This window comes from Pseudomonas sp. IPO3774 (assembly GCF_013386835.1).
Lineage (GTDB): Bacteria > Pseudomonadota > Gammaproteobacteria > Pseudomonadales > Pseudomonadaceae > Aquipseudomonas.
Genome location: NZ_JACAQY010000016.1, coordinates 17,735 through 74,134, shown reverse-complemented (window position 1 = coordinate 74,134; position 56,400 = coordinate 17,735). Strand labels below are relative to the sequence as shown.

Annotated in this window: 53 protein-coding genes, 1 tRNA gene and 1 pseudogene (1 of these 55 running past the window's edge); 26 read left to right on the top strand and 29 right to left on the bottom strand. The window is 61.4% G+C overall.

Translation table 11 applies throughout. From position 1 onward, the window contains the following. From HYE77_RS10250 to HYE77_RS10230, 5 genes are all read right to left on the bottom strand, one after another. A protein-coding gene (locus HYE77_RS10250; RefSeq protein WP_177068752.1) for a GNAT family N-acetyltransferase crosses the window boundary here: on the bottom strand, positions 1-167 show its start. 847 nt of this gene lie to the left of the window's left edge; 167 of the gene's 1,014 nt are visible here — the first part of the coding sequence; its start codon is at positions 165-167; the stop codon falls past the left edge of the window. A 14-nt stretch (positions 168-181) separates the two neighbouring features. Further along, complete coding sequence (gene tauD, locus HYE77_RS10245) at positions 182-1,015, bottom strand: taurine dioxygenase (RefSeq protein ID WP_177020198.1); 834 nt, start codon at positions 1,013-1,015, stop codon at positions 182-184. Between the two features lie 2 nt (positions 1,016-1,017). Then, a complete protein-coding gene (gene tauA, locus HYE77_RS10240; protein WP_087694293.1) occupies positions 1,018-2,004 on the bottom strand; it encodes a taurine ABC transporter substrate-binding protein in 987 nt (328 codons plus the stop codon). A 165-nt stretch (positions 2,005-2,169) separates the two neighbouring features. After that, positions 2,170-3,039, bottom strand: a complete 870-nt coding sequence (locus tag HYE77_RS10235; protein ID WP_003208921.1) for an oxaloacetate decarboxylase — start codon at positions 3,037-3,039, stop codon at positions 2,170-2,172. Positions 3,040-3,181: 142 nt separating this feature from the next. Next, complete coding sequence (locus HYE77_RS10230; protein WP_177068751.1) at positions 3,182-4,309, bottom strand: alpha/beta hydrolase; 1,128 nt, start codon at positions 4,307-4,309, stop codon at positions 3,182-3,184. Between the two features lie 163 nt (positions 4,310-4,472). Here HYE77_RS10230 and HYE77_RS10225 point away from each other — a divergent pair, with 163 nt between their 5' ends. Both HYE77_RS10225 and HYE77_RS10220 read left to right on the top strand, forming a co-directional pair. Continuing rightward, positions 4,473-5,312 (top strand): EcsC family protein, encoded by an 840-nt coding sequence (locus tag HYE77_RS10225; protein WP_177068750.1) that lies wholly within the window; start codon positions 4,473-4,475, stop codon positions 5,310-5,312. Between the two features lie 216 nt (positions 5,313-5,528). Then, a complete protein-coding gene (locus HYE77_RS10220) occupies positions 5,529-7,289 on the top strand; it encodes an EAL domain-containing protein (RefSeq protein WP_177068749.1) in 1,761 nt (586 codons plus the stop codon). 44 nt (positions 7,290-7,333) lie between these two features. Here the strand turns inward: HYE77_RS10220 and katG are convergent, their stop codons facing one another. Continuing rightward, positions 7,334-9,604 (bottom strand): catalase/peroxidase HPI, encoded by a 2,271-nt coding sequence (katG, locus tag HYE77_RS10215; RefSeq protein WP_177068748.1) that lies wholly within the window; start codon positions 9,602-9,604, stop codon positions 7,334-7,336. A 278-nt stretch (positions 9,605-9,882) separates the two neighbouring features. Between katG and HYE77_RS10210 the strand changes: the two genes are divergently transcribed. Genes HYE77_RS10210 through HYE77_RS10180 form a run of 7 tightly spaced genes read left to right on the top strand, consistent with a single transcriptional unit; the run spans position 9,883 to position 15,068 of the window. Beyond that, positions 9,883-10,473, top strand: coding sequence for an amino acid synthesis family protein (locus tag HYE77_RS10210; protein WP_087694298.1), 591 nt, complete (start codon positions 9,883-9,885; stop codon positions 10,471-10,473). Positions 10,474-10,515: 42 nt separating this feature from the next. After that, a complete protein-coding gene (locus HYE77_RS10205; RefSeq protein ID WP_102368700.1) occupies positions 10,516-11,349 on the top strand; it encodes an alpha/beta fold hydrolase in 834 nt (277 codons plus the stop codon). Next, positions 11,346-12,827 carry an aldehyde dehydrogenase gene (locus HYE77_RS10200; RefSeq protein WP_087694300.1) on the top strand — a complete coding sequence of 494 codons (1,482 nt, stop codon included), beginning with the start codon at positions 11,346-11,348 and terminating at the stop codon, positions 12,825-12,827. The genes HYE77_RS10205 and HYE77_RS10200 overlap by 4 nt, the downstream gene beginning before the upstream one ends. A gap of 12 nt (positions 12,828-12,839) precedes the next feature. Next, positions 12,840-13,325 (top strand): flavin reductase family protein, encoded by a 486-nt coding sequence (locus HYE77_RS10195; RefSeq protein ID WP_010567340.1) that lies wholly within the window; start codon positions 12,840-12,842, stop codon positions 13,323-13,325. Between the two features lie 11 nt (positions 13,326-13,336). Continuing rightward, positions 13,337-13,726 (top strand): carboxymuconolactone decarboxylase family protein, encoded by a 390-nt coding sequence (locus HYE77_RS10190; RefSeq protein WP_087694301.1) that lies wholly within the window; start codon positions 13,337-13,339, stop codon positions 13,724-13,726. A gap of 23 nt (positions 13,727-13,749) precedes the next feature. Continuing rightward, positions 13,750-14,502 (top strand): GntR family transcriptional regulator, encoded by a 753-nt coding sequence (locus HYE77_RS10185; protein WP_177068747.1) that lies wholly within the window; start codon positions 13,750-13,752, stop codon positions 14,500-14,502. 2 nt (positions 14,503-14,504) lie between these two features. Next, on the top strand, positions 14,505-15,068 hold the full coding sequence (locus tag HYE77_RS10180; protein WP_087694303.1) for an NUDIX hydrolase: 564 nt from the start codon (positions 14,505-14,507) through the stop codon (positions 15,066-15,068). Between the two features lie 47 nt (positions 15,069-15,115). Here the strand turns inward: HYE77_RS10180 and HYE77_RS10175 are convergent, their stop codons facing one another. Beyond that, complete coding sequence (locus tag HYE77_RS10175) at positions 15,116-15,409, bottom strand: DUF1330 domain-containing protein (protein WP_087694313.1); 294 nt, start codon at positions 15,407-15,409, stop codon at positions 15,116-15,118. 68 nt (positions 15,410-15,477) lie between these two features. Here HYE77_RS10175 and ribBA point away from each other — a divergent pair, with 68 nt between their 5' ends. The 5 genes from ribBA to HYE77_RS10150 all read left to right on the top strand — a co-directional run bounded on the left by ribBA (position 15,478) and on the right by HYE77_RS10150 (position 20,743). Then, positions 15,478-16,587, top strand: coding sequence for a bifunctional 3,4-dihydroxy-2-butanone-4-phosphate synthase/GTP cyclohydrolase II (gene ribBA / locus HYE77_RS10170; protein WP_087694304.1), 1,110 nt, complete (start codon positions 15,478-15,480; stop codon positions 16,585-16,587). Positions 16,588-16,815: 228 nt separating this feature from the next. Further along, positions 16,816-17,841 carry an ABC transporter substrate-binding protein gene (locus HYE77_RS10165; protein WP_087694314.1) on the top strand — a complete coding sequence of 342 codons (1,026 nt, stop codon included), beginning with the start codon at positions 16,816-16,818 and terminating at the stop codon, positions 17,839-17,841. Then, complete coding sequence (locus tag HYE77_RS10160) at positions 17,838-18,755, top strand: ABC transporter permease (protein ID WP_168197505.1); 918 nt, start codon at positions 17,838-17,840, stop codon at positions 18,753-18,755. The genes HYE77_RS10165 and HYE77_RS10160 overlap by 4 nt, the downstream gene beginning before the upstream one ends. Positions 18,756-18,761: 6 nt before the next feature. After that, a complete protein-coding gene (locus tag HYE77_RS10155) occupies positions 18,762-19,571 on the top strand; it encodes an ABC transporter permease (protein ID WP_177068746.1) in 810 nt (269 codons plus the stop codon). Between the two features lie 17 nt (positions 19,572-19,588). Continuing rightward, on the top strand, positions 19,589-20,743 hold the full coding sequence (locus HYE77_RS10150; protein ID WP_087694307.1) for an ABC transporter ATP-binding protein: 1,155 nt from the start codon (positions 19,589-19,591) through the stop codon (positions 20,741-20,743). Positions 20,744-20,926: 183 nt separating this feature from the next. Here HYE77_RS10150 and HYE77_RS10145 read toward each other — a convergent pair whose 3' ends face one another. After that, positions 20,927-22,333, bottom strand: a complete 1,407-nt coding sequence (locus HYE77_RS10145; RefSeq protein WP_177068745.1) for a cytosine permease — start codon at positions 22,331-22,333, stop codon at positions 20,927-20,929. Between the two features lie 321 nt (positions 22,334-22,654). On the opposite strand from HYE77_RS10145, the gene HYE77_RS10140 reads away from it, so the two are divergent. Next, on the top strand, positions 22,655-23,140 hold the full coding sequence (locus tag HYE77_RS10140) for a flavin reductase family protein (RefSeq protein WP_087694309.1): 486 nt from the start codon (positions 22,655-22,657) through the stop codon (positions 23,138-23,140). Positions 23,141-23,182: 42 nt separating this feature from the next. Here HYE77_RS10140 and HYE77_RS32935 read toward each other — a convergent pair whose 3' ends face one another. Both HYE77_RS32935 and HYE77_RS32930 read right to left on the bottom strand, forming a co-directional pair. Then, complete coding sequence (locus HYE77_RS32935) at positions 23,183-23,911, bottom strand: methyl-accepting chemotaxis protein (protein WP_371132431.1); 729 nt, start codon at positions 23,909-23,911, stop codon at positions 23,183-23,185. A gap of 129 nt (positions 23,912-24,040) precedes the next feature. Continuing rightward, positions 24,041-24,973 (bottom strand): annotated as a pseudogene (locus HYE77_RS32930) (cache domain-containing protein); the annotation flags it as partial. Positions 24,974-25,317: 344 nt separating this feature from the next. Between HYE77_RS32930 and HYE77_RS10130 the strand changes: the two are divergent. Further along, entirely contained in the window at positions 25,318-26,361 is a 1,044-nt protein-coding gene (locus HYE77_RS10130) for an LLM class flavin-dependent oxidoreductase (RefSeq protein ID WP_177068744.1), read from the top strand. A 297-nt stretch (positions 26,362-26,658) separates the two neighbouring features. On the opposite strand, the gene HYE77_RS10125 is transcribed toward HYE77_RS10130, so the two are convergent. The 5 genes from HYE77_RS10125 to HYE77_RS10105 all read right to left on the bottom strand — a co-directional run bounded on the left by HYE77_RS10125 (position 26,659) and on the right by HYE77_RS10105 (position 30,389). Beyond that, positions 26,659-26,734, bottom strand: a tRNA-Gly gene (locus tag HYE77_RS10125). A gap of 63 nt (positions 26,735-26,797) precedes the next feature. Continuing rightward, positions 26,798-27,358, bottom strand: a complete 561-nt coding sequence (gene pgsA / locus HYE77_RS10120; protein ID WP_003208929.1) for a CDP-diacylglycerol--glycerol-3-phosphate 3-phosphatidyltransferase — start codon at positions 27,356-27,358, stop codon at positions 26,798-26,800. 32 nt (positions 27,359-27,390) lie between these two features. Beyond that, positions 27,391-29,229: an excinuclease ABC subunit UvrC gene (gene uvrC, locus HYE77_RS10115; RefSeq protein WP_023658726.1), complete on the bottom strand. Its 1,839-nt coding sequence runs from the start codon at positions 29,227-29,229 to the stop codon at positions 27,391-27,393. Position 29,230: 1 nt separating this feature from the next. Beyond that, entirely contained in the window at positions 29,231-29,872 is a 642-nt protein-coding gene (gene uvrY, locus HYE77_RS10110) for a UvrY/SirA/GacA family response regulator transcription factor (RefSeq protein ID WP_008436066.1), read from the bottom strand. 151 nt (positions 29,873-30,023) lie between these two features. Next, entirely contained in the window at positions 30,024-30,389 is a 366-nt protein-coding gene (locus HYE77_RS10105; protein ID WP_023658724.1) for a helix-turn-helix domain-containing protein, read from the bottom strand. 81 nt (positions 30,390-30,470) lie between these two features. On the opposite strand from HYE77_RS10105, the gene HYE77_RS10100 reads away from it, so the two are divergent. Next, complete coding sequence (locus HYE77_RS10100; RefSeq protein WP_003208935.1) at positions 30,471-30,710, top strand: DNA-binding protein; 240 nt, start codon at positions 30,471-30,473, stop codon at positions 30,708-30,710. Positions 30,711-30,774: 64 nt separating this feature from the next. On the opposite strand, the gene HYE77_RS10095 is transcribed toward HYE77_RS10100, so the two are convergent. Together HYE77_RS10095 and HYE77_RS10090 are read right to left on the bottom strand one after the other, a co-directional pair. Continuing rightward, complete coding sequence (locus HYE77_RS10095) at positions 30,775-31,209, bottom strand: GNAT family N-acetyltransferase (RefSeq protein WP_087694876.1); 435 nt, start codon at positions 31,207-31,209, stop codon at positions 30,775-30,777. 13 nt (positions 31,210-31,222) lie between these two features. Continuing rightward, a complete protein-coding gene (locus HYE77_RS10090; protein ID WP_177067957.1) occupies positions 31,223-31,975 on the bottom strand; it encodes a carbon-nitrogen hydrolase family protein in 753 nt (250 codons plus the stop codon). 146 nt (positions 31,976-32,121) lie between these two features. Here HYE77_RS10090 and HYE77_RS32575 point away from each other — a divergent pair, with 146 nt between their 5' ends. After that, a complete protein-coding gene (locus HYE77_RS32575) occupies positions 32,122-32,256 on the top strand; it encodes a hypothetical protein (RefSeq protein WP_256344006.1) in 135 nt (44 codons plus the stop codon). A 338-nt stretch (positions 32,257-32,594) separates the two neighbouring features. After that, positions 32,595-33,671 (top strand): 3-deoxy-7-phosphoheptulonate synthase, encoded by a 1,077-nt coding sequence (locus HYE77_RS10085; RefSeq protein WP_177054171.1) that lies wholly within the window; start codon positions 32,595-32,597, stop codon positions 33,669-33,671. A 125-nt stretch (positions 33,672-33,796) separates the two neighbouring features. Here HYE77_RS10085 and HYE77_RS10080 read toward each other — a convergent pair whose 3' ends face one another. From HYE77_RS10080 to HYE77_RS10030, 11 genes are all read right to left on the bottom strand, one after another. Then, entirely contained in the window at positions 33,797-34,495 is a 699-nt protein-coding gene (locus HYE77_RS10080; protein WP_003208945.1) for an NAD(P)H-dependent oxidoreductase, read from the bottom strand. 9 nt (positions 34,496-34,504) lie between these two features. Next, entirely contained in the window at positions 34,505-36,124 is a 1,620-nt protein-coding gene (locus HYE77_RS10075; RefSeq protein ID WP_177068743.1) for an ABC transporter ATP-binding protein, read from the bottom strand. 2 nt (positions 36,125-36,126) lie between these two features. After that, the gene (locus tag HYE77_RS10070; RefSeq protein ID WP_177022041.1) at positions 36,127-36,954 is read right to left on the bottom strand and encodes an ABC transporter permease; all 828 of its coding nucleotides are present in this window, start codon (positions 36,952-36,954) and stop codon (positions 36,127-36,129) included. Positions 36,955-36,957: 3 nt separating this feature from the next. Then, complete coding sequence (locus HYE77_RS10065; RefSeq protein ID WP_008436056.1) at positions 36,958-37,917, bottom strand: ABC transporter permease; 960 nt, start codon at positions 37,915-37,917, stop codon at positions 36,958-36,960. A 165-nt stretch (positions 37,918-38,082) separates the two neighbouring features. Continuing rightward, the gene (locus HYE77_RS10060; RefSeq protein ID WP_177068742.1) at positions 38,083-39,669 is read right to left on the bottom strand and encodes an ABC transporter substrate-binding protein; all 1,587 of its coding nucleotides are present in this window, start codon (positions 39,667-39,669) and stop codon (positions 38,083-38,085) included. Positions 39,670-39,681: 12 nt separating this feature from the next. Beyond that, a complete protein-coding gene (locus HYE77_RS10055; RefSeq protein WP_008436054.1) occupies positions 39,682-41,292 on the bottom strand; it encodes a 5-guanidino-2-oxopentanoate decarboxylase in 1,611 nt (536 codons plus the stop codon). A gap of 11 nt (positions 41,293-41,303) precedes the next feature. Continuing rightward, the gene (locus HYE77_RS10050) at positions 41,304-43,403 is read right to left on the bottom strand and encodes an acetate--CoA ligase family protein (protein ID WP_177068741.1); all 2,100 of its coding nucleotides are present in this window, start codon (positions 43,401-43,403) and stop codon (positions 41,304-41,306) included. 18 nt (positions 43,404-43,421) lie between these two features. Beyond that, positions 43,422-44,582 carry an acyl-CoA dehydrogenase family protein gene (locus HYE77_RS10045; RefSeq protein WP_008436052.1) on the bottom strand — a complete coding sequence of 387 codons (1,161 nt, stop codon included), beginning with the start codon at positions 44,580-44,582 and terminating at the stop codon, positions 43,422-43,424. Between the two features lie 41 nt (positions 44,583-44,623). Beyond that, positions 44,624-45,415 (bottom strand): enoyl-CoA hydratase/isomerase family protein, encoded by a 792-nt coding sequence (locus tag HYE77_RS10040; RefSeq protein ID WP_177068740.1) that lies wholly within the window; start codon positions 45,413-45,415, stop codon positions 44,624-44,626. A 154-nt stretch (positions 45,416-45,569) separates the two neighbouring features. After that, on the bottom strand, positions 45,570-46,208 hold the full coding sequence (locus tag HYE77_RS10035; protein ID WP_003208961.1) for a TetR family transcriptional regulator C-terminal domain-containing protein: 639 nt from the start codon (positions 46,206-46,208) through the stop codon (positions 45,570-45,572). Between the two features lie 41 nt (positions 46,209-46,249). Then, positions 46,250-47,008 (bottom strand): class II aldolase/adducin family protein, encoded by a 759-nt coding sequence (locus HYE77_RS10030; RefSeq protein WP_177068739.1) that lies wholly within the window; start codon positions 47,006-47,008, stop codon positions 46,250-46,252. Between the two features lie 131 nt (positions 47,009-47,139). Here HYE77_RS10030 and HYE77_RS10025 point away from each other — a divergent pair, with 131 nt between their 5' ends. The 7 genes from HYE77_RS10025 to HYE77_RS09995 all read left to right on the top strand — a co-directional run bounded on the left by HYE77_RS10025 (position 47,140) and on the right by HYE77_RS09995 (position 55,229). Further along, positions 47,140-49,095, top strand: coding sequence for an FAD-dependent oxidoreductase (locus tag HYE77_RS10025; protein ID WP_177068738.1), 1,956 nt, complete (start codon positions 47,140-47,142; stop codon positions 49,093-49,095). Continuing rightward, on the top strand, positions 49,083-49,661 hold the full coding sequence (locus HYE77_RS10020) for a helix-turn-helix domain-containing protein (protein WP_023658720.1): 579 nt from the start codon (positions 49,083-49,085) through the stop codon (positions 49,659-49,661). The genes HYE77_RS10025 and HYE77_RS10020 overlap by 13 nt, the downstream gene beginning before the upstream one ends. A gap of 121 nt (positions 49,662-49,782) precedes the next feature. After that, positions 49,783-49,989, top strand: a complete 207-nt coding sequence (locus HYE77_RS10015; protein WP_063028939.1) for a hypothetical protein — start codon at positions 49,783-49,785, stop codon at positions 49,987-49,989. Continuing rightward, positions 49,977-50,783 carry a hypothetical protein gene (locus HYE77_RS10010; RefSeq protein WP_177068737.1) on the top strand — a complete coding sequence of 269 codons (807 nt, stop codon included), beginning with the start codon at positions 49,977-49,979 and terminating at the stop codon, positions 50,781-50,783. Before HYE77_RS10015 ends, HYE77_RS10010 begins: the two co-directional genes overlap by 13 nt. Positions 50,784-50,944: 161 nt before the next feature. Further along, positions 50,945-52,333 carry an amidase gene (locus HYE77_RS10005; RefSeq protein ID WP_087694889.1) on the top strand — a complete coding sequence of 463 codons (1,389 nt, stop codon included), beginning with the start codon at positions 50,945-50,947 and terminating at the stop codon, positions 52,331-52,333. A gap of 95 nt (positions 52,334-52,428) precedes the next feature. Continuing rightward, a complete protein-coding gene (locus HYE77_RS10000) occupies positions 52,429-53,781 on the top strand; it encodes a citrate-proton symporter (protein ID WP_256347167.1) in 1,353 nt (450 codons plus the stop codon). 101 nt (positions 53,782-53,882) lie between these two features. Further along, positions 53,883-55,229, top strand: a complete 1,347-nt coding sequence (locus HYE77_RS09995) for an OprD family outer membrane porin (RefSeq protein ID WP_177068736.1) — start codon at positions 53,883-53,885, stop codon at positions 55,227-55,229. Between the two features lie 9 nt (positions 55,230-55,238). On the opposite strand, the gene HYE77_RS09990 is transcribed toward HYE77_RS09995, so the two are convergent. Beyond that, positions 55,239-56,141, bottom strand: a complete 903-nt coding sequence (locus tag HYE77_RS09990) for a LysR family transcriptional regulator (protein ID WP_003208975.1) — start codon at positions 56,139-56,141, stop codon at positions 55,239-55,241. Positions 56,142-56,400: the final 259 nt, after the last annotated feature.

The window sequence follows — 56,400 nt, the reverse complement described above, 5'->3', positions numbered from 1 at the left end:
ACGCCCATGACCACGTACACATGAGTGCCCTTTGCCGCCTGTGACAGCTCGTGCCTCAACCGCGCATACGCGAGCTGCCATGCCTGTCGATTTCGTTCAGGCGTGAATTCCCTGCCGAACTCGGTTTCCAGATAGTCGTCAGGGTTGATCACCAAGGGCAAGTCCATCGACCGATCCTCCATCAAAAAGGCACGTCACCCAACATCGTCGCGCGGTGCATCACCCGCCTTTGCGGTCGGTAATCATCAATCGCGTAATGCTGGGTAATGCGGTTATCCCAGAACGCTACATCATTCGCCTTCCATCGCCAACGCACGGTGAATTCCGGACGGCTCACGTGGCTGAACAATAACCGCAGCAACGCATCACTTTCCGCCACCTCAAGCTCATTGATCCGCGTAGTAAAGCCTTCATTCACAAACAACGCCTTGCGCCCGGTGGCAGGATGCGTCCTGACCACCGGGTGTGACAGCGGCGGGTGATCCTTCCGGGCTTTTTCGTAGCGCGCCAATGCTTCGGGCGTGCTGCCGAAGCGCTCGGTGGGAAATGATTTGGTCAATTCGTGGGTGGCGGTCAGGCCGTCGAGCAGTTGCCTGACGGGGGCCGATAACCCTTCAAACGCAGCCACGCCATTGGCCCACAACGTATCCCCGCCGAACGCAGGCACTTGCCTGGCCGCCAACACGGAGCCCATCGCCGGTGCGGCGAGGAAGGTCACATCGGTGTGCCAGATGGCGTTGTCGCGGACATCGGTCACGGCGGTGTCGATCAGCAGCAATTCCGGGTGCCGGTCAACGTGCGGGTAAATCGGATGCCGGTGCAAATCACCAAACCGCGCGGCAAATGCCACGTGCTGCCCGGGGGTAATGGCCTGGTTACGGAAGAACAACACCTGGTGCTGCAGCAGTGCTTGCTCCACCCAGTCGTGTTGTTGATCCGTCAGAGGCAGGGCCATATCCAGCCCCTCAACCTCGGCGCCGATGGTAGGGCCAAGGGGATGAAGCGTCAGGCCCATGATTATTCTCCGATGAACTTGTCGCTGACGAAGGCGGAATAGTCAGGCAGGACCTTTTCGATTTTTCCCTGCTCTTTCAGAAATTCGGCGGTCTTGCCGATTTCCCTGGCGGTGCCACCGGCGAGGTATTGCGCGCTTTTTTGTTCGGCGGCCGTCGGGAACGACGAGCCTTCGAGCAGCTCGGGAATGTCCGCAGCGTTGGCGCCTGTGAGTCGGGCGATGCTCTTCACGGGGGCAGAATCAGCGGTCCAGTCTTTTTTATGCGCGGCGTAATCGGCAATCGCCGCCAGGCTGACCCTGGCAAAATCGGCAACGACCTTCGGATTCTTTTCAGCGAAATCCTTGCGCGCTACCCACACCTCAAAGGTCGGGGCGCCCCAGTTGGAAACTTCGGCAGCATCCGTGAGGATCTTGCCGGTCTTACGGATTTCACCCAGGGCAGGCGACCAGGTAAACGCCCCGTCGATATCGCCGCGGGCCCAGGCGGCGGTGATTTGTGCCGGTGTCAGGTTGACGATGTTGACTTTGCGCGGGTCCAGGTTCCAGTGCTTCAGCGCGCCCAGCAGGCTGTAATGGGAGGTCGACACAAAGGGCACGGCGATGGTTTTGCCGATCAGGTCATCAGGGGTCTTGATCCCGCTGCCGTCGCGAACCACCAGGGCCTCGGAACTGCGAATCTGCGCGCTGACAATGAACGCCACCAGCGGCATGTTTCGCGAAGCCGCCGCGGCCAACGGGCTGGAACCCAGGTTGCCGATCTGCACATCACCGGAAGCCATGGCGGCCAGGACGGCCGGGCCCGCGTCGAATCTGCGCCAATCGATCTTCTGGCCGATACCTTTTTCATATTCGCCATCGGCGATGGCGCGTTTGATCGGGTCGATGCCGTTGATGTAGCCGATGGTGAGGTCAGCGGATTGAGCGCTTAGGGAGAGGACAGCGAGGCCCACGGCCGAGAGGAGGTTGCGGGCCAGTTTCAGCGTGTTCATTTTTATAGATTCCTGAGCGGATAAGACTTGAACAGCGCGGACTCCGGCTCTCCAAGGGTCAACTCAGTTAGATGATATTGATCTATAAAAAATAAAATAAATAATTTTATGGAATTAGCTTAGAGCTTCTGCAGGAGCGATCAAGCTCGCTCCTGCAGGGTCATGTCACTCTTGAACATCCATGAACTCTTTGGCCCAGCTCACGTAGGTGTCGGGGAACGTGTAGGTGTGGGTCAGTTCGCTGGCGGTCAGGTTTGACGTGCTGCGCGTCAGGTTGCGCTGTTCGCGAAGGCTGTCGTAGGTGGCCTTGATCGAGGCGAAGTACGCGCCGTGCCCGGCAACCACAATCCGCACACCCAGTTTGGCCAGGCGTTCGTTGTCATTGAGATGCGGGTTGGCGTAGGTCACCAGCATCAACGGCACCGTCAGGCCTTCGGCGATCTGTTCAAGGTGGTCGAAGTCACGGACACCCACCATGCAGATGCCGTCTGCGCCAGCCTCTTGATACGCCTTGGTGCGATGGATAACGTCCTCCACCGGCAGCACGGCGGCGTTGGTCCGCGCGATGATCGAAAGCTGCGGATCGACCCGGGCCTCCAGGGCCGCCTTGACCTTGCCCACGCCCTCTTCCGTGCTGATGAGGTCGGTGGATTTGCGCCCGAACTGCGCGGGCAGCAGGGTATCTTCAATGGTCAGCGCCGAGACGCCAGCACGCTCCAGTTCCTGGACGGTGCGCATCACGTTCAGTGCATTTCCGTAGCCGTGGTCGGCGTCGGCGATCACCGGAAGCTGCGCCACCCGGCCGATGCGGGTGGCCTGCTCGACGAACTCACTCAGGGTAATCAGCGCGAAGTCCGGTGCAGCCAGGACCTGTAATGACGCCACCGAGCCTCCCAGGATGCCGACTTCGAAGCCCAGGTCTGCAGCGATCCTGGCGGACATCGGGTCGAACACCGAGGCGGTGTGAAAGCAGTGTTGGGAGGCCAGCAGCTCGCGAAACGAGCGCCGTAGATCCTGGTGGGAAATTTTCGACATGTTCACTCCTCACTGTCGCCGTATACGCGGGAACGACCAGTGCCAATTCAAAAGTAAGGCTAGCGTATCACGCCGGAAAAAGATGGTTGATGACGTTTGAGAAACTTATACATCACGCTTGGCGGGGGGAAGCCCGCCGCCATTATTTCAACCGTCCCGCCTCACCCAGCCAGGTTGACGCGCCCTGTTGCAACCATTCGGTGGCGGCGGGATTGTGTTTGACCCGGCTATCCAGGAACGCCACACCCATGGCCTGAATCGCGGCCACCTGCTTGGGGTCCGGCGCCGGTTCGCCCGCCATCGGGCCGCCGCCGCCAGGTTTGGCGCCGTGCTTGTGCCCCCGCCCCTTGGGCGCGTCGCCAGACGAAGCACTGCCCTTGTCGGCCCTTTTCGCCGGCCGGCTGAACAGCTCGCTCCCGGACAAGGTCTTGTGCGTCGCACTGTTCAACTCCAGCTGAACACTGCCCGCCGCTGTCACCGACTCGCCCAACACCTCTCGCTGACGGTAAGAGCTGACCCAGTTGAACGGGTCTTCATCCTGCTGGCCGGTCATCGACAGCACGGGCGCCGTTATCCGGGCGAACACGTCCGGCCGGGCATCGGCGTCCACATAAGGGCTGAGCAGCAACACCGCCTTGGGTTGAAGCCCGACACCCGGGGTGGCCCCGGGCTCCAGCGCCCCGGCGAGTGCCTCAGCGGTCTGCGCGCCAAAATCAAAGCCGGCCACCACCACCTGGTTCCAGTCGATGGCCGCCAGTTGCGCGTCGCCTTTGGCGGCCCGTGCCCGAACTTCGCTCAGGACTTTCTGCAAGGTCGACAGCCTGTCACGCAGGGCGGCGGCGGAGTAATGACTGCTCGCCATCCCGCGAAAGTCGCCATATACCGCCTGCTGCGAGGCAAAGATCGACTGATCATGGGCGGGCTCCTGAACCGACAGCACCGCATAACCGGCCTGCGCCCAAGCCTTGCGCCACGCCACCCCGCCCGAGGCCGGCTCACCCAAACCCGGCAAGTAGATAATCAGCGGCAGGCGCTCATGGGTCACCGGTGCCAGCCACGCAACGTTCACCGATTGCTTGTCGAGCTGCCAGGTCGCGCCCCAGCCGGACGTTTCATAATGGGACGGTTGATACGCGGTGCTCAGTTCCTTGTTGACCCGCTCGCTGAATTCGGCCCGCGGGTTTGGCGGATCGCCCGCACACCCCGCAATCAATCCCAGGCCGCCCACCAGGGCGCTCACCGCCAGCCAGTACCGAGGTTGAAGGTTCATTCGATTCACACCGCCGTTCAGTTCAAGGTAACTGGCAGCCTAACCGACCCGCCGGCGAACGCAGCACCCGCGCAGGTAAAGAATGGGTAAAGCGTGACGGCACGATGGCCCTCTTCGCGGGTCTTTGTTTTATCAAAGCCGGAAAAATTTCAAGGAGACGCCTGTGAGCATCAGCGACAATCCCGAGGACTATCAGGATCTCAAGCGGGCCGTCGGTTTGCTGGAGTCACCCTCCCTGACGGCCAGGCTGTCCGGCATGATCGGCTCCCCGATTGAAAGCGCGGTAAAGGCATTGCCGGGGGTGGTTTCCAAACGGATCAATGGCGCGGTGGCGGCAGCGCTGCATTCATCCGCCGGCGCGGCGCTGAAAAGCCTGGACAACAGTCCGAAAAAACCGGCCTCGACCCGGCTGCACAAGGCTTTTGCGGCCACCTCGGGCGCCATCGGCGGGGCCTTCGGTTTCGCGGCGCTGTTTATCGAGCTGCCGATCTCCACCACCATCATGATGCGCGCGGTCGCCGACGTGGCGCGCAGCGAGGGTTTCGACCTGGGCGACTTTTCGACCAAACAAGCCTGCATCGAGGTGTTTGCCATGGGTGGCACCAGCCAGGCCGACGATGCAACGGAGACCGGTTACTACATGACCCGCAGCTTCACCACCCAGGCCATGCAACAACTGTCCAAGGAACTGGCGGGGATCGCCGCCAAGCAGGGCTCCAAGGCCATCAGCAGCTTGTCCCCGGGCCAAGCCGGGAAATGGCTGGCGATCCTCATCGATAAAGTCGCGACACGTTTTGGCTTTACCATTTCCAGCAAGTTCGCAGCCCAGGCCGTTCCGGTGATGGGCGCCTTTACCGGGGCGACGATCAATACGCTGTTCACCCACTTCTACCAGGACATGGCGCGGGGGCACTTCATCGTGAAACGGCTGGAAGAGAAATATGGTTTTGAGCCCATCAAGGATGCGTACATGGCCATCAAGGCGGCGCCCCGGGTGAACTAGAAGTGCGGAAATGCGGGAAAAATTTTTAATGCCGTGCATCCACTTCGCTGCCCCGCGCGTACATTCATCCGCAGGGCGCAAGAATTAGGGAGATACGCAGGAAGAGATCACCCGGACGCCATACCCTTGAGCTATCTGATGAATAGAAAAACAACATCATAATGATGGCACTGTCTGATACCTTGTTGTACGAACATAACCACTTTGAGGATTGTCATGGGCGAAGGCGCTCCTATTCCGCCGAATGAAATTGAACGGCTAAAAGAGGTCGCGAAATTTTGTCCAACCGACAGCGATAGTGATGATGTATTTGAAAAGATCGTCGAGATGGCGTCTGCCTATTACAACGCCCCCATCGCACTGATTTCAATTGTCGATAAACACCGGCAATGGTTCAGGGCACGGGTGGGAATTACAGAAACGCAGACACCGCGAGAAGTGTCTTTTTGCGCCTACTCTACCCTGGACAACGCCCTGCTGGAGGTGTCGGACGCAACGCTGGATGCCCGCTTCAAAGACAATCCCCTGGTCACGGGGCCGCCGCATATTCGTTATTACGCGGGCGCGCCATTGATCACGGAGGATGGCTTTACCCTGGGAAGTCTCTGCATCATTGATACTGTCCCCCGCCCTCCCATGAGCGAGCGTGACAGTGCAATGCTCAACGACTTTGCCGAGCTGGTCATGATGCGCATACAGGGCATGCGGTCCCGCAACTTCGTAGACCAACCGACGGGGCTATTCAATCGACTCAGGCTTGAGGAAGATATACGTCAAGCGCTTAAGCTTGAAAACGCGTGCCATGTGTACGCAGTTGACATTATCTCGCCAAAGTTTCTCAACGATATTGTAAAGGCCCTGGGCTACAGCTTTGCCGGAGACCTGGTTCTGGCGATCAAATCTCGCCTGCAAAACCTGTTACCCGCGCAGTGCCTGCTTTACAAAATCAGCCCGACGCGGTTTGGCTTCATCCTTGAGGAGAATCAAACCACCGAGCACATCTGCGAAAGTATTCTCAAGGACTTCAAAAAGCCTGTTGAATGCCACGGCATCCCCATCCTCATGCAAGTCGGGATTGGCGTGCTGCCCATTCACCACTCCGGCCAGCAAGACTGGCTGCGCCTGCTGGTGAGTGCGGCAGATGAGGCACGTGACCGCAAGCTGGGCTGGTCTCTTTATGAACCCCAGTTTGATGCAGCTCAACAACGCGCGTTCATGTTGCTGAGTTCGTTGCCGGAAGCGGTCAGCTGCGACAAACAGTTCAGCCTGGTGTATCAGCCCAAAGTCAAACTGCCCTCGGGAAGCTGTGATTCAGTAGAGGCATTGCTACGCTGGAACCATCCGTTGCTTGGCCCCATCAGCCCTGCCGAGTTCATCCCCCTGGCCGAAAAAACCGCGTTGATACCGTCCGTTGGATTATGGGTGCTCAACGCAATCATCCGGCAAGCCGCAGCCTGGAAAGCACAAGGCGTGCGCCTGCGAATAGCGATGAACATTACCGTCAGCGATCTGGAAAGCTCCGAGTTCGTGGACGCGATGATTGATGAGCTTCACCGGCATGACCTTGACCCTGCCGACTTTGAACTTGAGTTTACGGAAAGCATGTTGATGACCAACCCTGAGGAAGTCATCCGGCAACTGCAGCGCGTTCGGCAGATTGGCATAGAGGTCGCGGTTGATGATTTCGGCACGGGCTACAGTAACTGGGCGTACCTGAAGGAACTGCCGGCCACTACCGTCAAGCTGGATCAATCATTGATCAGCGGGCTGGGCAGCAATCAAAATGACAAGCAGTTGGTTAAAACCCTGATAGGCCTGGCGAAAGGGCTCGGCTACCGAGTCGTTGCCGAAGGCGTAGAGAACCAGGAAATCCTCGACCTCTTGATACAGTGGGGATGTTCCGAAGCGCAGGGCTACCTGATAGCAAAGCCCATGACCGCAACGGACCTGGAAACCTGGATAAGCCCAGGCCGCTAGCGAACAGGCCCACAGCGTGGGCCTGTAAACGTAAGGCGCCAGTGTCAGGCCAGTTCAAAGCGATCCAGATTCATCACCTTGGTCCAGGCCGCCACGAAGTCCTCGACGAATTTTTCCTCGGCGTCGGCACTGCCATAGACCTCGGACAGCGCCCTCAACTGGGCATGCGAACCGAACACCAGGTCGACCCGGGTGCCAGTCCACTTGACGGCACCGGTCTTGCGGTCATGCGCCTCAAAGGTATCGTGGGTGCCGGTGACTGGCTTCCATTCAACGCCCATGTCCAGCAGGTTCCTGAAGAAGTCATTGGTCAGGGTTCCCGGGCGCTCGGTGAACACCCCGTGCTTGCTTTCCCCGACATTGATACCCAAGACCCGCAGTCCGCCCAACAGCACCGTCATTTCGGGTGCGGTCAATGTCAGCAGTTGCGCCTTGTCGATCAGCAACGCTTCGGCCGACACCTTGTAGTGCCCCTTCTGGTAGTTGCGAAAGCCATCGGCGACCGGTTCAAGGAAACCGAACGACTCGACATCCGTCTGCTCCTGGGAAGCATCCGTGCGCCCTGCCGTGAAAGGCACCGTGGTCTGGCGGCCGGCATTTTGGGCCGCCCGCTCAACCCCCACATTGCCCGCCAGCACGATCAGATCGGCCAGGGAAATCCTTTTGCCTCCCGTCTGTGCGGCATTGAAGTCGCCCTGAATAGCTTCGAGACGCTTCAGTACGCCCGACAGTTGCTCAGGCTGGTTGACCGCCCAGTCCTTCTGCGGAGCCAGGCGCAGGCGCCCGCCATTGGCTCCCCCGCGTTTATCGGAGCCGCGGAAGGTGGACGCCGCTGCCCATGCCGTCGAAACCAGCTGCGAGGCCGTTAGCCCGGCGGCGAGAATCTTTTGCTTGAGCGCCGCCACATCCTGCTCATCCACCAGTGGATGATCGACCGCAGGAATCGGGTCCTGCCACAGCAACTCTTCCGCGGGGGTTTCCGGGCCGAGATAACGCGCAAGCGGGCCCATGTCGCGGTGGGTAAGCTTGAACCAGGCACGGGCAAAGGCGTCTGCCAGTTGGTCCGGGTTGGCCAGGAAACGTCGGGAGATCTGCTCGTACGCCGGATCGAAGCGCAGCGCCAGGTCCGAGGTCAGCATGCTCGGCGCATGCCGCCTGCCGGCGTCATGGGCATCCGGAACCTTGCCGGCGCCAGCACCGTTCTTCGGCGTCCACTGGTGGGCGCCCGCCGGGCTCCTGGTCAGTTCCCATTCAAAGCCGAAGAGGTTTTCGAGGTACTCATTGCTCCATCTTGTCGGCGTCGAAGTCCAGGTCACCTCCAGCCCGCTGGTGATGGTGTCACCGCCCTTGCCGCTGCCGAAGCTGTTTTTCCAGCCCAGCCCCTGCTCTTCCAGGCCAGCCGCTTCCGGTTCCGGGCCGACGTTATCCGCCGGACCTGCGCCGTGGGTCTTGCCGAAGGCGTGACCGCCGGCGATCAGGGCTACGGTCTCTTCGTCATTCATCGCCATGCGACCGAAGGTTTCACGGATATCCTTCGCCGAGGCGACCGGATCCGGAACACCTTCAGGCCCTTCCGGGTTCACGTAGATCAAGCCCATCTGCACAGCGGCGAGGGGATTTTCCAGGTTGCGCTCACCGCCCCCGGTGCGGCTTTCTTCGTTGCCATGGTTCTGCGGTTCAGCCACCAACGGACCATCACCCGGCTGCTGCATTTTCTTTTGCACGCCGTAACGCTCTTCTCCCCCCAGCCACGTGGTCTCGGCGCCCCAGTAAACGTCCTCGTCCGGCTCCCAGACATCCGGGCGACCGCCGGAGAACCCGAAGGTCTTGAACCCCATCGACTCCAGCGCAACGTTACCGGTGAGTACGATCAAATCGGCCCAGGAAATCCGCCGGCCGTACTTTTGCTTGACCGGCCAGATCAGGCGACGGGCCTTATCCAGGCTGACGTTGTCAGGCCAGCTGTTGAGCGGTGCAAAGCGCTGCTGACCGGAACCGGCACCGCCGCGACCGTCGGCGGTACGGTAGGTCCCGGCGCTGTGCCAGGCCATGCGAATGAACAGCGGGCCGTAATGGCCAAAGTCCGCCGGCCACCAGTCCTGGGATTGCGTCATGACATCGCGCAAATCCTGCTTGACCGCTTCAAAGTCAAGGCTCTGGAACGCCTTGGCGTAATCGAAGCCCTCACCCATAGGGTCGCTGAGGGAGGAATGCTGATGCAGGATCTTCAGATTCAGTTGCTGGGGCCACCAGTCTCGGTTCGTGGTGCCGCCACCCGCAGCGTGGTTGAAAGGGCATTTCGATTCAGTTGACATGCTTGGCACACCTTTTAGTGACGTTTTCAAAGATTAGCCTCGTTCGCAGAAAACTCTAATAGCTGCAACGTTATCCCCTGATAGACCTGTTCTTGGGATTGAAAGCCGTCCTGGGGCCCCGCCCTGCATAAGAGCCACTGGGATCTCAAGATCAGAAAAAGCCATCCGCTCGACCTTTTATCGCGCGAACCCATCTTCAGTTTGCTTGCAGCTCTTGCGCTTGCGGTATTATGGTATACCATCATACACAAACCAATCAGCACCCAGGTGGAGCAGCCATGAGTTTTGAAATCCGCAAGATCGTCAGCTATGTAGAAGAAACCTTTATTGAAGGCGGCAAGGCCTCCGACACGCCAGTGACTATGGTGGGCCTGGCTGTCGTCCTGAAAAACCCGTGGCTGGGTCGCGGTTTTGTCGAAGACCTGAAACCGGAAATCCGTGCCAACTGCTCGGATCTCGGCGCACTGATGGTGGAGCGCCTGATTGGCATTATCGGTGGTGCAGACAACATCGAAGCCTATGGCAAGGCCGCCGTGGTCGGTGCCGACGGTGAAATCGAACACGCCTCGGCAATCATCCATACCCTGCGCTTTGGCAACCACTACCGCGAAGCGGTCAAGGCCAAGAGCTACCTGAGTTTTACCAACAAGCGCGGTGGCCCGGGCACATCGATTCAAATCCCGATGATGCACAAGGATGACGAAGGGCTGCGCTCGCACTACATCACCTTGGAAATGCAGATAGAAGATTCCCCGCGTGCCGACGAGATCGTGGTGGTCCTTGGGTGCGCCGACGGCGGCCGCCTGCACCCACGCATCGGCAACCGTTACATCGACCTGGAAGAGCTGGCAGCCGAGAAAGCCCAGTAAGCAAGACCGGTCACCCAAACAAAAAACATGCAGGAGCGCTCCATGATTCAGCTCACCGCTGATCGCACCCCGGCTGGCACCAGTTATCTGGCGACCGGCCAAGGCCAGCCTGTGGTTTTGATCCACGGCGTGGGCCTGAATAAAGAAATGTGGGGCGGGCAAGTCGTTGGCCTGGCCACGAATTATCGCGTGATCACCTATGACATGCTGGGCCATGGCGCCAGCCCGCGCCCGGCTGCCGGCACCCCGCTGCTGGGGTATGCCGACCAATTGCTGGAACTGCTCGACCACCTGCAACTGCCTCAGGCAACGGTGATCGGGTTTTCCATGGGCGGCCTGGTTGCGCGGGCGTTTGCCTTGCATTACCCCGAACGCCTGCAAGGCCTGGTGGTGCTCAACAGTGTGTTCAACCGCAGCGCCGAACAGCGTGCCGGGGTGATCGCACGCACTGCCCAGGCCGCCGAGCATGGCCCGGATGCGAATGCCGAAGCCGCGCTGTCACGCTGGTTCAGCCGCGAGTACCAGGCAGCCAACCCGGCGCAGATCGCTGCGCTGCGTGAAACCCTGGCGGGCAACGACCCCCAGGGCTACCTCACCACGTACGAGCTGTTCGCGACCCAGGACATGTACCGCGCCGACGACCTCAAGGGTTTGCGCGCGCCGACCCTGGTCGCCACCGGTGAACTCGACCCGGGCTCGACCCCGGAGATGGCCCGGCAACTGGCCGATCGCATTCCCGGTGCGACGGTTGCAGTGCTGGCCGAGCAACGGCATATGATGCCAGTGGAATCGCCGCGGCTGGTCAACCAACTGCTGCTGGGCTTTCTTGACACGGTGTACACCCAAAAAAATCCAATAAAGGGGATCGTTGCATGACACTCGCACGCTTCCAGATGTGCATCGGCGGTGAATGGGTCGATGCCCTGTCCGGCAAGACTTTCGACAGCCTCAACCCGGCCCTGGCCGAACCCTGGGCGCAACTGCCCGACGCCGACGAGACGGATGTGGAGCGCGCCGTGCAGGCCGCGCAAAGCGCCTTCGACAGCCCGGCCTGGCGTGGCCTCACCGCTACCGCGCGGGGCAAACTGCTGCGCCGCCTGGGAGATTTGATTGCCGAAAACAAGGAACAACTGGCACAGCTCGAAAGCCGCGACAATGGCAAGCTGATCCGCGAGACACGCGGTCAGGTCAGTTACCTGCCGGAGTTCTTCCATTACACGGCAGGCCTGGCCGACAAGCTTGAGGGCGGCACCCTGCCGCTGGACAAGCCGGACCTCTTCGCCTACACCGTGCACGAAGCCATGGGCGTGGTGGCCGCGATCATTCCATGGAACAGCCCGCTGTACTTGACCGCGATCAAACTCGCGCCGGCCCTGGCAGCGGGTAATACCATCGTGATCAAACCGTCGGAGCACGCCTCGGCGACCATCCTCGAACTGGCGCGCCTGGCCCTGGAGGCTGGCATTCCGCCGGGCGTGGTCAATGTGGTGACTGGCTACGGCCCAAGCACCGGCGCCGCCCTCACCCGCCACCCTTTGGTGCGCAAGATCGCCTTTACCGGCGGCGCAGCCACGGCGCGGCACGTAGTACGCAGCAGCGCCGAGAACTTCGCCAAGCTGTCGCTGGAACTGGGCGGCAAGTCACCGAACATCATCTTTGCCGATGCCGACCTCGACAGCGCCATCAATGGTGCGATTGCCGGGATATACGCGGCGTCGGGGCAAAGCTGTGTGTCTGGCTCGCGCCTGCTGGTGCAGGATGAAATCTACGACGAATTCGTCGAGCGCCTGGTAGAGCGCGCCAAACGCATTCGCATCGGCAACCCGCAGGACGACGCCAGTGAAATGGGCCCCATGGCCACCGCACAGCAACTGGCCGTGGTCGAAGGCCTGGTGGCGGATGCCATCGCTGAAGGTGCGCGCCTGCGTACCGGTGGCAAGCGTCCGCAGAACCTGGGCGAAGGCTGGTTCTATGAGCCGACCCTGTTCGAGTGCGACCGCAACTCGATGAAGATCATGCAGGAAGAAGTGTTCGGCCCGGTGGCCTCGGTCATCCGTTTCAAGGACGAAGCCGAAGCCCTGGCCATCGCCAACGACTCTCAGTTCGGCCTCGCCGCCGGCATCTGGACCCGCGACCTCGGTCGTGCCCACCGCCTGGCCCGCGACGTGCGTTCGGGGATTATCTGGGTCAACACCTACCGCGCCGTCTCGGCCATGGCGCCCATTGGCGGCTTCAAGAACAGCGGCTATGGACGTGAAAGTGGCATCGATTCGGTACTGGCTTACACCGAGCTGAAGACGGTGTGGATCAACCTTTCCCAGGCGCCCATGCCTGATCCTTTTGTGATGCGTTAAGAGACCCCGACCATGATCGAACCCGGCATTTACAAAGACGTCATGAGTTCATTCCCGTCCGGGGTGACGGTCGTCACTACCCTCGACCCGGATGGCGGCATCGTCGGCATCACCGCCAGCGCATTCAGTGCGCTGTCGATCGACCCGGCACTGGTCCTGTTCTGCCCCAACTATGCATCGGACACCTATCCGATCCTGCGCGACAGCAAGCGCTTTGCGATTCATTTGCTGTCCGCCGACCAGACCGCCGAAGCCTATGCCTTTGCCAGCAAGGGGAAGGAAAAGGCCAAGGGCATCGAGTGGCACTTGAGCGAACTGGGCAATCCGCTGCTGGCCAAGGCCACGGCGATCATCGAGTGCGAGTTGTGGCGCGAATACGACGGTGGCGATCACGCGATCATCGTCGGAGCGGTGAAAAACCTGATCCTGCCCGAGCAACCGGTCACACCGATGATCTACCACAAGGGCAAGCTGGGCCCGCTGCCCACCCTGGCCTGAGGAGCTGATTGATGAGCGACGACAAGTACCAACGGGGCCTGAAAATCCGTACGCAAGTGCTGGGCGAAGCCTATGTGCAACGTTCGATCGAGAACGCCGACGACTTCACTCGCCCCCTGCAGGAGATGGTCACCGAATACTGCTGGGGCCATGTGTGGGGCCGTGAGGGTTTGTCGCTTAAAGAACGCAGCATGATAAACTTGGCGATGATTTCGGCCCTCAATCGGCCCCATGAACTCAAGCTGCACGTGCGCGGCGCCTTGCGTAACGGGCTGAGTCGTGAACAAATACGCGAAATTCTGCTTCAGGTCGGCATTTATTGCGGGGTTCCCGCCGCCGTGGACAGTTTCCGACTGGCCCGTGAAGCCTTCGCCGAAACCGACGCCGAGGCCTCCAGTTAACCGCAACATTCAGAGCAGCCCCCATGAAACGCCTGCCACTCGACGACAGCTTCAAGGTCAATCACAACCCGGTCACCCTGCGCGAAATCGTGCTGGCAAAACTGCGCAGCGCCATCATGAACTTCCAACTGCTGCCGGGTGACCGCCTGGTGGAACGCGACCTTTGCGACCGCCTCGGCGTCAGCCGCACCTCGGTGCGCGAAGCCTTGCGCCACCTGGAGTCCGAAGGCCTGGTGGAGTACGCCGATGCCAAGGGCCCGCAAGTGGCGATCATCACCCTGGCCGATGCCGTCGACATCTATGAACTGCGTTGCGTGCTCGAAGGCTTGATCGTGCAGTTGTTCACCCTGCGCGCCAAGGCCAAGGACATCAAGGCACTGGAAAAAGCCCTCGAGGAAAACCGCAAGGCCCTCAAGGACGGTGAGCTGCAACAGGTCATTGATTCGGTACAAGGATTCTACGACGTGTTGCTCGAAGGCTCCGGCAACCACGTGGCGGCCACCCAACTGCGTCAGTTGCAGGCACGTATCAGCTACTTGCGCGCGACCTCGGTATCCCAGGAAAACCGTCGCGGTACCAGCAACCAGGAAATGGAGCGTATGGTCCAGGCGATCAAGAGCGGCGACCCGCTCGCCGCCCACCAGGCCTGTGTCGACCACGTGCGCGCCGCCGCCGCCGTGGCCCTGGATTACCTCAAGCGCAAGCAGGAAGAGACCGGCAAGATCCCCGAGATCACACTGCCCATCGCCCTCAAAGAACCGCGCATAGGTCACTGACCATGCCCAGCCCCAGTTTTTGCCCGACATGTGGCAGCAGTGACCTCGGTCACCAGCTGCCACCGGGTGATACCCATGAGCGCCTGATGTGCCGGGGCTGCGGCTACATCCACTACATCAACCCGAAGATTATCGCCGGCTGCATCATCGAGCAGGACGGCAAATATCTGCTTTGCCAGCGGGCCATCCCGCCGCGTCCTGGCACCTGGACGCTGCCGGCCGGCTTCATGGAAGGTGGCGAAACCACTGAACAGGCCGCACTACGCGAAGTCTGGGAAGAAAGCGGCGTACGCGCGGAGATCCTCTCGCCCTACTCGATTTTCAGCGTGCCGAAGATCAGCGAGGTGTACATCATCTTCCGCGCCATCGCGCTGCAGATCACCGGCCAGTTCGGGCCGGAGACCCTCGACTACAAGTTCTTCGCGCCCGAGGACATTCCCTGGGACAGCATCTACTACCCGGCGATCCGGCAGATCCTCGAGCGTTATATCGAGGAACGCCAGGCTGGGGTGTATGGCATCTACATCGGTAACGACGACAGCGGCAAGATTCACTTCATCCGCTGATCGTCAGACCCGACACGGATCAAAAATGTGATGTATGCCTGATACCCCTAAGGCACCAGCCCTTCCACGATGATGATCTGCGCCTCGCCCGCCCCTTCACGACGCGCCTTTGCCTCCTGATACTCCGCAGACTCATAACAGGCCAGCGCCTGCTCGTAGCTGTCGAACTCGATCACCACATTACGTTGCCTGGCAGGCCCGCCTTCCATCGCGGCGCTGCGCCCGCCCCTGGCCAGGAAGCGCCCGCCAAACTTCGCGAAGGCCGCAGGCGCGCGCTGGGTGTACTGCGTGTACTGCTCTGCATCGGACACATTTACATGGGCAATCCAGTAAGCCTTCATCGTGACATCCTCTTGCTTGGTTTTGTGGTATACCATAATACATACAACCAATAAATCGAGCAGCCACCATGTCTTTCAACAACATCGCAGACATCATCGAAGACTACCGCCAAGGCAAAATGGTGCTCCTGGTGGACGACGAGGATCGGGAGAACGAAGGCGACCTGTTGCTGCCCGCGGTGTGCTGCACCGCCGAGACTATCAGCTTCATGGCCCGGGAAGCGCGTGGCCTGATTTGCCTGACCCTCACCGACGAACACTGCCAGCGCCTCGGCCTGCAGCAGATGGTGCCGAGCAATGGCAGCGTGTTCAGCACCGCGTTTACCGTGTCCATCGAAGCCGCCACCGGCGTGACCACCGGCATCTCCGCCGCCGACCGGGCGCGCACGGTGGCCGCGGCCGTGAATGCCGATGCGGGGCCGGCCGACATCGTGCAACCGGGGCATATTTTCCCGTTGCGCGCCAAGGATGGCGGCGTGTTGACGCGCGCCGGGCACACCGAAGCCGGTTGCGACCTGGCGCGCCTGGCCGGGCACACACCAGCCTCGGTGATCGTCGAAGTGATGAACGATGACGGCACCATGGCACGTCGCCCTGACCTTGAGGTGTTCGCGCACAAGCATGGGATCAAGATCGGCACCATCGCCGATCTGATCCACTACCGCCTCAGTACCGAGCGCACCGTAGTGCGCATCGGCGAGCGCGACCTGCCCACAGTGCACGGCACGTTCCGCCTGATCACCTTTGAGGACCGCATTGATGGCGGCGTGCACATGGCGATGGTCATGGGGCAGTTACACCGCGACACGCCCGCCCTGGTGCGCGTGCACGTGATCGACCCGCTGCGCGACCTGGTGGGCGCCGAGTATAGCGGCCCCTCCAACTGGACCTTATGGGCCGCCCTGCAACGCGTCGCCGCAGAAGGCAGCGGCGTGGTGGTGGTGCTGGCCAATCATGAATCCTCCCAGGCCCTGCTCGAACGCGTCCCGCAGTTGACCCAGACGCCGCGCCAGTTCAGCCGTTCGCAGTCGCGGATCTATTCGGAAGTCGGCACCGGCGCGCAGATATTGCAGGACCTTGGCGTCTGCAAGCTGCGCCACCTTGGCCCTCCGCTGAAATACGCCGGGCTGACAGGCTACGACCTGGAGGTGGTGGAAAGCATTCCGTTCACCGAATGACGGATAACCGGTAAGGCAAAGTGCTTGCACAAAGCTTGGAATACCATAATATGATATTCCATCGACCGAGTACTTTTGCCAAGTGCGCATGCCAGGGATAGCGCCAGTAACAAGCCTTGGTACGGTCGACTTTTGAGGCTTCGCAATAGCGGCTTCGAGAGACCTACTGCTCCCGATAGGCGGGCATTACCAGGCCCGCTCAATAACAAAACAAATGAGGGCGTGAAAATGGTGTTGAACAAACGTGCAACCGCGATGCTGTTCGCGGGTTTGCTGGCCACGGCCACTCACGCGGCCCTGGCGGCCGAAAGCGTCAATTTCGTGAGCTGGGGCGGTAGCACCCAGGATGCGCAAAAGCAGGCGTGGGCCGATCCTTTCAGCAAGGCCAGCGGGATCACTGTGGTGCAGGACGGTCCCACCGACTATGGCAAGCTCAAGGCCATGGTCGAGAGCGGCAACGTGCAGTGGGACGTGGTAGACGTGGAGGCTGACTTCGCCTTGCGCGCCGCCGCTGAAGGGCTGCTCGAACCCCTGGATTTTTCGGTGATCCAGCGCGACAAGATCGACCCGCGGTTTGTCTCCGACCATGGCGTCGGCTCGTTTTTCTTCTCCTTCGTACTCGGCTACAACGAGGGCAAGCTCGGCGCTGGCAAGCCACAGGACTGGGCCGCGCTGTTCGACACCAAAACCTACCCCGGCAAACGTGCCCTCTACAAATGGCCAAGCCCTGGCGTACTCGAACTGGCGCTGCTGGCTGACGGCGTTCCCGCCGACAAGCTCTACCCCCTGGACCTGGACCGCGCCTTCAAGAAACTCGACACCATCAAGAAAGACATCGTCTGGTGGGGCGGCGGCGCACAGTCCCAGCAACTGCTGGCCTCGGGCGAAGTCAGCATGGGTCAGTTCTGGAACGGCCGCATTCATGCCCTGCAGGAAGATGGCGCACCCGTAGGCGTAAGCTGGAAACAGAATCTGGTGATGGCGGACATCCTGGTCGTGCCTAAAGGCAGCAAAAACAAAGGCGCGGCGATGAAGTTCCTGGCCAGTGCCAGCAGCGCCAAGGGCCAGGCCGACTTCTCTAACCTGACCGCTTATGCACCGGTGAACATCGACAGTGTGCAGCGCCTGGACTCAGTGCTGGCGCCCAACCTGCCGACGGCGTATGCCAAGGACCAGATCACCCTCGATTTCGCCTACTGGGCCAAGAACGGTCCGGCCATTGCGACACGGTGGAATGAATGGCTAGTCAAATGAAAATGACGGCAACCACGCCGACCGGGAGCGCCCTCGGCGTTGCTGGCGCAGTTTCCTGCAAACCAGGTGCGCCATCCCTGGCGCAGCGCTGGCGGGGGTCGAGCAACCTGATCCCGGCGCTGCTGTTCCTCGGCCTGTTCTTCCTCGCGCCGCTGATCGGCCTGTTGCTGCGCGGCGTGCTGGAGCCCGTACCGGGCCTTGGCAACTATGAGCAACTGTTCGCTAACTCGGCATACGCCCGGGTACTGCTCAATACCTTTTCGGTGGCCGGCCTGGTGACCCTGTTCAGCCTGTTGCTGGGCTTCCCGCTGGCCTGGGTGATTACCCTGGTACCACGCGGCTGGGGGCGCTGGATCCTGAACATCGTGCTGCTATCGATGTGGACCAGCCTGCTCGCCCGCACCTATTCATGGCTGGTATTGCTGCAAGCCTCCGGGGTGATCAACAAGGCACTGATGGCGATGGGCATCATCGACCAGCCGCTGGAGATGGTGCACAACCTGACCGGCGTGGTGATCGGTATGAGCTACATCATGATCCCGTTCATTGTGCTGCCATTGCAGGCAACCATGCAGGCCATCGACCCGATGATCCTGCAGGCCGGCTCCATCTGCGGTGCCAGCCCTTGGACCAACTTCTTCCGGGTGTTCCTGCCGCTGTGCCGACCGGGGTTGTTTTCCGGCGGCTTGATGGTGTTTGTGATGTCCCTCGGTTACTACGTCACCCCGGCGCTGCTCGGCGGCGCGCAGAATATGATGCTGCCTGAGTTCATCATCCAGCAGGTGCAGTCGTTCCTCAACTGGGGCCTGGCGAGTGCCGGCGCCGCATTGCTGATCTTTATCACGCTGGTGCTGTTCTACTTCTACCTGAAGCTTCAGCCGGAATCCCCGGTTGGCGCCAGCAACGCGAGGTAAGCCGTCATGCTCCTGACTTCCAATGCCATGAGCCGCAGGATGCGCCTGGGCCTCTACACCACCACCGGCATGATTGGCCTGTTCTTGCTGTTGCCGATCGTGTTCATCGTGTTGCTGTCGTTCGGCTCATCCCAATGGCTGGTGTTCCCGCCACCGGGCTGGACGCTGAAATGGTACGGCCAGTTCTTCTCCAATGCCGACTGGATGAACGCGGCGGTAGCGAGCCTCAAGGTTGCGGTACTGACCACCGTGTTCGCCGTGGCGCTGGGCCTGCCCACCGCATTTGCCCTGGTGCGTGGGCGATTTCCTGGCCGCGAGTTGCTCTACGGCCTGTTCACCCTGCCGATGATCGTGCCGTTGGTGATCATCGCGGTGGCGGTGTACGCACTGTTCCTCAAGCTCGGCTATACCGGCACGATGTTCGCCTTTGTAGTGAGCCATGTGATTGTCGCGCTGCCGTTCACCATTATCTCGATCATCAACTCGCTCAAGCTGTTCGACCAATCGATTGAAGATGCGGCGGTGATCTGCGGCGCATCGCGCCTGCAGGCCTTATTCAAGGTGACATTCCCGGCGATTCGCCCGGGAATGGTGGCCGGCGCGTTGTTCGCCTTTCTCGTCTCATGGGACGAAGTGGTGCTCAGCGTGATGATGGCCAGCCCGACCCTGCAAACCCTTCCCGTAAAAATGTGGACCACCCTGCGCCAGGACCTGACGCCTGTGATTGCCGTCGCCTCGACGTTGCTGATCGGCCTCTCGGTGCTCGTCATGGTCATCGCCGCCGCCCTTCGCCGGCGCACAGAAACCCGCGCTTGAGCGCCCAGGAGCAAGACATGAGTGCAGTGATCCAAGATACCGCGCAAAACCATGGCCAACCCCTGGTCAGCTTGCGCAACCTGAACAAGTACTACGGTGAATTTGCCGCCGTGGATAACATCTCGCTGGACATCAAGGACGGCGAATTCCTGACCTTCCTCGGCTCCAGCGGCTCTGGCAAAAGCACCACCCTGTCGATGCTCGCAGGCTTTGAAACGCCAAGCAGCGGCGAGATCCTGGTGAGCGGCCAATCCCTGGTCAATGTGCCGCCGCACAAACGCGACATCGGCATGGTGTTCCAACGTTACTCGCTGTTCCCGCATTTGTCGGTGCGCGACAACATCGCCTTCCCCCTGGCGATTCGCAAACTGGCCAGCGCCGAGCGCGAGAAGCGCGTCGACGCCATGCTCAAGCTGGTGCAGCTTGAGCAATTTGCCCATCGCCGCCCTTCGCAACTCTCCGGCGGCCAGCAGCAACGCGTCGCCATCGCGCGGGCGCTGGTGTACGAGCCGCGCATCCTGCTGATGGACGAACCCCTCGGCGCCCTCGACAAAAAACTGCGTGAAGACCTGCAGGACGAACTGCGCCAATTACATCGGCGCCTGGGCATCACCATCGTCTACGTAACCCACGACCAGGAAGAAGCCATGCGCCTGTCCCAGCGCATCGCGATTTTCAGCCACGGCAAGATTGTCGGCCTGGGCAGTGGCTACGACCTGTACCAGAACCCGCCAAATGCGTTTGTAGCCTCGTTCCTCGGTAACTCCAACTTCCTCAAGCTCAAGGCGCAGGGGAATGCGGTGGCATCGTTTGAAGGCCAATCGCTGTCGATCCGCCTGACCAGCGGCTTGCAAACCGAGCAGGAGGTGCTGTTGATGGTACGCCCGGAAAAAGCCTTGGCGCTGAGTGTCGAGCAAGCTACCGAGCAGGCATTGGCGGCGGGTTGGAATGAGGTGTCAGCGATTGTAGGCGAGGTGCTGTTCCTCGGCGAAAGCCAGACCTGCACCGTAAAAACCCTTGGCGGCACCTCGATGACAGTCAAGGCGTTGTCTGCTGCGGGCATGCCACTCAAGGCCGGCGACCCGGTGCGCGTGCGCTGGGCCACGGCGGATGCTTGCGTCTATACCGCATGGGCTGAAAGCGATCTGAACAAGGCCGCCGGCGCCCATTGAGTCACCCTTGGGCCGCCACAACGTCGGGTTGTGGCGGCCTTTTTTTGCCTGCTAACATTGGACCTGGCCGGATGTCATTGATCATCAAGCCAGCTTGCTACAAGGATACGGCTGCATCGGCAGGCCTTAACTGCAGATAAAAAAATGCCCGGCATTGGCCGGGCATTTCAGTTCATTCGATGATCAGTCGGTATAGCCCAACTTTACCGTCCTCATCTTCCGGCTATGCTCGCGCGTCGCCAGGCAGTAATACAGCGGACACGTCACCAACAACCCCACCAGCCACGACAGGTCTGCGCCCTCTACCAGATTGGCCCATGGCCCCACGTACAGCGACGTATTGGCAAACGGCAGTTGCACGATGATGCCGATGAAATACGCCACGATCGCATGCAGGTTAAAGCGTCCGTAAACCCCGCCGTCCGCCTGAAAGATCGACGCAATGTCATAGGCGCCACGCTTGATGATGTAGAAATCGATCAGGTTGATCGACGCCCACGGCACCAGCACCAATAGCAGCGCAAGGATCAGGCCGATAAATTGCGAGATGAAGTCCGCCGACGCGCCCAATGCCACCACGCAGCATCCGGCCAGCACCACGCTGGACAGCACCACACGCACTTTGATGCCGGGTGTCCACTGGCTGGCGAAGGTCTGGATCGAGGTGATGATCGACAGCACCGCACCATACAGATTCAGGGCGTTGTGGCTGATGATATTGAGCAGAAACAGCACCATCAGGATCGACCCCAGCCAGCCGGTGGCTTGCTTGACCGCGACCATCGCCTCAGTGCCTTCGGGTGTCGCCAGGGCGGCGACCAAGCCAAAGGAGAACGACAAAATGGTGCCGAGAGTGGCCCCCAGGTAGGTGGCGACAAAGGGTCGGGTGATGCCGATATCAGCCGGCAGGTAGCGCGAATAATCGCTGGTATAGGGGGAGAAGCTGATCTGCCAGATCACTCCCAACGACACCGTCGCCAGCCAGCCGGCCGGATTGAAGCCGCCACGGGTGAGGAAGTCTGCCGGCAGGTCGTGGGAAAAAATGTAGAGGAAACCCGCCAGCAATGCGCTGCCCATCACCCAGGTGCCGATGCGGTTCAGGGTATGGATAAAGCGATAGCCGATCACGCCAATGGCCGTGGCGCTGAGCGCGCCGATCAGGATGCTGGCCGGCACCGGTACCGACGGCACGATGCCGACGATGGACTTGCCCGCCAGCACAATGTTGGAGATGAAAAAGCCAATGTAGATCAGGGCCGCGAAGAAAACGATCAGCAGCGCTCCGTAGCGCCCGAACTGACCCCGGCTCTGCACCATCTGCGGGATGCCCATGCGCGGGCCCTGGGCCGACGCGAGGGCAATGACAATACCGCCGAGCATGTGCCCGAGAGCAATCGCCAGCAGCCCCCACACCAGGTTGAGATGGAACACCTGAGTCACCATAGCGCCGGTGACGATGGGCAGCGGTGCAATGTTAGTGCTGAACCATAGGGTGAACAGGTCGCGGGCCTTTCCATGGCGCTCCGCGAGGGGGACGTAATCGACCGTGTGATTCTCGATCAGGGGATCTTGCCGGGACATCTGGGGCATGGAAATGAACTCGCGTTTGTCTGATCTTATAGTTGTTTGACGCCAAACCGGGGGAGCTCTCTGGCCACCCCCATACGAACACCATATTATGGTATTCCAACATTTTCACAAGACTGATCCGTAGTCCTGGCACGCATCTGATCCGCTATTGTGCCACACGGCCCCTCTTCATTCAGCGGGCTAACCCCCGTATTCATTGGCTATAAGACCAAAGGTCAACGTTCATCGGCCGCCTGAAAAAGCCCTTGATTAGATTGTATTACGGTATACCATCAGACCTACAAATCTATAAAATCCGCTTCACCCTACGAGGACCGTCCCATGATCGATGCCGCCATCTACAAACAAGTGATGGGTTCGTTTCCGTCCGGAGTCACCGTGATCACCACGCTCGATGATGACGGGCAGATAGTCGGACTTACCGCCAGTGCGTTCAGCTCGTTGTCCATGGAGCCGGCCCTGGTGCTGTTCTGCCCCAACTACAGTTCCGACTCCTATCCGGTGCTGATCAAGAACCAGCGCTTTGCCATTCATGTGCTGTCCGGTGGGCAGCAAAGCGAAGCCTATGCTTTTGCGCGCAAGGGCAAAGACAAGGCGCAGGGCATCGAATGGACGTTGAGTGAACTGGGCAACCCGATCCTCGCCAATGCCACGGCGGTGATCGAGTGCGAGTTGTGGCGTGAGTATGAAGGCGGTGACCATGCAATCATGGTCGGTGCGGTGAAGAACCTGATCGTGCCCCGGCAGAACGCCGGGCCACTGGTGTATTGCCACGGCAAGATGGGCGCCCTGCCCGCCATTGCCTGATCGTTACCGTTGCAGGCGCCCGGCAGCCCGGGCGCCCACCGGTCAGGTGCGGAAGCGGCTGACCAACTGATTCAACGTCTGAGACAACGTCGTCAATTGCTGCGCATCCTGGCGCGTGGAATCAGCCAGGCTCGCCACCAACTGTGCATCCCCGTGAATCTGGCTGATGTGCCGATTGATGTCTTCAGCCACCTGGTGCTGCTCTTCGGCAGCCGTTGCGATTTGCGTATTCATGTCGCGGATCACGTCCACCGACTCGCGAATCAACCCAAAACTGGCCCGTGCGTCGTTGATCGACACCACCGTTTCCTGGGACACCTCCAGGCTGGCATGCATTTGTTTACCCATCTGATGGGTACGCCGGGCGAGGTTGCCCAGCAGCCCGTCGATCTCGCCGGTGGAGTCCGAAGTACGCTTGGCCAGGGCCCGCACTTCGTCTGCCACCACGGCAAAACCACGCCCCTGTTCACCGGCTCGGGCGGCTTCGATGGCAGCGTTCAGCGCCAGCAGGTTGGTCTGTTCGGCGATGGAGCGGATGGTGCCGAGTATCGACTGGATGTCGTTGCTGTCTTTTTCCAGTTGCTCCATGGACTGGGCGGAGTGGCCGATTTCCTCACTCAGCCGCCCTACGCTGCTCACTGCTGCGTCGATCTGCTGCTGGCCGGTGTGCGCCTGGCGCTGTCCGTTGTCGGCAGAGTCGGCGGCTTGGCTGCAGGAGCGCGCGACTTCATTGGAGGTGGCGACCATCTCATGAAACGCGGTGGACACCATGTCCACGGCCTCCCGTTGGCGTGAGGCGACCTCAGCCATTTCCACCGAGACCTCCATGGCACTCCCCGAACTGCTGTGGATCTGCCCGGCCGCCTGGCCGATGCGCTGGATCAGCGTGCGGATCGCTTCGAGGAACTGGTTGAACCAGCCGGCCAGTTGTGCCGTCTCGTCTCGCCCTTTTACCGGCAGACGCGCCGTCAGGTCTCCTTCGCCCTGGGCGATGCCTTCCAGGCCGCTGGCCACACCACGAATCGGCTTGACGATCAGCCCGGCAAACCAGGCGCCCACCACTGCAAACAACACGGCACACACCAGGGCGATCGCCGCGATCAGCCAGGTCAGGCGCGCCGCGCCGGCCATCACTTCACTTTCCCGCACCACCCCGACAAACCGCCAGCCCAATGCCCTGGACGGCCAGACAAACGCCATGTAGCGCTCGCCTGCCAACTCGACCTGCACCAGGCCCTGCCCAGCCTCGCTCAACTGCCGGTAACCCTCGCCCAACTCACTAAGTTTCTTGAAGTTGTGAGACGGGTCATTCGGGTCCACCAACACGGTGTTATTGGCTTCCATCAACATCAGGTAGCCGCTGTCACCCAGCTTGATCTGTTTGACCAGGTCGGTCAGTTGCTTGAGGGAAACATCGATGTTCACCACCCCGCTCGCGTTGCCCTGGCGGTCATTGAAGCTTCGCACCGTACTGACCAGCACCACGTCATCGGCGGCCCAGTAATACGCCTCGGTGCGCAGGGTCTTGCCCGGTTGCGCCATGGCCGTCTTGTACCAGGGCCGGGTGCGCGGGTCGTAGCTCGCCAGCTTCGGGTCACCCGGCCAGAATACATAGCCGCCATCTTCAGTACCCAGTGACAGGTAGGTGTAGGCCGAATGACTCTTGGCCAGGCCCTCGAACAGCTTGAACAACTGCTGATCGCGCTCGCCGAGTGCGACTTGGGCGGCGTCGCTGGCCAGATAGCGTTTCACATCGCCGTTGATACTTTGCAACTGCGGATGCGCCGCCAGGTAGGCGACGTTCTGACTGATACCTTCAAAAAACAATTGCATGGCATTGTCGACTTGGCGAATCTCGCGTTCGCTGCCGTCGATAAAGCCGTCCCGTGCCTCATGGCGCACGTTGAGGATGATCATCACTGCCACCAGAATGACTGGCAGGCTGGCGATCACCGCAAAGGCCAGGATCAATTTTTGTTTTATGTTCATCTAGCTCGCCTTCCTTGTGAAGTGAATGTGCGACCGCTGGAGAGAAAAGTTTTGCAGATATTCCGTATTATGGTATACCAACAATCAATCCGCCGAATAGCCTTCATCACTGGCAAGCTTCACATTGGCGAGAGCACCTAAGGGCCCGCAGTCGACAGGCCGATCACAATAGATCCGAGGTAAGCGTCATGAAATTTTCCCTGTTCGTGCACATGGAACGCTGGGATGAAAGTGTCAGCCATCGCCAGTTGTTCGAAGACTTGACCGAACTGACCCTGATGGCGGAAGCCGGTGGTTTCAGCACCGTCTGGATTGGCGAACACCACGCCATGGAATACACCATCTCGCCCAGCCCGATGCCGCTGCTGGCTTACCTCGCGGCCAAAACCACCACCATTCACCTGGGCGCCGGTACCATCATCGCGCCGTTCTGGCACCCACTGCGGGTGGCAGGCGAATGCGCGCTGCTCGACGTGATCAGTAACGGACGCATGGAAGTCGGCCTGGCCCGTGGTGCCTACCAGGTGGAGTTCGACCGCATGGCCGGCGGCATGCCCGCCTCATCCGGCGGCCAGGCGCTGCGCGAGATGGTGCCGGTGGTACGTGCGTTGTGGAAAGGCGACTATGCCCATGACGGCGACATCTGGAAGTTCCCCACCTCCACCAGCGTGCCCAAGCCGATCCAGCAGCCCAACCCGCCGATGTGGATTGCCGCACGCGACCCGGACTCGCATAACTTTGCGGTAGCTAATGGCTGCAACGTGATGGTCACGCCGTTGATGAAGGGCGACGAAGAAGTCCTCGACCTGAAAAATAAATTCCAGGCTGCCCTGGACAACAACCCGGATGTGCCACGCCCACAACTGATGGTGTTGCGTCACACCCACGTGCACGCGGTAGACGACCCTGACGGCTGGAAAGTCGGGGCCAAGGCAATCGCCCGATTCTATCGCACCTTTGATGCCTGGTTCGGCAACAAGACCGTACCGGTCAACGGCTTCCTTGACCCGAGCCCGGAAGAAAAATTCGCCGGGCGTCCGGAGTTTGAACTGGAAAGCCTGCACAAGACCGCAATGATTGGCACGCCTGAAGAAATCATCCCGCGCATCCAGTACTACCAGGAGCTGGGTGTGGACGAGTTCAGCTTCTGGTGTGATAACAGCTTGCCCCACGCGGAGAAGAAAAAATCCCTTGAGCTGTTTATCAAGCTCGTGGTGCCGGCATTTCGCTGAGGGTAATGCCTGAACCGCACACAGCGCCGGCACTTGCCGGCGTTGTTGTTTCGGGTGGCGGGAATGCGGCATGTGCTTCGGGTCGAGGAGATGTATACGATGCCGGACCGGGGTGCTCCGCCCAAAAACCGCTGTGCCCACTGCCCGTATTCCATGTACTCAAAAAAGTACTTAAAAAAGTGGCTGGAGACGGATTTCAGTAGTTTTGCGTAGAAACGAAAAAAGACGCCGAAGCGTCTATTCCTTAAATCCCAGGCAAAAAAAAGCCACTCTATTGAGTGGCTTTTTCTTTGTGTTTGGAGCGGGAAACGAGACTCGAACTCGCGACCCCGACCTTGGCAAGGTCGTGCTCTACCAACTGAGCTATTCCCGCGTCTTGGTGATGCGCATTCTATAGAATCCTCATCACCCGTCAACCCCTTGATTCAAAAAAGTTTTATTTCTTTTCAACCTCGGTGCGCAGATGCGGCCAGGCGGCGCGCAAATATTGCAGCATGGACCACAAGGTCAGGCCCGCAGCGATCAGCAGCAAGGCATAGCCCAGCAATACCCAGAAGGAGAAATCCGACGGGTTGGCCAGCAGGATCACCAGGGCAAGCATCTGCGCCGCGGTTTTCCATTTGCCCATGTTGGACACGGCCACGTGGGCTCGGGCGCCGATTTCGGCCATCCACTCCCGCAGGGCGGAGACCACGATCTCGCGACCGATAATCACGGCCGCCGGCAACGTCAGCCACAGGTTGCCGTGTTCCTGCACCAGCAGCACCAGGGCGACCGCTACCATCAGTTTGTCGGCCACCGGGTCCAGGAACGCGCCAAACGGCGTGCTCTGTTCCAGGCGACGGGCCAGGTAACCGTCCAGCCAGTCGGTGGCGGCTGCGAAGGCAAACACCGAACTGGATGCCATGTAGCTCCATTCGTACGGCAGGTAAAACAGCAATATGAAAATCGGTATGAGCAGGACGCGTAGTACGGTGATCAGATTAGGGATATTCATCGGCACAACTGGCTACGAGGTGAGAAGGCATTCTACTCGCTGTGCAGATTTGCATAAATCAACTCTGCGAGCTTTTTACTGATACCGGGAGCTTTGGCTATTTCTTCGATGCTGGCACGGGACAGCTCCTGCAAGCCACCAAAATGTTTTAACAAGTCCCGCCGCCGTGTCGGCCCGACCCCTGCCACCCCTTCCAGGGTTGAGGTACGCCGGGTTTTGCCACGTCGGGCACGGTGGCCGGTGATGGCGAAACGGTGGGCTTCGTCGCGGATCTGCTGGATAAGGTGCAGCGCCGGGGAGTCGCCCTTCAAGGTGAACTCATGGGCTGCATCATTCAAGTACAAGGTTTCAAAACCGGCCTTGCGGGTGGCACCCTTGGCCACGCCGAGCAGGATCAGGTCGGGTACCGCCAGTTCGTTGAGCACGTCGCGGGCCATGGACAGTTGGCCCTTGCCACCATCCACCAGCAGGATGTCCGGCAGCTTGCCCTCGCCGTCCTTCAGTTTGCTGAAGCGGCGGGTCAGGGCCTGGTGCATGGCGGCGTAGTCATCGCCCGGGGTGACGCCTTCGATGTTGTAGCGCCGGTAATCGGACTTGATCGGCCCTTCCGGCCCGAACACCACGCAGGAAGCCACGGTAGCCTCGCCGCTGGAGTGGCTGATGTCGTAGCACTCCAGGCGCTGGGGCGGCTCGTCGAGCTTGAGCACTTCGGCCAGGGCGTCAAACCGCGCGGCGACGTGCTGGCGGTTGGCCAGGCGTGCGCCCAGGGCCTGTTCGGCGTTGGTCACGGCCAACTGCTGCCAGCGCGCACGGGTGCCGCGCACGCGGTGGCTGATGTCCAGCTCGCGGCCACGCAGTTCGTGAATCGCTTCGATCAGCGCCGGGAAGTCCTCGTGCACCACGTTGACGATCAGTTCGCTCGGCAGGTCGCGCTCGGGGCTGCTGACGTAGTACTGGCCGAGGAACGCCGCCATGACTTCGGCGACCTCCTCTTCTATACCGGTCTGGGGGAAGAAGTTCTTGCTGCCCAGCACCCGGCCGCCGCGCACGCTGATCAGGTGCACACAGGCGCCGCCCGGGTTGACGAAGGCGGCGATGACGTCGACGTCGCCGGTGCCGCCTTCCATGCTCTGCTGGTCCTGTACGCGACGCAGCAGGGAGATCTGGTCGCGTAGCTCTGCGGCGCGCTCAAAATCCAGGGTGCTGGCCGCTTGCTCCATGGCGCCGGACAGCTCATCGGCCAGGGCATTGCTGCGGCCTTCGAGGAACATCACCGAGTGACGCACGTCCTCGGCATATTCCGCAGGCTCAACCAGGCCCACGCACGGCGCCTTGCAGCGCTTGATCTGGTACTGCAGGCACGGGCGGTTGCGGTTCTTGTAGAAACTGTCTTCGCACTGGCGCACGAAAAACGCCTTTTGCAGCAGGCTCAGGCTTTCGCGGATGGCGCCGGCGCTGGGGTAAGGCCCGAAGTACTTGCCCTTCTGCTTCTTGGCACCGCGATGGATGCTCAGGCGCGGAAAGTCGCCGTCCGAGAGAAACACGTACGGGTAGGACTTATCGTCACGCAGCAGGATGTTGTAGGGCGGCCGCCATTCCTTGATCAGCGTCTGCTCAAGCAGCAGCGCCTCGGTTTCATTGGCGGTGATGGTGGTTTCCACCTGGGCGATACGCGCCACCAGCGCCGCGGTCTTCGGCGCCAGGCCCGTCTTGCGGAAGTAACTCGCCAGGCGGCTTTTCAGATTCTTGGCTTTACCGACGTAGAGCAGGCGCGCTTCGCTGTCGAACATGCGATACACGCCAGGACGGCCACTGCAGGTTGCAAGGAACGCACTCGGATCGAACAGCACTTTAATTTCAGAGGCTGTCATTTCAGGCGCTGGCGTCTACCATGCCGTGGCGTACCGCCAGCAGGGTCAATTCAACATCACTGCTGATGGAAAGCTTTTCGAAAATCCGATAACGATAGGTGTTCACGGTTTTCGGCGACAGGCACAGCTTGTCGGAGATCGACTGGACTTTTTGACAGCCGACAATCATCAAGGCGATCTGGATTTCCCGCTCCGACAGCGCATCGAACGGCGAGTCGCTGGTGGGCTGGAACGACTTGATCGCCAACTGCTGGGCAATCTGCGGGCTGATGTAGCGTTGGCCGGCGAATACCAGGCGGATAGCCTGGACCATCTCGGCCAATCCCGCGCCCTTTGTCAGATAGCCGGCAGCGCCCGCCTGTAGAAGCCGTGTAGGAAAAGGATCTTCCTCGCACACGGTCACTACCACGACTTTGATATCCGGATGGCTGCGCAACAACTTTGTAGTGGCGCCAAGACCGCCGATCCCGGGCATCTTGACGTCCATCAAAACCACATCGGGCTTCAACTCCCGGGCCTTGATCAGGGATTCCTCCCCTGACTCGGCCTGGCCGACTACTTGCAGGCCATCGATGTCAGCCAGCATTCGTGTAATGCCTGTACGAACGAGATCATGGTCATCGACTACTAGCACCCTAATCAAGCAGACACCTCGCGATATGGTCTTATAGGTTGCTGAACACCTTAGCAAAAAACCACGGCGCAGACCTAGCTGCAAGCGTCATATATATAGAGTTTCAATGCACAACGGGCCGCCGCCGAGTGGCGGGCGGCTCAATTTCCTGGGTAAAAGGTCAGGAATCCGGGGCCGATGACCGGTTTTTTCCATTGGTGGAGAGTGAATGCTCGGCCAGGGTAGAGGTCAGGCGATGGATTGCATCCTGGTCTTCCTTGAACATCGCACGGTAGTTGCCCAGCACTTTTTCTTCGATTTGGCTCAGATTTTCCAGTTGGGTCGGCGTCGGCGTGCCGGTCAACACGTACAGGATATCGACACCTTTTTCTGCCACGCGGGACAAGTAATCGGCCTTGGGCGCACGGCCGCCATTTTCGTATTTCCCCTGTGCGTTAGCTTCTACACCTCCTATTTCACCAAAAGTTTTCTGCGACAGGCCAAGTCGCTCTCTTTCTTGCCTTAACCGGAAACCGATTCCACTCATTTGGATGTATGATCCTATTTGGCACACCCCAAGAGGTGACACACTCATCTCGTTTTACACAAACTTGAACGGTTTTGAACTATGCCCGGTATTCGCACTGCTGCACAAGCCAAGGCTTGGCTGGAACATCAAGGTAAGTCTGTTCAAGCGTTCGCCCGGGAACATGGCGTGGACCCGGCAACCACTTATCAAGTGCTCGCTGGGCGCAAAAAGGGACGGCGGGGAGAAGCCCACAAGGTCGCGGTCCTGTTAGGCATGAAGGACGGGATCATCCCGGTTGAGGACGAAACCGTAAGGCAAGATCAGGAAGTCATTTCTTGAAGTCAGTATGCGCTTATTAAAACCAAGTGCCTGTTTTCCCAAAATTGGCAGTACTCACACCTGATCACGGCCGGCAATTGCGCTCCATGCGCCAGAAGCAATCCTCCGCATCTACGATTTCCAGGCCCTTGCGTTGATACAGCCGTCGCGCCGGGTTGGTCTTGAAAACGGTCAACCGTAAAAGACCCAGCCCTTCCGCGCGCGCCTTGTACACCATCTGCTCGATAACCCAGCCGCCAGCCCCTTGATGACGAAACGCCTCAAGGATGTGCAATTCGCGGATATACAACGCTTTGGGGTCACGACTCAGACTGATGAAACCCAGCACCTGGGTATCGCGACAGATCAACCAGTTTTCCCGACCCGCCCAGGCGCTATCGAACCCGGCATCGGACCAGGACAAGTCGTATTGGCGATAATAGTTGCCCATGGCCTGATGGGTCAGGGTTCGGGCGAAGGCCAGGTGCTGGCTGGTTGCAGCCTGTAGTTGAAACGCCATGTGCCTGCGCCTCCTAAATCGCCACCTGTTCCCCGCGCCATTGGCCAGCGCTGCTGCGACGTGCAATCACCAACGAATCGCCCACACCAGGGGCGACTGCGATCAAAGTGCCGTCAGCGCCCCAGATCGCACTGCGTCCGGCGCAGGTCCAGCCACCGGTCGGGCCACCGTGATTGGCCATCAGCACCAGCATTTGGTGCTCGGCGGCGTAGCCTTGTAGCAACGTCGTATCGGGAGCGTAGCCACCTTCGCTGATCAGCACACCCGCAACGTAGATATTCGCCCCGGCTTCGGCTGCCTGCCGTGGGTGGCTGGGGTGGGAGAAGTCTGCACATACCGCCAGGGCAATCCGGTCGTTACCCCATTCAAGGGCGGCCCCGCCCTGCCCTGCAGCAAAGGCCGCTTCTTCACCGGGATGCAGATGCTGCTTGGTATAGACCGCCACCGAACCATCCGGCCCCAGCACCAGCGCGCCGATCAACACCTCACTGCCGGCCCCCAGGCGAATCGGCATGCCCACCACGGCGGTGATGCGCAACTCACGGGCCATCTCCCGCAGCGGCGCCACTACTTCATCGTCAGGCGCAATCGCCAATTCGGCGGCCAACGCTGGTTCGTACCCCGTCAGCGACAGTTCCGGAAACACCAGCAATTGCACACCATGCTCTGCCGCCGTGCGCATGAATGCCAAGTGACGCGCGATATTTCCGGGCACGTCGCCGGCAATGGAGATGGATTGGGCAGCAGCAATCGTGAAGGCAATCATGGTCGCATCCAGGCAATCATCGTGAAGTCCGTGCAGCATATCGACACTTGGGTCATAGCCGTAAGTACCCACACTCAATAGAAATTACTGATTGAATCCACCCGCTCGCCTCAGTTAAGCTCCCCCCCATCATTTGGAGACACACCATGTTGCAACTCACCCACATTCAGGTTTGCCCTGCTGCCAGCGTCCAGCGCTCGGTCGTGGCTGCCCGCGTGAGCGGTTTGAGCGCACTGGTCAGCTTTTATTTTGGGTATTGGTTTAGCCACTGGCGCGCCTGATACCTGAAATCGGCGCCCACTACTCAAGGGGTCGCCTACCAGAGAAATCTAACCCCCGGTCGGCTCCCCGACCGGGGGTTTTGTTTTTTCAGCCCTTATTATTTTTGCCACACACCGAACACTTAAAGGACTCACGACATGAACTACGCCACCTATTACCGCTACGACACCTCCACCGCCTGGCGATTTAGCAAGCTCCGTTCGGGACAGCCTGCCGCCTCCGATCGGTCACCTATTGGTGGCAAGCCAGCACACGTAGCCAATACGGCCAATTGTCGAACACCCCAGTAGGGCAGAGCGTGCGGGAACAGCCCGCCGCTTGCCCAGGAAGCCCGAATATGAACGCCTCGATCGCCGCTCTGCCTGTTTCCACCCTGTCCTGCGCCAATGAAGCGCTGACCCAGCGTTTGCCCAGTGCCCTTGAGCTCAAGCACCAACTGCCCCTGAGCCCATTCCTCAACGAACAGATCCACGCCCATCGCCAAGCCGTGCGCGCCATCCTCCAGGGTGAAGACTCACGCCTGCTGGTGATCGTCGGCCCGTGCTCGATCCACGACCCGGAATCGGCCATGGAATACGCACGCAACCTGAAAAAACTGGCCCATGAAGTCAGTGACCAGATGCTGCTGGTGATCCGCGCCTACGTCGAAAAACCCCGCACCACCATCGGCTGGAAAGGCCTGGCCTACGACCCACGCCTGGATGGCAGCGACGACATGGCCGCGGGCCTGACCCTGTCCCGGGAACTGATGCGGGAAATGCTGCGCCTGGGCCTGCCGGTGGCCACCGAGCTGCTGCAACCGATGGCTGCCGGCTACTTCGATGACCTGCTGAGCTGGGTCGCCATTGGCGCGCGCACCACCGAATCGCAGATTCATCGCGAAATGGCCAGCGGCCTCGGCATGCCCGTGGGCTTCAAGAACGGCACCGACGGCGGCGTGGCCATCGCCTGTGACGCCATGCGCTCCGCCGCTCACCCGCACCGTCACTTCGGTGTCGACAGCCAGGGCCATCCGGCGATCATCCAGACCCCGGGCAACCCCGACACTCACCTCGTGTTGCGCGGCGGCCATCGTGGGCCGAACTATGATCGCCAGAGCGTGGCCCAGGTTCACGCCGACCTTGCCAAGAGCAAAGTCGCGCCGCGGATCATGGTCGACTGCAGCCACGCCAACAGCGGCAAAGACCCGCTGCGCCAACCGGCGGTGTTCAACGACGTGCTGGAACAGCGCCTGCAGGGCGACACCTCGCTGATCGGCATGATGATCGAAAGCCACCTGTTTGAAGGCTGCCAGCCGTTGAGCCCTTCGATGAAATACGGCGTGTCGATCACCGATGGCTGCCTGGGCTGGGACGGCACGGAACAGCTGCTGCGCAGCGCTGCGGAGCGGCTGCGGGCACACAATCGCGCCTGACAAATGAAGACCAAATGTGGGAGCGGGCTTGCTCGCGAATGCGGTGGTTCAGCCTGCACATGCATCAACTGGCGCACCGCTTTCGCGAGCAAGCCCGCTCCCACACTGGATCTTCATTCACTTGACTAAAGTGGATAAAGAGCCTCATCAAACTGCGCCAACTTCGGAAACACCAACGGCTGGTCATCCGCCAGCCCTTCCAATCGCTGCTGGTAACTGTGCAGGAAAGTCTGCCGGGCCTCGGCGCTGATATACGGCACATGCCACGCCACAAACGGCTCCAGCACCTCAAACCCGACATACGCCAGCGTGCCACGCAGGATCGGCCGCAGCATGTCCTCCAACGGCCCGTGAATCGCACCCTCGCCAAACATATGCTCGCGCCCGCCAAGGGTGACCGTGACCAGCGCTTTCTTGCCGGCGAGCCCGCCCTGATCATAAAACCGCTTGCCGCCGTAGCACACGCCCGACACCAGCACCCGGTCAATCCAGCCCTTGAGCATCGCGGGCGCCGAGAACCAGAAGATCGGGAAGTTGAGGATCAGCAGATCGGCCCACAGCAGCTTGTCCAACTCCTGCCGGATATCCGCCGCGATGGATTGGCTTTTCACCCCCAGGCGCTGCTCCAGGGCATACACCAGGTAGTCGGGGTTCTCCCGCGAGGTGAAGTCCGAGGCGCTGGCTACGGGATTCCAGTGCATCGCGTACAAATCACTGACCTGTACCTCATGCCCCTGCGCTTGCAGGGTAGCCGTGGCCTGGTCACGCAAGGCCGCGGTAAACGACTGCGGCTCGGGATGGGCGTGGACAATCAACACCTTCATAAAAACTCCTCAAGAAGTAAGCGCGGCCCGTTCGGCCAGCAAATGGTCGAGCCAGTCGGGGTCCATTTCCGGCTCCGATGAAAACAGCAGGCCGGTGTAGTCCTGATACGGCGGGGTGAAGATCGCGCTGCGGCTGCCCTGGTCCACCACCCTGCCCCGCTGCATCACCACCACTTCGTCGGCAATGGCGCGCACCGTGGCCACGTCATGGGTGATAAACAGGTAGCCCACGCCCAACTGCTGCTGAATGCGGTTGAGCAGTTTCAGCACGCCTTCGGCCACTAACTGATCCAGGGCCGAGGTCACTTCGTCGCAGATGATCAATTGTGGGTCGGCCGCCAGGGCGCGAGCGATGCAGATACGTTGCTTCTGGCCGCCGGACAGCTCACGGGGCTGACGCTCCATGAAGGTGGCCGGGTCCAGCTCGATCATCTCCAGCAACTCGGCGACTCGGGCGCGCATGGCCTTGCCCTTGAGGCCGAGGTAGAAGGTCAGTGGCCGGCCAATGATGTCGACGATGCGCTGGCGCGGGTTCAGCGCGGTATCGGGGATCTGGTAGATCATCTGGATCCGTCGCAACTGCTCCTTGCTGCGCCGACGAAAGTCCGCCGGTAACGCTTCACCGTCATACAGCACCTGCCCCGCCGTAGCCGGCAGCAACCCGGTAATCAAGCGTGCGGTGGAGCTTTTGCCGCTGCCGGACTCACCGATCACCGCCAACGTCTGGCCGCGATGCAAGCTCATCGACACGTCATGCAGCACCGGCTGATGCCCGTAGCTGGCGCACACCTGACGCACTTCCAGCAACGGCATCTGCTGCTGGGGACAGGCCTTGGGTTCGGTGCGAAAGCTGCGCACCGCCCACAGGGATTTGGTGTAGTCCTGCTGCGGGGCGCTGAGCATGGCGCGGGTCTCGGCCTCCTCCACCAGCTTGCCGTGGCGCAGCACCATGATGCGGTCGGCCATCTGCGCGACCACCGCCAGGTCATGGCTGATATACAGCGCGGCACTGCCGAAGGTTTTCACCGCATCGCGAATCGCCGCCAGCACTTCGATCTGGGTGGTGACGTCGAGGGCGGTGGTGGGTTCGTCGAAGATGATCAGGTCGGGGTGGCAGGCCATCGCCATGGCGGTCATCACCCGTTGCAGTTGCCCGCCGGACACCTGATGCGGATACCGTTGACCGATGGTTTCCGGATTGGGCAGGCGCAGCACGCGGTACAACTCCACCGCATCCCGTTCAGCCTGGGCGCGACTGATACCGCCATTGATCACGGCGGTTTCCACATGCTGGTCAATCAGCCGGTGGGCCGGGTTGAACGACGCGGCGGCGCTCTGCGCAACGTAGGCAATCCGCAGTCCTCGAAGCTTGCGCAAGGCTTCGGGTTTGGCCTGCAGCAGCTGAATGCCGTCAAAGCACACCGAGCCACCGGTGATGCGGCAACCGTCGCGGGCAAAGCCCATGGCCGCCAGGCCCAGGGTTGATTTACCCGCGCCAGACTCACCAATCAGCCCCAGTACCTCACCCCGTTGCAACGTCAGGTCGATACCCTTGATCAACGGATGCCAGGCGTCTTCGTAATGCCCTTCAATCTGCAGGTTGCGGATTTCCAGCAGTGGCTTGTCCATCCTCAACACTCCTTCAGGCCGCTGGATTTATGCAGCATCCAGTCGACGACAAAATTCACGCTGACGGTGATCAACGCCACCGCCAGGGCCGGCAGCAACGGGCTGATGTCGCCGAAGGTAATCAGCACCGCATTGTCGCGGACCATGCTGCCCCAATCGGCGGTGGGCGGTTGAATGCCCAGGCCAAGGAACGACAGCGCGCTGATAAACAGGAACACGAAACAGAACCGCAGGCCGAACTCGGCAATCAATGGCGCGGCGGCATTGGGCAGCACTTCGCGGGTGACCAGCCACCACAGCCCTTCCCCACGCAGCCGGGCGGCTTCGACGAAGTCCTGCACCACCACGGTCATCGCCACGGCCCGGGACAGGCGAAACACCCGGGTCGAATCCAGCAGTGCAATCACCAGCACCAGCGAGGTGGCATTGGTGCCCACCACGCTGAGGATCAGCAAGGCGAAGATCAGTTGCGGGATCGCCATCAGGATATCCACCACCCGCGACAATCCCTGGTCGACCCAGTCGCCCTTGATCGCGGCTATCAAGCCGCTCAAACCACCCAGCAAAAACGCCAGCACCGTGGTCAAAAAAGCGATGCCCAGGGTGTTGCGCGCGCCATACACCAGGCGGCTGAACATGTCCCGCCCAAGGTTATCGGTGCCCAGCAGGAACTGGCCGCTCCAGGGCGCAAACCCGTCACCCACCACCTGGGTTTCCCCGTAAGGTGCGAGCACCGGCGCAAATAACGCCACCAGCACGTACAGCACGATGACCAGCAGGCCGAACTTCGCGCTCAATGGCGCCCGGGCCAGTTGTCTGAGAAGGCTCATGGTCTACCCCTTGGGATGCATCAGGCGTGGGTTGGTGGCGATGGACAGCACATCGGCGCCGGTATTGAGCAGGATGTAGGTGGCGGCAAAGATCAGGCTGCACGCCTGCACCACCGGGATATCGCGCTTGGACACCGAGTCCACCAGCAACTGGCCGAGGCCCGGGTAGACAAACACTACTTCCACCACCACTACGCCCACCACCAGGTACGCGAGGTTGAGCGCGATCACGTTGACGATGGGCGCCAGGGCATTGGGCAACGCGTGGCGCCAGATAATCCGCGACTGGCTGATGCCCTTGAGCCGGGCCATTTCGATATACGGGCTGGCCAGCAGGTTGATCAGCGAGGCGCGGGTCATGCGCATCATCTGCGCGATCACCACCAGGCTCAGGGTGGCCACCGGCAACACCGAACGTTCGAGAATGGTGGCGAATGAGGCATCCGGCGCCAGGTTGGACAGGCTGGGAAACCAGCCCAGCTTGACCGAAAACACCAGGATCAGCAGGTAGGCGACGAAGAACTCCGGGAACGACACCGCACTCAGGGCCGAGGTGTTGAGCAGGCGGTCGAACCAGCTGTTGCGGTACAGCGCGGCGAGCATCCCCAGCACCAGCGCCAGGGGCACCGAGACCAACGCCGCCAGTGCCGCCAGGCGCAAGGTGTTGCCCAGGCGTGCGCCGATCAGTTCAGCGATGGGCCGCTGGTTGGCCAGGGAAGCGCCGAGGTCGCCGTGCAGGAGGCGCAGCAGCCATTGCACGAACCGGCTCAGGGGCGGCAGGTCCAGGCCCAGTTGGGCGCGAAAGGCGGCGATGGTTTCCGGCGTGGCGGACTGGCCGAGCATGGCCTGGGCGATATCACCGGGGAGCATGCCGACCGCCAGGAAGATGATCACCGAGACGGCGAACAACGACAGCAGGCCAAGGGCGAGGCGTTGGAGTACCAGTTTGAATAGGCTATTCATGTTCGGTTCTCATGAGTAGGGCATGTTCTCGAAGGCGACAAATGTTCAATGTGGGAGCGGGCTTGCTCGCGAAAGCGGTGTGTCAGCCAATACAGATAGAGACTGACCCACCGCATTCGCGAGCAAGCCCGCTCCCACATTTGATTTGTGGCGTATCTGGAATCTTCACGCCTGCCACCACCGCTCGATCAGCCGCAACCCATCCAGTTCCCCATACGGCGCCGTCAGCGGTCCATGGCTGACGCGGTTCGAGCGGGCCGCCACGGAGCTGGCGAACAACGGCACAATCGCCCCGCCGTCGTCCCGGCACAGGCTCTGCATTTCGTTGTACATCTCCTGGCGCAGCGGCGCGTTCATCTCACCTCGCGCTGCGTTGAGCAACTGGTTGAAGCGGTCGTTATCCCAATGGGTTTCGTTCCACGCCGCCCCCTTGGCGTAGCCGATGCTGAACATGCGGTCGGCAGTCAGGCTGCTGTACCAGAACGAGGTGGTGAACGGCTGCTTCATCCAGATGTTGGAGAAATAGCCATCCGCCGGCTCGCGCACCACGTCGATATCAATCCCGGCCTGGCGCGCCTGCTCCTTGAACAGCACCGAAGCATCCACCGCGCCGGTGTAGGCGGCATCGGAAGCTTGCAGGCGCACCTTCAGCGACTCCACACCGGCCTTGCGCAGGTAGAATCGCGACTTGTCCGGATCGTAGGTGCGCTGCTCCAGGGCGGCGTTGATGAAGCGGCTGCCCGGCTGGATCGGATGGTCGTTGCCCACCAGGCCATAGCCATGCAGCACCGAGGCCAGCAGGGTTTCGCGGTTGATCGCATGCTTCATCGCCATGCGGATGTCGTTGTTCTTGAACTCGTTGCTGTCGCACAACATCGGGAAGGTGTAGTGCTGGGCGCCCTTGGTTTCTTCGATGACCAGCGTGGGATTGCGCTTGAGCAGGGCTACGGTTTTCAGGTCGACCTTGTTGATCACGTCGACTTGCCCGGTGACCAGCGCATTGACCCGCGCTGCGCCGTCGGCAATCGCCAACAGCTCGGCGCTGGCGAAGTGTCCCCTGCCCGGCTTCCAGTAATCAGGGTTGCGCTCCAGGTCCATGCGTACGCCCGGCTCGAAGCTTTTCAGGCGATAACCGCTGGTGCCGATCCCGGCCTGCCAGTCGGCGGCGCCGTCCTTGGCGGGCATGATCACCAGGTGGTAATCGGCGACCACATAGGCGAAATCGGCATTGCCCGAGTGCAGTTCGAACACCACTGCATCGCTGCCCTTGGCGCTGACACTGGCCACATCGCCGATCACCGTCTTGGCCGCCGAGGTGGAGTTGGCTGCCAGGTGATGGTTGATCGAGGCCACCACGTCGTCAGCGGTCAGGCTTTTGCCGTTATGGAAGGTCACGCCCTGGCGCAGCTTGAAGGTCCAGGTGCGCGCGTCGGGCGTCGACTCGAAGCTTTCGGCCAATTCGGGGATGGCGCTGCCGTCCACCGCGATTTCCGTGAGGGTGTTGTACACCGCCGAAAAGCCGACGAAGGTGAAGGTGTCGACCCAGGATCCCGGGTCGCGGGAGTCGGTGGTGCTGCCGCCGGCCAGGCCCATGCGCAGCACGCCGCCCGGCTTGGGCGTGGCCTCCTCGGCAAAGGCCTGCAGCGGCAGGCCCATGGAAAACGCGGCGGCCACGGCACCGGCTACGGCGCTGTGCTTGAGGAAGTCCCGCCGGTGCATCGCTTGAGTCATTTTGTTGTTGTTTTCGCTCATGGTGTTGCTCCTCTAAAGGTTCACACAGGCATGCTTCAACTCGATCAAGGTCACGCCGTTGCGCTTGAAACCGTTACGCAAATCCGTCTGCAGCTCATCCAGGTTCTGTGGCTCGCTGACCGTGCAGCCGAACGCCCGCGCCAGGGCGGCGAAGTCCGGGTTGCGCGGCAGTACGCCGATGGGTTCGATGTCCAGGTTCAACATGTCGTCGCGAATCTGCCCCAGGGCGTCGTTGTTCCAGAGCAACACCACCAGCGGGCTGTCCAGTTCTTCCACGGCCGTGGCCAGTTCCTGGGCGGTGTAGAGAAAGCCGCCGTCGCCCACCAGCACCAGGCCGGGCCGTTGCGGTGCGCCGAACTTGGCGCCGATACCGGCCGGCAGGCCATAGCCCAGGGTGCCGTAGCCGGTGGGATGCAGCCAACTGCGGGTGGCGTTGCTGGGAAAGGCGTAGTTGCCGGTGTAAGCCAGTTGGGTCATGTCGCTGCTGATGAAGGCATTGGCCGGCAACTCGGCGGCCACGCGGTCGAGAATCGCCTGGTGAATGCGTTGCAACGGACCATGGCCGCTGCTGACTGCCTGGCGTAACGTCGCGACCGCAGCGGTGGCGGCATCCGCGTTGCGCGGCGTGGCTGGCAAGCGTTCCAGCAAAGCCAGCGTCGTTTGCTGGGCATCACCGTGCAACGCGACGGCGCAAGGATAGAAATCGTTGAACTTGCGCGGGTCGATATCCACCCGCAGCAGCTCGCCATTAATCGGCAGGCGTTCACGCCAGAAGTCGGTATCGGCCATTTCGGTGCCGATGGCCAACACCACATCCGCCTCGGCGATGAGCTGCCAGCCGGGCTCGACACACAGGGTCGAACCGGCATTCAGCGGATGCTCCACCGGCAACAATCCCTTGCCGGCGACACTGCTGAAAAACGGCGCCGCCAACTGCGTACTCAAGCGCTGCAAGGCATCGGCCGCCAACAGCGCACCGCCACCGGCAATGATCATCGGGCGCTTGGCCGCGGCCAGTTTTGCCACTGCCTGATCAAGACTTTCAGCCGATGGCAAACCGCGCCCGGGACGGCGCACCACCTCATTGCTCCAGTCCCGTTTGATCGGCGCCGACAGTACATCCAGCGGCACCGAAATATGCACCGGGCGCGGTCGCTCACTGTCGAACACCGCGTAGGCCCGCGCGATCAACTCCGGCAAATCCTCGGCACTCAACGCTACTGCCGAAAACGCAGTGATGGGCGCGGTCATCGCCCGCTGGTCCTGGGTTTCATGCAGGCAGCCCCAGCCCTTGCCGAGGCTGGCGGTGTGGTTGACGCTGGAAATCACCAGCAACGGAATCGAGTCGGCATACGCCTGGCCGATCGCCGTCGCGGCGTTGGTCACCCCCGGCCCGGTGATGATGAAACACACGCCCGGCTTGCCGCTGACCCGCGCATAACCGTCGGCCATAAAGCCGGCGCCCTGCTCGTGGCGGGTCAGCACATGCCGAATACCGCTGCCCGGCAAGCCTCGATACAGCTCCAGCGTGTGCACGCCGGGAATCCCGAACACCGTGTCGACACCATAGTTGGCCAGCAATCGCACCAGGGCCTGGCCGCCCGTCAAGGTTTTGCTTTGCATCGTCATCTCCTTCACGCCTGGGCGAGACGGATCAATGCATCGACCGCCGTGGCGCCCCGGGCATTGACCAGCAATGGGTTTACATCGAGTTCCAGCAATTGCCCGGCGTTGGCGCAGGCGTAGTCGGCCACCGCACGAATCGCCGCCACCAGAGCTTCCATGTCGGCCACTTCGCGTCCGCGAAAGCCTTGCAGCAATGCGGCGCTGCGCAGGCTGAGCAAGGCGTTGCGGATTGCGTCGTCGGTGGTCGGCAACAGCAGGCTGCGGCTGTCCTTGAGCAACTCCACAAGGATTCCACCAGCGCCGATCACCAGCGCAAGGCCGAAGTCGTTTTCGCGCTTGATGCCGACAATCAGCTCGGCCAGCGGCGGCGTAGCCATGGACTCCAGCAGCAGCTGATCGAACGGCACATCCGGCGCATAAGCGGCGATTTGCTCGCGCATATGAGCCAGGGCAGCAGTCAAGGCGAAGCCGTCCTGCAGGTTGAGCGCCACGGCGCCAGCTTCGGTTTTATGCGGCAAGTCGGCACTGACGGCCTTGAGTACCAGCGGGTAACCCAGCACTTTGGCATCGGCTATGGCCCGCTCGGGAGTGCTCAAGACACCGGCTGGCGTGGTCAGGCCGAAAGCCCGTAAAGCCTGCTTGGAATCCCACTCATCAAGCGACTGTCCGTGTTGCTCAAGCGCTTGCGGGCACAGCGGCACCAGTATCGACTCACCCCGCGCCAACAACGCCCGGCGATTGTTTTGATAGTCAGCAATCCGGCCCCAGGCCGCCAGCGCATCTTCCACGCCTTGCAACGCGGCAACGCCCTGGGCATGCAGACGCTCGCGAGCGTGGGCCGGGAGCAATTCGGGAAATGCAGAGGTGACAAAGCCAGTCTTGCCGTGGCGAGTCAGCGCACTGCAAAACAGCTCCAGCAGCAGGTCGCACTCCTTGCGCTCACCGGTAAATTCCGCCGGGTAGTCGAGCACCAGCATTGCCGCATCCGCTTCGGTGCGCAGTGCCGTGTCGAGCATCGTATTAAGCGCGTCGCTGTTGCCCCAGATGGCCGTGGTGAAATCCAGCGGGTTGACCAGGTTGGCGTAGCTGGGCAGCACCTGCGCCAACTCTTCACGCTGGCCTTCGTCGAGCTTCGGCAGGCTCAAATCGTTGCGCTCGGCGTAGTCGGCAATCAACCCGGCATCACCACCGGAACAGGCCAGGGCGATCAGGCTGTTGCCCGCCGGCAGATTACCGCAGGCCGCCGCCTTCAGGGTCTCGACAAAACTCACCGGCCCGCTGACCCGGATCACACCCAGGCGCGCGAACAGACTGTCGTACAGCGCATCGGAACCCGACAACGAACTGGTATGACTCAAAGCCAACTCGGCGCCGATCTGTGACACCCCGGTTTTCAGGGCGATGATCGGAATGCCTTTCTCCAGGGCCTTGTGGGCCGCACGGGCGAACCCCGGCACATTCTTCAAGCCTTCCAGGTGCAAGCCAATCGCTGTAACGCACGGCTCGTCGAGCAGCACGTCCATCAACTCGGCAACCCCCAACTGCGCCTGGTTGCCCACCGATGCCATATAGGCCACCGGCAGCGAACGGTCGCTCATGGACAGGTTGTAGGCAAAGTTGCCGCTCTGGGTCAGCACCGCAACGCCCTTCTCGACCGGCTTGCCGCCATGGGCCACCGGCCACAACGCCGAGCTGTGCAGGTAATCCAGCAGGCCATAGCAATTGGGGCCCAGCAGTGCCATCTCGCCAGCGGCCTTGAGCAGTTGTTGCTGCAAGGCTTGGCCCTCGGCGCCGGTTTCGGCAAACCCGGAGGCGTAGCAGATGGCGCCACCGGTGCCAATGGCCGCCAGTTCGGCGACACAGGTCAGGGTCAGCTCGCGATTGGTAGCGATAAACACCGCATCCGGACCGCACGGCAAATCGGCCACGCGACGCACGCAGGGAACGCCATCGAGGCTGTCATGTTGCGGGTTGACCAGCCACATCTGGCCGGCAAAACCACCCTCGGCGCAGCGCTTGAGGGCACGGGCCATGCTGCGCCCTCCGACAAACACCAGGTGACGGGGCGCCAGCAGGCGCTTGAGATTGTCGCGAATAGCCTGGGACATAAGCGTTCTCCGACCCGATCAACGCAACAGTGGCCGCAACAGTTCGCGGGCAATAATGTGGCGCTGGATTTCCGAAGTGCCTTCCCAGATCCGCTCGATCCGCGCGTTGCGCCAGATGCGCTCCACCGGGCCTTCGTCCATCAAACCCATGCCGCCATAGATCTGCACTGCTTCATCGGCAACCTTGCCCAGTACTTCGCTGGCAAACAACTTGGCCATGCCGGCCTCGCCGTCGGTCATGGTGCCCTGGTCCATTTTCCAGGCGGTGTTCAGGGTCAGCAGTTCGGCCGCACGGATTTGCGTGGCCATGTCGGCGAGCTTGAACGAGATGCCTTGATAGGTGCCGATGGGCTGGCCGAATTGCTTGCGGTCGGCCGCCCATTGCAGGGAAACGTCCAGCGCACGCTGGGCCTGGCCGACGCAGTTGGCAGCCACCATCACCCGGCCTGCGGTCAGCCAGGCATTGGCGACTTCCCAACCTTTGCCGACTTCGCCGAGGACTTTGGAGGCTGGTACGCGGCAGTCGTCGAAGAACATTTCATAAGTGTGGTAGCCGCGGTTGCTGACGCATTTTGGCCCCCGGCGAATGGTCATGCCCGGCGTGCCACGGTCCACCAGGAACGAGGTCACGGCATTGCGTTGGCGACCGTTGTGTTCGTAGGTGTCGGTAACGGCAAACACGATGGCGAAATCCGCGTGGCCGGCGTGGCTGATGAAGTGCTTGCTGCCATTGAGCACAAAGTCATCACCGCTGCGCACGGCGCGGGTCTTGATCGCATTGGCGTCGGAACCGGCACCCGGTTCGGTCAGGGCAAAGCAGTCGATCTTCTTGCCCTGCACGCACGGCAACAGGTACTCGCCAATCTGCGCGCCGGTGCAGGCCATGAGGATTTTCGACGGCCGGGCGACAAACACATGCAGCGCCCAGGAGACTTTCGACAACTCGCGCTCAATCAACGCCTGTGACAGGTAATCCAGGCCGCCACCGCCGACGTCTTCCGGCATGTTGAAGGCATAGAAACCGGCAGCGATGGCCTTGTCACGAATCTGCGCGGCAAGCTCCGGCGAAACTTCATCGGCGCGGTCCACCGCCTCCTCGTGGGGCAACAACTCCTTGGCAACAAAACTGCGTACCGCGTCCACCAACATGTCTTGTTCTTGGCTGGGCTGGAAATTCATGGCGCTACCTGTCGATCGTTCGAGGGTGTTTTGAAGGGGAATCAGTTGCCGGAGAAGTTCGGTGGGCGCTTTTCCATCGAGGCGCGCAGGGCTTCAGCACCGTCGGCGCTGCGTCCACACAGCAGGCCGGCGGCGAGTTCCGCCTGGAGCTGCTCGGGCAGGCTGCGCCCGGCGCCTTCGCGGATGAGGGTTTTGGTCTGGGCAAACGCAAAGGTCGGGCCGTTGGCCAGGCGCGTGGCCAGCTCGGCGACGTGGGTATGCAGTTGCTCGTCGGCAACGACTTCGCCCACCAGCCCGGCGGCCAGGGCGCGGTCGGCGCTCCACAATTCATCGAGGAACAGCAGGCGCTTGGCTTGCTCGCTGCCGATCAGGCGCGGCAGATGCCAGCTGGCGCCGGCGTCCGGCGAGTAGGCCATGCTGGTGTAGCCGGCCTTGAAGCGTGCCGATTGCGCGGCGACGCGCAGGTCGCAGCACAGGGTGAGGTCCATGCCGGCACCGACCGCCGTGCCGTTGATGGCGGCGAGGGTAGGTTTGTCGAGGGTGTGCAGGCGGGTCATCAGGGCGTGGGCGGTTTCGGTCCAGCCGTAGGTTTCGAGGGCGCCACGGGCTTCGGCATCGGCCCATTCGGCAAGGTCGGCACCGGCGCTGAAGCTGCGACCGCTGCCGGTCAGTACCACCACGCGCACAGCCGGGTCGCGGTTGAAACCGTCCAGCAAGGCATGCAGGTGCTTGAGGGTCGGGATGTCCAGGGCATTGCGCTGGGGGCCGCGATTGAGGGTGATCCAGGCAACACCTGCCTGCACCTGAGTGAGCACGGACGGATCTGTAGTCATGGAATCCTCGAATTATTTTAATTGGCTTGAGGGGTGCGACATGGGGCGATACTAAACGAGTGTTCAGTAAGGAGGCAATCGGGTAACTGCAAATATTTTTCGAGGGGAAAATGCCGGCCCGGACATTGCGTCCAGGCGGCGCGGAATCGTCAGTTCAGGGTTTGATCTGGAAGCGCTTGCGCCCGCCCGACTGCAAGCCATCGACCCAGGCTTCGCAGATCTGGATGCCCTGCTCCGGGGTGAAGGTGCCGGGATTGAGCCCCGATTCCAGCCACAAGCCGTCGAGCAAGGCGCTCAAGGCGATGGCCGCCAAATCGGCATCGAACTGCTTCCAACCCTCCTCTCCGGCCATGTCCACCAAGGCCGAACGCATGATGGTGCGGTACTCGCCATAGGAGTGTTCGTGGGCCTGGTTGATCGCCGGGGCCGTCTTGACCGCCCCCCAGAACACCAGCCAGGCATCCAGCAGTTGCGGGTCGAGCAATTCGGGGGAGAACGAGCCGCGGAAGAACGCCGACAGCCGCTCCCGCGGACTGGGCGGCGCCTTGGCCATCGCATCCCGCAGCAGGTCCATCACCTGCCGGGTGATTGACCGATAGGCCTCGGCCACCAGCTCATCCTTGCCCGAATAGTGGTGACTGATCAGCCCCACCGACACCCCGGCCTCGGCGCTGATCTTGCGGATCGACGCGCCCTGGAAGCCGTCGCGCTTGAGGCAGGCCAACGTCGCCTGCACCAGATTGGCCTTGCGCAACTCCGGTTCCATGCGGGAGAAACGGGATTCCTGGGTCATGAGGCGGTGTCCTTGGGTTGAGTCGGCTGGACGACTCTACCTCACTCCCGGAACCCCGGCGACACCCGATCCAGTAACCGCAGCAATGCCGCCCATGCCAGTTGCATGGCGTCCGGGTCTGCCAGTTCGCCCTCTTCCAGTGGCCGGCCTGGCTCATTGAACTGCCGCTCGGTGTATTCACACACGTGCGCAGGCGGCAGGATCAGCTTGCCGCACGCCTGGGCGGCGATCTGGATATCGCAGGCCTTCTCCAGGTAATACATGCGCAGGAACGCCTGGCTGACCGTCTCCCCTACCGTCAACAAACCATGGTTGCGCAGCATCAACACCGGCTTTTCGCCGAGGTCGTGCACCAGTCGCTGTTGCTCGTCCATGTCCAGCGCCACGCCTTCGTAGTCGTGGTAGGCGACCTTGCCGTAGAACTCCATGGAAATCTGGTTCACCGGCAACAGCCCGCATTCCAGGGCCGCCACCGCACAGCCGGCGCGGGTATGGGTGTGCAGCACGCACTGCGCATCTTCGCGGGCGCCGTGAATCGCGCTGTGAATCACAAACCCCGCCGGGTTGACACCATGGGCCGAAGCCTCGACCGCACGTCCGTCCAGGCCGATCTTCACCAGGCTGGAGGCGGTGATCTCCTCGAACATCAGCCCATAGGGGTTGATCAAAAAGTGATGCTCGGGCCCCGGGATACGCACCGAGATATGGGTGAAAATCAAATCGCTCATGCGAAAGTGCGCGATCAGCCGGTAGCAGGCGGCAAGCTCTTCGCGCAGCTGTCGTTCGGTGGCCCCAGGCATTTTTATTCTCCAGGCGGGTGGGTGATGTGGTTGACGCTAATCCAGTCGCCAGTAAAAAAACAAGTTGATTTTTTACTGAGGCTGACCTCCTATAGAAAAATAATAACAACAGCGCCTGGAGTATTCGCACCATGTCGCCCCATGCCTTTCCGCATCTTTTTGAACCGTTGGTACTGCGTGGCAAACGCCTGAAAAATCGCATCATGTCCAGCGGGCACGACACCTCGATGCCCACCGACAACCAGGTCAACGAGCAGTTGATCGCCTACCACCGGGCACGCGCCGAAGGCGGCGTGGGGTTGATTGTGTTGCAGGTGGCCGGGGTGCACGACAGCGCCCGCTACACCTCCCATGTGCTGATGGCCACCGATGACAGCTGCATCGACGGCTATCGCCGACTGGCCGAAACCTGCCACGCCCACGGCACCGTGGTGCTGTCGCAGATTTTCCATCCAGGGCGGGAAATCATGGAGTCGGCCGACGGTTTGCTGGCGGTGGCTTACTCGGCTTCCGGGGTGCCCAACGAACGCTTCCGGGTGATGCCGCGCGCCCTTGACCAGACAATGATCGACGAGATCGTCGCCGGCTACGGCGCTGCGGCAAGGCGCCTGTATCAGGCCGGGATTGACGGTGTGGAAGTGGTCGCCAGCCATGGTTACCTGCCCGCGCAATTTCTCAACCCGCGGGTGAATCGCCGCACCGACGGCTACAACGGCGAGCTGGAACAACGCCTGCGTTTCCTGCGGGAAATCATCGCCACGGTGCGTGCCGAAACCGACGAGCACTTCATCATCGGCCTGCGCATTTCTGCCGATGAACGCGACCCCGAAGGCCTGACCGAAGAGGATTCCCTGGCCGCCGTGCAACAGCTGCAATCACACCTGGATTACGTGCACATCGTCGCCGGCACCTCGGCCTCCCTCGGCGGCGCGATCCATATCGTGCCGCCCATGGCGATTGCCCCGGCGTACCTGGCGGCAGAAGCGGCGACGTTCAAGACGCACCTGTCGATTCCGCTGTTCGTCACCGGGCGCATCAACCAGCCCCAGGAAGCCGAACTGATGCTGCAACGCGGCCAGGCCGATGTGTGCGGGATGACCCGCGCGCTGATCTGCGACCCACGCATGCCGGCCAAGACCTCAAGCGGCCATGCCGAGGATGTACGCGCCTGCATCGCCTGCAATCAGGCGTGCATCGGCCACTTCCACAAAGGCCTGCCGATCTCCTGCATCCAGCATCCCGAGACCGGCCGCGAATTGCAGTTTGGCCAACTGCAACCGGCACTGCGACGCCAGCGGATCATGGTCGCCGGTGGCGGCCCGGCAGGGATGAAAGCGGCAGCGGTGGCGGCGCAGCGCGGACATGAGGTGACCTTGTATGAAGCCAGTGCCCAATTGGGCGGCCAGGTGCTTCTGGCGCAGTTACTGCCCCGACGCAGCGAGTTCGGCGGCGCCAGTACCAACCTGCAGCGCGAGATGGAACTGGCCGGGGTCCGCGTGGTACGCAACACCCGCGTCGACCGCGCATTGGTGGAACGCGAACAACCTGACCGGGTGATCATCGCCACCGGCGCCGAGCCCTACTGGCCGGCCTTCGAACGCGGCGGCGAGCTACAGGTGGTGGATGCCTGGCAAGTGCTGCGCGATGAGGTGCAACTGGGCCGTTCGGTGGTCGTGGTGGACTGGCGTTGCGACTGGATCGGCCCGGGCATTGCCGAGCGCCTCACCCGTGCCGGCCATCAGGTGCAACTGGCGGTGAACGGCACCCATTGCGGGGAAAGCCTGCCGTTGTACGTGCGTGACCAACTGGCCGGCGAACTGCATCGGCTGGGCATTCCGATCATCCCTTACGCCCGTTTGTACGGCTGCGACGACACTACCGTCTACCTGCAACACACCGCCAGCGGCGAGCCGATGCTGCTGGAAAATATCGACACCCTGGTGTTGTGCCAGGGCCACCAGCCGGTGGACACTCTGGGCGCAGAACTGGAAGGCCTGGTGGCGTTCACGCGGATCGGCGATTGCCTGGCGCCGCGTACCGCCGAAGAGGCGATTTATGAAGGATTGAAAGTAGCGTGGGACATTTGAACGACCAACCGCCACAGCTGTTTCTCGGCACCCGCATCCGCGGCTTGCGCAAGGCCCGGGGCATGACGCTTACCGAATTGGCGCAGATGAGCGAATTGACGGCCGGCTATATCAGCCAACTGGAACGCAACCTCGCCTACCCGTCGATCCCGGCCTTGTTCAACATCGCCCGCAGCCTGGGGGTGACGATCCAGTGGTTTTTTGCCAGTGAGACCACGCCGGCAGCGGAGGATGAAGGTTTTGTGGTGCGCAGGAACAATCGCCAGAGCATTCACTATGAGGACGGGATCGTCGACCAGTTGCTGACGCCCCTGCCCAATCATCAATTGGAGATGCTGCACTCGCGCTTTCCACCGGGCACCTATAGCCAGCAGAGCTATAGCCATGAGGGTGAAGAGGCGGGTTATGTGTTGAGCGGAACGTTTGAGTTATGGGTGGGCGAGCGGCATTTTCAGCTGGCTGAAGGCGACAGTTTCAGCTTCCCCAGCAGTGAGCCCCATCGCTATGGCAACCCCGGAAAGGTGGATGCGGTGGTGATCTGGGTGATTACGCCGCCGACGTTTTAGACCGTTGGAGTGAATGGAGACGTTTCCTACGGGAACTGGCGACGCTGGCACGCCGGCCATCAATGGCGGGGGTCAAGGCCGCTTGCTATAAAAACGACTACATCTTTTCGAGGTCGTCGCCATGTTTGGATTGTATTCGTTGTTTGCCGGTAAGCCGACTCAGGATGACTTGGATACGGTGGAAGCCATCAAGTCAAAAAGAACCATGAGGATTGAGGGAGAATGGGGTATTTCAGTCTCCGCCGAAGAAGTCATGGAATCCGAGGCCTACAAGGAAGCAATTCGCCAAGTCCGCAAAATGGAGGCCAATGATTCATGGGCCTGCTGATCATTTTCCCGTTACTGGTCAGCGGTTATCTGGTGTGTATCAAGCATCCCTATTACTACTGCCGGCTGCATCGTTTTGAAGGGCAGTTACTCTATCTACAGGTTGCGCGACTGGGGCTGGTTTGCCTGGTCGTCGCTAGCCTGGCAAGTGCCTTGACTCTGGCATTTGCAGGTCGTGAGGTTGCAGCAGACTACGGCAGCTATCTTGGCGCCCTGTTGGTAGAGCTCGATATTGCCAACAAAAAGAATGCCGCACTTTGGGTTTTTTGGCTGCAGACCGGTTTGACCACCCTGGTCATTCCTTCTCTCTGGGCGAGACTGTATGTCAACGCGAAGAAAAAACAGCTGAAGTTGAAATCCGATGAACAACTCAACTGCCGGCTCGCCTTGAACATCCTTGAAGGCACGCCTTTCAAATACCTGCTCAAAGAATCCATCCAGAAGTACACGCCTTGCATGTTCAGCTTGAACGATCGAAAGGTGTATGTCGGCATTGTCGTATTCGTGGGCATGCCCACCGAGTCAGAAGGAATGGACCACACCTTCACTCTTCTGCCCCTGCTCAGCGGCTACCGTGACAAGGACACACTGGAAGTCAACCTGGGCACGCGTTATTCAGACAACAGCCACCCTGCCCCCATCATGCTCATCCAGGAAAACGTAGTCTCCGTCACTCGCTTCGACTTCACCACCTGGAACACTTCACACGCTCGAACGAACCACCCACCTCGACAGGAGCCGTTCTTCAATCACCGCTCCATCCGTACGACAAAAGCCTCAAGCGCCTGCGCCTGAGGTTTTGAAATAATCCAGGGGCTGCGCCTCGGGGTTCAGTGCACACAAAAACGCAACACTGAACTGCACCGATTGTGATGGCCGCTTCACACCGGGGTTTATATAGTCGTTCCTACTGCAACCCGCCATGAGCCAGCCGGCCCATCACAAGGAAGCGTTCGATGACTGACCTGCATACCCTTACGGCCGCCGAACTGCTGGCGCAATTTGCCAGCCGGCAACTCGCGCCCATCGACTACTACGACCAACTCCTGGCCCACATCGACCGCTGGGAGCCGCAGATCAACGCGCTCTATGCCTTCGACCCGCAACAGGTGCGTCAGCAGGCCCAGGCCTCCACCGAGCGCTGGAACAAGGGCCAACCCAACGGCGCCCTTGATGGCGTACCGGTGACTCTCAAGGAATTGATCGCCACCGAAGGCGTGCCCATTCCCCTCGGCAGCGCGGCTACCCGCCTGACCCCGGCCCTCAGGGACGCACCGCCCGCAGCCCGCATGCGTGAAGCGGGCGCGATAATCCTGGCCAAGACCACCAACCCGGACTTCGGCATGCTGTCTTCCGGCCTGTCGAGCTTCCACGGCATCACCCGCAACCCGTGGAACACCGCCAACAACACCGGCGGTTCCAGCTCCGGTGCCGCCGCAGCGGCCGCCGCCGGTTACGGCCCGCTGCACGTGGGCACCGACATCGGTGGCTCGGTGCGCCTGCCCGCCGCCTGGTGCGGCCTGGTGGGATTCAAGCCGACCCTGGGCCGCATTCCCATCGACCCGTACTACACCGGCCGCGCCGCCGGGCCCATGACCCGCACCGTCGACGACTGCGTGCTGTTGATGCAACACCTGGCCCGCCCCGATGCCCGCGATGCCACCAGCCTGCCGCCGCTCACCACCCAGTGGAGTAACCAGCCGCTCTCGGTCAAGGGCCTGCGCGTCGGCCTGATGCTTGAACCCGGCGCAGGCATGCAGCCTGAAGGCTTCGTCTGTGAAGCCGTGGAGCAAGCCGCGCGGCTGTTCGAAGCCCACGGCGCCAAGGTCACGCTGATCCCGCCAATCATGGACCGCGCACAACTCGATGGCCTCGACCATTTCTGGCGCGCCCGCCAGTGGGGCGATTTGTCGGCCCTGAGCAGCGAGCAGTTCGACAAGGTCTTGCCGTACATCCGCGACTGGGCCGCGCCGGGCGCCGAGATCAGCGGCGTACAAGCCGTAAAGGGTTTCAACCAGACCTTTGAAATGCGCCGCCGCGCCGCGCAGGTGTTCACCGAACTCGACCTGGTGCTGTCCCCCACCAACCAGGTCAATGCGTTCCCGGCCGAGTGGCCATCACCGAGCAACAACCCGCAACTGCCGTTCGAACACATCGTGTTCACGGTGCCGTGGAACATGGGCGAGCAACCGGCGTTGTCGATCAACTGCGGTTTCGCCGCCGATGGCATGCCCATCGGCCTGCAGATGATCGCCCCGCGTTTTGCCGATCAATGGCTGCTGCAAATCGCTAAAACCTACGAGAGCTGGCGTGGCGCAATCCACCACTGGCCGAATCCTTCCTGACTTTTGACGCTGTAAGAACTGCCCACCCACACGCCAGCTCCGGGCCCTCTTGGCCTGGAGCTCGGACGACCTATAACTAAAATCGAGGGGCTGGTATGCACACTGAGCAATTGACACGATCCGATCCTGATCACGCACCCGAAACACCGTCCCCGGACGCCGGCAAAAAGAGCATCTTCGCCGTGGTCCTGGGCAACGCCGTGGAGTTTTTCGACTTTGGTGTGTACGCAACCTTTGCGGTGATGATCGGCCACACGTTCTTCCCGTCCGACAGCGCTTTCGTCAGCCTGATGCTGTCGGTCACGGCGTTCGGTATCGGCTTTATCGTCCGGCCCCTGGGCGCAGTACTGATCGGCGCCTACGCCGACCGCGTCGGGCGCAAACCGGCGATGCTGTTGACCCTGGTGATGATGGCCGTGGGCACCGGCAGCATCGCGATATTGCCCGGTTACGAGACCATCGGTATCGCGGCGCCGATCCTGCTGGTGCTCACCCGCATGATCCAGGGCCTGGCCTGGGGCGGTGAAGCCGGCCCCGCCACCACCTACATCCTCGAAGCGGCGCCACCCCACAAACGCGGGACCTACGCCTGCTGGCAAGTAGTCGCCCAGGGGGTCGCAGCCATGGTGGCAGGACTGGTAGGGTTCACCCTGACCAAGGTCATGTCCCCGGAAGACCTCAACAGCTGGGGCTGGCGCGTGCCGTTCGTGTTCGGCCTGCTGGTGTTGCCGATCGGCATCTACATCCGCCGCAACCTCGCCGAAACCTTCCACGGCCACGGCGAGCAGACCAGCACCGGCGACCTGGTACGGGAAGTCTGCGGCAAGCACCGGCGCGCACTGGTGCTGGGGTTGCTGATCCTTTCCGGCAGCACCATCACCCAGTACTTCCTCAACTACATGACCACCTTCGCCCTCACCGAACTGAAGCTGCCCACCAGCATCTCGATGCTCTCGACCCTGGTGGCCGGCGCAGCGATGGCCGTGTGCGCGGTGGCCGGCGGCATGCTCTGCGACCGCTTCGGGCGCCGTACGATCCTGATGACACCGCGGGTGGTGGTGCTGTTGATTTTGTTCCCGGCCCTGCAACTGATGACCGAGCACCCAAGCCCGGCGACCTTCCTGCTGACCCTGGCGGTACTCTCGGGCCTGCACGGCATGAGTGGCGCGGCGCTGATCGTGTTGCTGGTGGAAAGCTTCCCGAAATCCGTGCGCTCCACCGGTTTCTCCATCGTCTACGCCTTCGGTGTGGCGGCGTTTGGCGGCACCGCGCAGATCATCATCACCTGGCTGATCGGCACCACCGGCGACCCGATGTCGCCGGTCTGGTACCTGCTGATCGCCAACCTGGTGTGCCTCACCGCCGCCTGGTTCGCCAAGGAAACCCGTCCGCCGCTGCCCGGCAGCCCGGCCCGCGAAACCCGGCTCACAGAAGCTTCGGTTCGCTGAATACCTTTTCCCACTGTCCCGCGTCTTTTCGCCACCGACCGGCAGCACCTGAGGGCCTGCCGGGACGGTCGCCTTACGTCTGATTTGTATGGGGATTTACCATGTATCCACGTCTTTTACTGGCCGTCACTCTGGCGTCCAGCACCCAGGCTTTCGCCCAGGAAAACGCCCAGGCCAGCGCACCGGGCTTTCTCGAAGGCAGCACCCTGGACCTGAACCTGCGCCACTACTATTCCAACCAGCACACCCAACGCACCACCCACTTGAGCATCAAGAAAGCCGGCGGCGTCGAGCCCACGCGTGTACGGGAAACCTGGGTGCAGACCAGCATGCTCAAGTACAGCTCCGGCTACACCCAGGGCCTGATTGGCGTGGGCGTGGATGCGGGGATCTTCAGCGCGGTCAACCTGGAGCGCGGGCACGGCAAGGTGGCCAATGGCGGCGACCGGGTGCTGGTGGACGGCGACGGCGATGCGATTCCCACCTGGAGCCGCCTGGGGGTGGGCGACGTGCGTTTTCGCCTGTCGAGCACCGAGATCAAGGCAGGTCGGCTGATGACCGACAATCCGATCCTGCGTTACAAGGACAACCGCGCCCTGCCCTCCAGCTTCCAGGGCGCGGGCTTGTTCAGCAACGAATTCGACTGGCTGTCGGTGCAGGGCGGCAGCTTCGAGCGGGCGATTCCACGCACCGGCACCGGCGCCGAAAAGCTCACCACCACCTTCGGCAACCGCGCCTACAGCGGCGCACGCATCAGCTACCTGGGAGCCACGGTAAAACCGGGTTACGGGCTGGAAGCCAGCGTCTACGCGTCGCGTTTCGAAGACATGTGGGACCAGACCTACGTCGGCCTGACCCACCGCATCGGTGACAAAAGCGACATCGCCTTGAAGACCGCCTTCAACTACTACCACACCAGCGACTCGGGCGACAAAAACCTCGGCTACATCGACAATAACGCCGCCAGCCTGGCCTTCACCGCCACGCACCTGGCCCACAGCCTGACCCTGGCCTGGCAGCAGGTATTCGGCAACGAATACTTCGACTACGTGTGGGAGTCCACCGGCAACTACATGGCCAACTCGCTGTACTCGGACTACAACGGCCCCAACGAAAAGTCCTGGCAGTTGCGCTACGACCTGGACTTCGCCGCCTACGGTGTGCCCGGCCTCACCGCCAGCCTGTGGCACGCCAAGGGTTGGGACATCGACGGCACCCATTACGATGGCGACCGCAACGGCCACAACACCGGCTACAACGTGCGCAGCCTGGATGGCGCCAAGCACAACGAAAACGGCTTGATGCTGGCCTATGTGATTCAGTCCGGAACACTCAAGAACACCGTACTGCGCACCATCGTCTACAACCATCGCGCCAGCGGCGGGCAGATTGACGGCAGCTACGATGAGTTCCGCCTCGTCGCCAATGTGCCGATCAACATCTTCTGAGGCTCAGGCTCAGTTCAGCGAACAACGCTGCATCGCCCCCGCCAGCATTTCCTGGCACTTGAGCACCGCCACCGAGCGGGGGCGGTTGCGGTACACGCAGAGGTCGATGCGGATGCGGCCGAGGTCTTCATCGGCGATCGGCACGGCGACCAGGCCGTCGCCCAGGTCCCGCACGTCTGCCTCGACCTGGGGCAAAATCAGCACCGCTGCCCGTTGCCGGGCCAGGCTCTTCTGCACTTCCAGGGAGCTGGTGGTGAACACCGGTTCGAGGGTGACGCCGCGTTTTTTTGCCGCCACTTCCAGGGCCTGGCGCACGCCGTAGGCCGAGTCGGGAATCGCCAGGGGCTGGCCTTGCAGTTCGCTCAATTCGATGCTGTCGCGCTGGGCGAAGGGGTGTTCGGCGCTGACCAGCACCCGGTGCCATAACTGGCAGTGGGCGGTGACTTCGACGTCGGCGCGCTCTTGCAGGTAGAACGCCAGGCCCAGGTCCGCCTCGCCGCTGCACAGGGCGTCGAGGGTGGCCGAGGCGCTGGCGATCACGATGTTGAAGGTGACCTTGGGGTGGGCGCGGTAGAAGGTGGCGAGCACCGGGGCGAGCACGGTGGAAACGATACTTTCTGACACATGGATGCTGATGTTACCGGCCACCTGGCTTTGGCGGCTGGCGATGACTTCGCGTACCTGGTCGAGGCCGCGCAGGGTTGAGGTGACTTGTTCGGCCAGGCACTCGCCCTCGGCGGTGAGGCGGATGCCGCGGGGGCCGCGCTCAATCAGGGCGGCGCCGAAGAAGTGTTCCAGGTGTTCGATCTGGCGGCTGACGGCGGTGGGGGTGACGTAAAGACGTTCGGCGGCCTTACGCAGGGAGGCGCAGCGGGCGACCTCGTGGAAATATCGCAAGGCGCGTAGTTGCATGGGGGGTGCTCCTTTTTTGGGGGGTTGGATTGGGGGGGACGCAATTACTGCGCCATGCGGGTGTACATATCCGTTTCTTCGGTCACGGCGTCCTGCCGGTTTACCCGCTCTGCACTACCCGCGTTCGCTCAGATCAAGATCAAAAGCAAATCTGCTTTTCTGTAGGAGCTGGCTTGCCTGCGATGCAGACAACTCGGTGCATCAGGTACACCCAGTTGATGCCATCGCAGGCAAGCCAGCTCCTACATTTGGACCGTGC

What these genes read in the sequence shown, in the direction of transcription:
- HYE77_RS10140 (WP_087694309.1), top strand. Translation starts at nt 22,655, where the DNA reads ATGATCGATGCCGCCATCTACAAACAAGTGATGGGTTCGTTTCCGTCC.
- HYE77_RS10190 (WP_087694301.1), top strand. Translation starts at nt 13,337, where the DNA reads ATGAGCGACGACAAGTACCAACGGGGCCTGAAAATCCGTACGCAAGTG.
- HYE77_RS10070 (WP_177022041.1), bottom strand. Translation starts at nt 36,954, where the DNA reads ATGAGCCTTCTCAGACAACTGGCCCGGGCGCCATTGAGCGCGAAGTTC.
- HYE77_RS10130 (WP_177068744.1), top strand. Translation starts at nt 25,318, where the DNA reads ATGAAATTTTCCCTGTTCGTGCACATGGAACGCTGGGATGAAAGTGTC.
- HYE77_RS10145 (WP_177068745.1), bottom strand. Translation starts at nt 22,333, where the DNA reads ATGCCCCAGATGTCCCGGCAAGATCCCCTGATCGAGAATCACACGGTC.
- HYE77_RS10155 (WP_177068746.1), top strand. Translation starts at nt 18,762, where the DNA reads ATGCTCCTGACTTCCAATGCCATGAGCCGCAGGATGCGCCTGGGCCTC.
- HYE77_RS10055 (WP_008436054.1), bottom strand. Translation starts at nt 41,292, where the DNA reads ATGCAAAGCAAAACCTTGACGGGCGGCCAGGCCCTGGTGCGATTGCTG.
- HYE77_RS10090 (WP_177067957.1), bottom strand. Translation starts at nt 31,975, where the DNA reads ATGATTGCCTTCACGATTGCTGCTGCCCAATCCATCTCCATTGCCGGC.
- HYE77_RS32935 (WP_371132431.1), bottom strand. Translation starts at nt 23,911, where the DNA reads ATGGTGTCCACCGCGTTTCATGAGATGGTCGCCACCTCCAATGAAGTC.
- HYE77_RS10015 (WP_063028939.1), top strand. Translation starts at nt 49,783, where the DNA reads ATGTTTGGATTGTATTCGTTGTTTGCCGGTAAGCCGACTCAGGATGAC.
- HYE77_RS10035 (WP_003208961.1), bottom strand. Translation starts at nt 46,208, where the DNA reads ATGACCCAGGAATCCCGTTTCTCCCGCATGGAACCGGAGTTGCGCAAG.
- HYE77_RS10045 (WP_008436052.1), bottom strand. Translation starts at nt 44,582, where the DNA reads ATGAATTTCCAGCCCAGCCAAGAACAAGACATGTTGGTGGACGCGGTA.
- tauA (WP_087694293.1), bottom strand. Translation starts at nt 2,004, where the DNA reads ATGAACACGCTGAAACTGGCCCGCAACCTCCTCTCGGCCGTGGGCCTC.
- HYE77_RS10175 (WP_087694313.1), bottom strand. Translation starts at nt 15,409, where the DNA reads ATGAAGGCTTACTGGATTGCCCATGTAAATGTGTCCGATGCAGAGCAG.
- HYE77_RS10180 (WP_087694303.1), top strand. Translation starts at nt 14,505, where the DNA reads ATGCCCAGCCCCAGTTTTTGCCCGACATGTGGCAGCAGTGACCTCGGT.
- HYE77_RS10165 (WP_087694314.1), top strand. Translation starts at nt 16,816, where the DNA reads ATGGTGTTGAACAAACGTGCAACCGCGATGCTGTTCGCGGGTTTGCTG.
- katG (WP_177068748.1), bottom strand. Translation starts at nt 9,604, where the DNA reads ATGTCAACTGAATCGAAATGCCCTTTCAACCACGCTGCGGGTGGCGGC.
- HYE77_RS10040 (WP_177068740.1), bottom strand. Translation starts at nt 45,415, where the DNA reads ATGACTACAGATCCGTCCGTGCTCACTCAGGTGCAGGCAGGTGTTGCC.
- HYE77_RS10080 (WP_003208945.1), bottom strand. Translation starts at nt 34,495, where the DNA reads ATGAAGGTGTTGATTGTCCACGCCCATCCCGAGCCGCAGTCGTTTACC.
- HYE77_RS32575 (WP_256344006.1), top strand. Translation starts at nt 32,122, where the DNA reads ATGTTGCAACTCACCCACATTCAGGTTTGCCCTGCTGCCAGCGTCCAG.
- HYE77_RS09990 (WP_003208975.1), bottom strand. Translation starts at nt 56,141, where the DNA reads ATGCAACTACGCGCCTTGCGATATTTCCACGAGGTCGCCCGCTGCGCC.
- HYE77_RS10030 (WP_177068739.1), bottom strand. Translation starts at nt 47,008, where the DNA reads ATGCCTGGGGCCACCGAACGACAGCTGCGCGAAGAGCTTGCCGCCTGC.
- HYE77_RS10005 (WP_087694889.1), top strand. Translation starts at nt 50,945, where the DNA reads ATGACTGACCTGCATACCCTTACGGCCGCCGAACTGCTGGCGCAATTT.
- HYE77_RS10105 (WP_023658724.1), bottom strand. Translation starts at nt 30,389, where the DNA reads ATGAGTGGAATCGGTTTCCGGTTAAGGCAAGAAAGAGAGCGACTTGGC.
- pgsA (WP_003208929.1), bottom strand. Translation starts at nt 27,358, where the DNA reads ATGAATATCCCTAATCTGATCACCGTACTACGCGTCCTGCTCATACCG.
- HYE77_RS10150 (WP_087694307.1), top strand. Translation starts at nt 19,589, where the DNA reads ATGAGTGCAGTGATCCAAGATACCGCGCAAAACCATGGCCAACCCCTG.
- HYE77_RS10065 (WP_008436056.1), bottom strand. Translation starts at nt 37,917, where the DNA reads ATGAATAGCCTATTCAAACTGGTACTCCAACGCCTCGCCCTTGGCCTG.
- HYE77_RS10075 (WP_177068743.1), bottom strand. Translation starts at nt 36,124, where the DNA reads ATGGACAAGCCACTGCTGGAAATCCGCAACCTGCAGATTGAAGGGCAT.
- HYE77_RS10230 (WP_177068751.1), bottom strand. Translation starts at nt 4,309, where the DNA reads ATGAACCTTCAACCTCGGTACTGGCTGGCGGTGAGCGCCCTGGTGGGC.
- HYE77_RS10235 (WP_003208921.1), bottom strand. Translation starts at nt 3,039, where the DNA reads ATGTCGAAAATTTCCCACCAGGATCTACGGCGCTCGTTTCGCGAGCTG.
- HYE77_RS09995 (WP_177068736.1), top strand. Translation starts at nt 53,883, where the DNA reads ATGTATCCACGTCTTTTACTGGCCGTCACTCTGGCGTCCAGCACCCAG.
- HYE77_RS10185 (WP_177068747.1), top strand. Translation starts at nt 13,750, where the DNA reads ATGAAACGCCTGCCACTCGACGACAGCTTCAAGGTCAATCACAACCCG.
- ribBA (WP_087694304.1), top strand. Translation starts at nt 15,478, where the DNA reads ATGTCTTTCAACAACATCGCAGACATCATCGAAGACTACCGCCAAGGC.
- HYE77_RS10220 (WP_177068749.1), top strand. Translation starts at nt 5,529, where the DNA reads ATGGGCGAAGGCGCTCCTATTCCGCCGAATGAAATTGAACGGCTAAAA.
- HYE77_RS10100 (WP_003208935.1), top strand. Translation starts at nt 30,471, where the DNA reads ATGCCCGGTATTCGCACTGCTGCACAAGCCAAGGCTTGGCTGGAACAT.
- HYE77_RS10160 (WP_168197505.1), top strand. Translation starts at nt 17,838, where the DNA reads ATGAAAATGACGGCAACCACGCCGACCGGGAGCGCCCTCGGCGTTGCT.
- HYE77_RS10060 (WP_177068742.1), bottom strand. Translation starts at nt 39,669, where the DNA reads ATGAGCGAAAACAACAACAAAATGACTCAAGCGATGCACCGGCGGGAC.
- uvrC (WP_023658726.1), bottom strand. Translation starts at nt 29,229, where the DNA reads ATGACAGCCTCTGAAATTAAAGTGCTGTTCGATCCGAGTGCGTTCCTT.
- HYE77_RS10095 (WP_087694876.1), bottom strand. Translation starts at nt 31,209, where the DNA reads ATGGCGTTTCAACTACAGGCTGCAACCAGCCAGCACCTGGCCTTCGCC.
- HYE77_RS10025 (WP_177068738.1), top strand. Translation starts at nt 47,140, where the DNA reads ATGTCGCCCCATGCCTTTCCGCATCTTTTTGAACCGTTGGTACTGCGT.
- HYE77_RS10085 (WP_177054171.1), top strand. Translation starts at nt 32,595, where the DNA reads ATGAACGCCTCGATCGCCGCTCTGCCTGTTTCCACCCTGTCCTGCGCC.
- HYE77_RS10000 (WP_256347167.1), top strand. Translation starts at nt 52,429, where the DNA reads ATGCACACTGAGCAATTGACACGATCCGATCCTGATCACGCACCCGAA.
- HYE77_RS10210 (WP_087694298.1), top strand. Translation starts at nt 9,883, where the DNA reads ATGAGTTTTGAAATCCGCAAGATCGTCAGCTATGTAGAAGAAACCTTT.
- HYE77_RS10205 (WP_102368700.1), top strand. Translation starts at nt 10,516, where the DNA reads ATGATTCAGCTCACCGCTGATCGCACCCCGGCTGGCACCAGTTATCTG.
- tauD (WP_177020198.1), bottom strand. Translation starts at nt 1,015, where the DNA reads ATGGGCCTGACGCTTCATCCCCTTGGCCCTACCATCGGCGCCGAGGTT.
- HYE77_RS10050 (WP_177068741.1), bottom strand. Translation starts at nt 43,403, where the DNA reads ATGTCCCAGGCTATTCGCGACAATCTCAAGCGCCTGCTGGCGCCCCGT.
- HYE77_RS10010 (WP_177068737.1), top strand. Translation starts at nt 49,977, where the DNA reads ATGGGCCTGCTGATCATTTTCCCGTTACTGGTCAGCGGTTATCTGGTG.
- HYE77_RS10195 (WP_010567340.1), top strand. Translation starts at nt 12,840, where the DNA reads ATGATCGAACCCGGCATTTACAAAGACGTCATGAGTTCATTCCCGTCC.
- HYE77_RS10200 (WP_087694300.1), top strand. Translation starts at nt 11,346, where the DNA reads ATGACACTCGCACGCTTCCAGATGTGCATCGGCGGTGAATGGGTCGAT.